54 protein-coding genes and 3 pseudogenes are annotated in these 54,009 nt (G+C 58.6%); 29 read left to right on the top strand and 28 right to left on the bottom strand.

Annotated elements, in window-relative coordinates:
* Window positions 1-439: 439 nt before the first annotated feature.
* Window positions 440-1,720, bottom strand: coding sequence for an ImmA/IrrE family metallo-endopeptidase (locus AC07OP_RS29985; RefSeq protein WP_495103078.1), 1,281 nt, complete (start codon window positions 1,718-1,720; stop codon window positions 440-442).
* 534 nt (window positions 1,721-2,254) lie between these two features.
* On the opposite strand from AC07OP_RS29985, the gene AC07OP_RS29980 reads away from it, so the two are divergent.
* From AC07OP_RS29980 to AC07OP_RS29960, 5 genes are all read left to right on the top strand, one after another.
* Window positions 2,255-4,276, top strand: a complete 2,022-nt coding sequence (locus tag AC07OP_RS29980; RefSeq protein ID WP_495103079.1) for a methyl-accepting chemotaxis protein — start codon at window positions 2,255-2,257, stop codon at window positions 4,274-4,276.
* A 95-nt stretch (window positions 4,277-4,371) separates the two neighbouring features.
* Window positions 4,372-5,412 carry an alpha/beta hydrolase family protein gene (locus AC07OP_RS29975; RefSeq protein ID WP_495103080.1) on the top strand — a complete coding sequence of 347 codons (1,041 nt, stop codon included), beginning with the start codon at window positions 4,372-4,374 and terminating at the stop codon, window positions 5,410-5,412.
* Window positions 5,413-5,492: 80 nt separating this feature from the next.
* Entirely contained in the window at window positions 5,493-6,011 is a 519-nt protein-coding gene (locus AC07OP_RS29970) for a DUF2569 domain-containing protein (protein WP_027604009.1), read from the top strand.
* Window positions 6,012-6,216: 205 nt separating this feature from the next.
* Window positions 6,217-7,443, top strand: coding sequence for an MFS transporter (locus AC07OP_RS29965; RefSeq protein WP_495103081.1), 1,227 nt, complete (start codon window positions 6,217-6,219; stop codon window positions 7,441-7,443).
* 11 nt (window positions 7,444-7,454) lie between these two features.
* A complete protein-coding gene (locus tag AC07OP_RS29960) occupies window positions 7,455-8,843 on the top strand; it encodes an aminotransferase-like domain-containing protein (protein WP_495103082.1) in 1,389 nt (462 codons plus the stop codon).
* Here the strand turns inward: AC07OP_RS29960 and panB are convergent.
* Entirely contained in the window at window positions 8,831-9,646 is an 816-nt protein-coding gene (panB, locus tag AC07OP_RS29955) for a 3-methyl-2-oxobutanoate hydroxymethyltransferase (protein WP_169897895.1), read from the bottom strand. The two genes, AC07OP_RS29960 and panB, sit on opposite strands and share 13 nt — an antisense overlap.
* A gap of 164 nt (window positions 9,647-9,810) precedes the next feature.
* Between panB and AC07OP_RS29950 the strand changes: the two genes are divergently transcribed.
* Entirely contained in the window at window positions 9,811-9,972 is a 162-nt protein-coding gene (locus AC07OP_RS29950) for a DUF2986 domain-containing protein (protein ID WP_065923882.1), read from the top strand.
* Between the two features lies 1 nt (window position 9,973).
* Here the strand turns inward: AC07OP_RS29950 and AC07OP_RS29945 are convergent, their stop codons facing one another.
* A complete protein-coding gene (locus tag AC07OP_RS29945; protein WP_495103083.1) occupies window positions 9,974-11,185 on the bottom strand; it encodes a YeeE/YedE family protein in 1,212 nt (403 codons plus the stop codon).
* A 503-nt stretch (window positions 11,186-11,688) separates the two neighbouring features.
* Between AC07OP_RS29945 and AC07OP_RS29940 the strand changes: the two genes are divergently transcribed.
* From AC07OP_RS29940 to AC07OP_RS29930, 3 genes are read left to right on the top strand one after another with little or no spacing between them, the layout of a single operon-like run.
* Window positions 11,689-11,964: a metal/formaldehyde-sensitive transcriptional repressor gene (locus AC07OP_RS29940; RefSeq protein ID WP_405125562.1), complete on the top strand. Its 276-nt coding sequence runs from the start codon at window positions 11,689-11,691 to the stop codon at window positions 11,962-11,964.
* Window positions 11,961-12,863: a CDF family Co(II)/Ni(II) efflux transporter DmeF gene (gene dmeF / locus AC07OP_RS29935; protein WP_495103084.1), complete on the top strand. Its 903-nt coding sequence runs from the start codon at window positions 11,961-11,963 to the stop codon at window positions 12,861-12,863. Before AC07OP_RS29940 ends, dmeF begins: the two co-directional genes overlap by 4 nt.
* A gap of 23 nt (window positions 12,864-12,886) precedes the next feature.
* A complete protein-coding gene (locus tag AC07OP_RS29930; RefSeq protein WP_027604002.1) occupies window positions 12,887-13,066 on the top strand; it encodes a DUF1289 domain-containing protein in 180 nt (59 codons plus the stop codon).
* Between the two features lie 9 nt (window positions 13,067-13,075).
* Here the strand turns inward: AC07OP_RS29930 and AC07OP_RS29925 are convergent, their stop codons facing one another.
* Both AC07OP_RS29925 and AC07OP_RS29920 read right to left on the bottom strand, forming a co-directional pair.
* On the bottom strand, window positions 13,076-13,873 hold the full coding sequence (locus AC07OP_RS29925) for a DNA/RNA non-specific endonuclease (protein WP_495103085.1): 798 nt from the start codon (window positions 13,871-13,873) through the stop codon (window positions 13,076-13,078).
* Between the two features lie 93 nt (window positions 13,874-13,966).
* A complete protein-coding gene (locus AC07OP_RS29920; RefSeq protein WP_495103086.1) occupies window positions 13,967-15,184 on the bottom strand; it encodes an MFS transporter in 1,218 nt (405 codons plus the stop codon).
* A gap of 121 nt (window positions 15,185-15,305) precedes the next feature.
* Between AC07OP_RS29920 and AC07OP_RS29915 the strand changes: the two genes are divergently transcribed.
* Entirely contained in the window at window positions 15,306-15,959 is a 654-nt protein-coding gene (locus tag AC07OP_RS29915; RefSeq protein ID WP_495103087.1) for a TetR/AcrR family transcriptional regulator, read from the top strand.
* Window positions 15,960-15,971: 12 nt separating this feature from the next.
* Here the strand turns inward: AC07OP_RS29915 and AC07OP_RS29910 are convergent, their stop codons facing one another.
* Window positions 15,972-16,868 (bottom strand): LysR family transcriptional regulator, encoded by an 897-nt coding sequence (locus AC07OP_RS29910; RefSeq protein WP_495103088.1) that lies wholly within the window; start codon window positions 16,866-16,868, stop codon window positions 15,972-15,974.
* 122 nt (window positions 16,869-16,990) lie between these two features.
* On the opposite strand from AC07OP_RS29910, the gene AC07OP_RS29905 reads away from it, so the two are divergent.
* From AC07OP_RS29905 to AC07OP_RS29885, 5 genes are all read left to right on the top strand, one after another.
* Window positions 16,991-17,653 (top strand): RraA family protein, encoded by a 663-nt coding sequence (locus tag AC07OP_RS29905; RefSeq protein ID WP_495103089.1) that lies wholly within the window; start codon window positions 16,991-16,993, stop codon window positions 17,651-17,653.
* Window positions 17,654-17,664: 11 nt separating this feature from the next.
* Complete coding sequence (locus AC07OP_RS29900) at window positions 17,665-18,873, top strand: pyridoxal phosphate-dependent aminotransferase (RefSeq protein WP_495103090.1); 1,209 nt, start codon at window positions 17,665-17,667, stop codon at window positions 18,871-18,873.
* 95 nt (window positions 18,874-18,968) lie between these two features.
* Window positions 18,969-20,246, top strand: a complete 1,278-nt coding sequence (locus tag AC07OP_RS29895) for a cation:dicarboxylate symporter family transporter (RefSeq protein WP_146476687.1) — start codon at window positions 18,969-18,971, stop codon at window positions 20,244-20,246.
* A 111-nt stretch (window positions 20,247-20,357) separates the two neighbouring features.
* Window positions 20,358-20,879: a DUF3800 domain-containing protein gene (locus tag AC07OP_RS29890; protein ID WP_495109926.1), complete on the top strand. Its 522-nt coding sequence runs from the start codon at window positions 20,358-20,360 to the stop codon at window positions 20,877-20,879.
* Window positions 20,880-20,964: 85 nt separating this feature from the next.
* Window positions 20,965-21,249: a hypothetical protein gene (locus tag AC07OP_RS29885; RefSeq protein WP_495103092.1), complete on the top strand. Its 285-nt coding sequence runs from the start codon at window positions 20,965-20,967 to the stop codon at window positions 21,247-21,249.
* Between the two features lie 51 nt (window positions 21,250-21,300).
* Here AC07OP_RS29885 and AC07OP_RS29880 read toward each other — a convergent pair whose 3' ends face one another.
* Window positions 21,301-21,759: an Hsp20 family protein gene (locus AC07OP_RS29880; protein ID WP_027603994.1), complete on the bottom strand. Its 459-nt coding sequence runs from the start codon at window positions 21,757-21,759 to the stop codon at window positions 21,301-21,303.
* A 256-nt stretch (window positions 21,760-22,015) separates the two neighbouring features.
* Here AC07OP_RS29880 and AC07OP_RS29875 point away from each other — a divergent pair, with 256 nt between their 5' ends.
* The 7 genes from AC07OP_RS29875 to AC07OP_RS29845 are packed head-to-tail and all read left to right on the top strand — an operon-like array spanning window position 22,016 to window position 31,341.
* On the top strand, window positions 22,016-22,831 hold the full coding sequence (locus AC07OP_RS29875) for an ABC transporter permease (protein ID WP_495103093.1): 816 nt from the start codon (window positions 22,016-22,018) through the stop codon (window positions 22,829-22,831).
* Window positions 22,821-24,089 carry an ABC transporter ATP-binding protein gene (locus AC07OP_RS29870; RefSeq protein WP_495103094.1) on the top strand — a complete coding sequence of 423 codons (1,269 nt, stop codon included), beginning with the start codon at window positions 22,821-22,823 and terminating at the stop codon, window positions 24,087-24,089. The genes AC07OP_RS29875 and AC07OP_RS29870 overlap by 11 nt, the downstream gene beginning before the upstream one ends.
* Window positions 24,086-25,408 (top strand): polysaccharide pyruvyl transferase family protein, encoded by a 1,323-nt coding sequence (locus AC07OP_RS29865; RefSeq protein ID WP_495103095.1) that lies wholly within the window; start codon window positions 24,086-24,088, stop codon window positions 25,406-25,408. The genes AC07OP_RS29870 and AC07OP_RS29865 overlap by 4 nt, the downstream gene beginning before the upstream one ends.
* Window positions 25,401-26,105: a 2OG-Fe(II) oxygenase family protein gene (locus tag AC07OP_RS29860; RefSeq protein WP_115486849.1), complete on the top strand. Its 705-nt coding sequence runs from the start codon at window positions 25,401-25,403 to the stop codon at window positions 26,103-26,105. Before AC07OP_RS29865 ends, AC07OP_RS29860 begins: the two co-directional genes overlap by 8 nt.
* An 11-nt stretch (window positions 26,106-26,116) precedes the next feature.
* Entirely contained in the window at window positions 26,117-28,273 is a 2,157-nt protein-coding gene (locus tag AC07OP_RS29855) for a glycosyltransferase (protein WP_495103096.1), read from the top strand.
* Window positions 28,274-28,292: 19 nt separating this feature from the next.
* Entirely contained in the window at window positions 28,293-29,267 is a 975-nt protein-coding gene (locus AC07OP_RS29850) for a class I SAM-dependent methyltransferase (protein WP_495103097.1), read from the top strand.
* Window positions 29,268-29,283: 16 nt separating this feature from the next.
* Window positions 29,284-31,341 (top strand): glycosyltransferase, encoded by a 2,058-nt coding sequence (locus AC07OP_RS29845; protein ID WP_495103098.1) that lies wholly within the window; start codon window positions 29,284-29,286, stop codon window positions 31,339-31,341.
* On the opposite strand, the gene AC07OP_RS29840 is transcribed toward AC07OP_RS29845, so the two are convergent.
* From AC07OP_RS29840 to AC07OP_RS29810, 7 genes are all read right to left on the bottom strand, one after another.
* Window positions 31,342-32,211 carry an SDR family oxidoreductase gene (locus AC07OP_RS29840; RefSeq protein WP_495103099.1) on the bottom strand — a complete coding sequence of 290 codons (870 nt, stop codon included), beginning with the start codon at window positions 32,209-32,211 and terminating at the stop codon, window positions 31,342-31,344.
* Entirely contained in the window at window positions 32,204-32,383 is a 180-nt protein-coding gene (locus AC07OP_RS29835) for a hypothetical protein (protein WP_495103100.1), read from the bottom strand. The genes AC07OP_RS29840 and AC07OP_RS29835 overlap by 8 nt, the downstream gene beginning before the upstream one ends.
* Complete coding sequence (locus AC07OP_RS29830; protein ID WP_193603552.1) at window positions 32,361-33,467, bottom strand: glycosyltransferase family protein; 1,107 nt, start codon at window positions 33,465-33,467, stop codon at window positions 32,361-32,363. The genes AC07OP_RS29835 and AC07OP_RS29830 overlap by 23 nt, the downstream gene beginning before the upstream one ends.
* The gene (wecB, locus tag AC07OP_RS29825; RefSeq protein WP_264674954.1) at window positions 33,464-34,567 is read right to left on the bottom strand and encodes a non-hydrolyzing UDP-N-acetylglucosamine 2-epimerase; all 1,104 of its coding nucleotides are present in this window, start codon (window positions 34,565-34,567) and stop codon (window positions 33,464-33,466) included. Before wecB ends, AC07OP_RS29830 begins: the two co-directional genes overlap by 4 nt.
* Window positions 34,568-34,976: 409 nt before the next feature.
* Window positions 34,977-35,456: a YbaK/prolyl-tRNA synthetase associated domain-containing protein gene (locus tag AC07OP_RS29820; RefSeq protein ID WP_027603983.1), complete on the bottom strand. Its 480-nt coding sequence runs from the start codon at window positions 35,454-35,456 to the stop codon at window positions 34,977-34,979.
* Between the two features lie 16 nt (window positions 35,457-35,472).
* Complete coding sequence (locus AC07OP_RS29815) at window positions 35,473-36,231, bottom strand: sulfite exporter TauE/SafE family protein (RefSeq protein WP_027603982.1); 759 nt, start codon at window positions 36,229-36,231, stop codon at window positions 35,473-35,475.
* Window positions 36,232-36,235: 4 nt separating this feature from the next.
* Complete coding sequence (locus AC07OP_RS29810; RefSeq protein ID WP_227451393.1) at window positions 36,236-37,240, bottom strand: TauD/TfdA family dioxygenase; 1,005 nt, start codon at window positions 37,238-37,240, stop codon at window positions 36,236-36,238.
* Window positions 37,241-37,430: 190 nt separating this feature from the next.
* On the opposite strand from AC07OP_RS29810, the gene AC07OP_RS29805 reads away from it, so the two are divergent.
* Window positions 37,431-38,363 (top strand): LysR family transcriptional regulator, encoded by a 933-nt coding sequence (locus tag AC07OP_RS29805; protein ID WP_115486840.1) that lies wholly within the window; start codon window positions 37,431-37,433, stop codon window positions 38,361-38,363.
* 296 nt (window positions 38,364-38,659) lie between these two features.
* Here the strand turns inward: AC07OP_RS29805 and AC07OP_RS29800 are convergent, their stop codons facing one another.
* Complete coding sequence (locus AC07OP_RS29800) at window positions 38,660-39,826, bottom strand: MFS transporter (RefSeq protein ID WP_115486839.1); 1,167 nt, start codon at window positions 39,824-39,826, stop codon at window positions 38,660-38,662.
* Between the two features lie 94 nt (window positions 39,827-39,920).
* On the opposite strand from AC07OP_RS29800, the gene AC07OP_RS29795 reads away from it, so the two are divergent.
* Window positions 39,921-40,814 (top strand): LysR family transcriptional regulator, encoded by an 894-nt coding sequence (locus AC07OP_RS29795; RefSeq protein ID WP_027603978.1) that lies wholly within the window; start codon window positions 39,921-39,923, stop codon window positions 40,812-40,814.
* A 134-nt stretch (window positions 40,815-40,948) separates the two neighbouring features.
* On the opposite strand, the pseudogene AC07OP_RS29790 reads toward AC07OP_RS29795, so the two are convergent.
* Both AC07OP_RS29790 and AC07OP_RS29785 read right to left on the bottom strand, forming a co-directional pair.
* Window positions 40,949-41,093 (bottom strand): annotated as a pseudogene (locus AC07OP_RS29790) (ParA family protein); the annotation flags it as partial.
* Between the two features lie 63 nt (window positions 41,094-41,156).
* Window positions 41,157-41,312 carry a hypothetical protein gene (locus AC07OP_RS29785; protein WP_495103101.1) on the bottom strand — a complete coding sequence of 52 codons (156 nt, stop codon included), beginning with the start codon at window positions 41,310-41,312 and terminating at the stop codon, window positions 41,157-41,159.
* A 20-nt stretch (window positions 41,313-41,332) separates the two neighbouring features.
* Here AC07OP_RS29785 and AC07OP_RS29780 point away from each other — a divergent pair, with 20 nt between their 5' ends.
* Together AC07OP_RS29780 and AC07OP_RS29775 are read left to right on the top strand one after the other, a co-directional pair.
* Complete coding sequence (locus tag AC07OP_RS29780) at window positions 41,333-41,635, top strand: DUF7660 family protein (protein WP_093121147.1); 303 nt, start codon at window positions 41,333-41,335, stop codon at window positions 41,633-41,635.
* A gap of 34 nt (window positions 41,636-41,669) precedes the next feature.
* Window positions 41,670-42,107 carry a hypothetical protein gene (locus AC07OP_RS29775; RefSeq protein ID WP_495103102.1) on the top strand — a complete coding sequence of 146 codons (438 nt, stop codon included), beginning with the start codon at window positions 41,670-41,672 and terminating at the stop codon, window positions 42,105-42,107.
* Between the two features lie 744 nt (window positions 42,108-42,851).
* Here the strand turns inward: AC07OP_RS29775 and AC07OP_RS29770 are convergent.
* On the bottom strand, window positions 42,852-43,547 hold the full coding sequence (locus AC07OP_RS29770) for an ArsR/SmtB family transcription factor (protein WP_065940470.1): 696 nt from the start codon (window positions 43,545-43,547) through the stop codon (window positions 42,852-42,854).
* Window positions 43,548-43,617: 70 nt separating this feature from the next.
* On the opposite strand from AC07OP_RS29770, the gene AC07OP_RS29765 reads away from it, so the two are divergent.
* Window positions 43,618-44,868: an MFS transporter gene (locus tag AC07OP_RS29765; protein WP_495103103.1), complete on the top strand. Its 1,251-nt coding sequence runs from the start codon at window positions 43,618-43,620 to the stop codon at window positions 44,866-44,868.
* A gap of 129 nt (window positions 44,869-44,997) precedes the next feature.
* A pseudogene (locus tag AC07OP_RS29760) lies at window positions 44,998-45,159 on the top strand (transposase); the annotation flags it as partial.
* Between the two features lie 238 nt (window positions 45,160-45,397).
* Here the strand turns inward: AC07OP_RS29760 and AC07OP_RS29755 are convergent.
* Entirely contained in the window at window positions 45,398-46,360 is a 963-nt protein-coding gene (locus tag AC07OP_RS29755) for an SDR family NAD(P)-dependent oxidoreductase (protein WP_495103104.1), read from the bottom strand.
* 124 nt (window positions 46,361-46,484) lie between these two features.
* Here AC07OP_RS29755 and AC07OP_RS29750 point away from each other — a divergent pair, with 124 nt between their 5' ends.
* Entirely contained in the window at window positions 46,485-47,420 is a 936-nt protein-coding gene (locus tag AC07OP_RS29750) for an AraC family transcriptional regulator (RefSeq protein WP_495103105.1), read from the top strand.
* A gap of 476 nt (window positions 47,421-47,896) precedes the next feature.
* Here AC07OP_RS29750 and AC07OP_RS29745 read toward each other — a convergent pair whose 3' ends face one another.
* From AC07OP_RS29745 to AC07OP_RS29705, 9 genes and pseudogenes are all read right to left on the bottom strand, one after another.
* Window positions 47,897-48,250: a hypothetical protein gene (locus tag AC07OP_RS29745; protein WP_256577453.1), complete on the bottom strand. Its 354-nt coding sequence runs from the start codon at window positions 48,248-48,250 to the stop codon at window positions 47,897-47,899.
* A 332-nt stretch (window positions 48,251-48,582) separates the two neighbouring features.
* A complete protein-coding gene (locus AC07OP_RS29740) occupies window positions 48,583-48,720 on the bottom strand; it encodes a hypothetical protein (RefSeq protein WP_235865602.1) in 138 nt (45 codons plus the stop codon).
* A 30-nt stretch (window positions 48,721-48,750) separates the two neighbouring features.
* Window positions 48,751-48,957, bottom strand: a complete 207-nt coding sequence (locus AC07OP_RS29735; RefSeq protein ID WP_495103106.1) for a hypothetical protein — start codon at window positions 48,955-48,957, stop codon at window positions 48,751-48,753.
* A gap of 249 nt (window positions 48,958-49,206) precedes the next feature.
* Window positions 49,207-49,758 (bottom strand): DUF6990 domain-containing protein, encoded by a 552-nt coding sequence (locus AC07OP_RS29730; protein WP_495103107.1) that lies wholly within the window; start codon window positions 49,756-49,758, stop codon window positions 49,207-49,209.
* Window positions 49,759-50,032: 274 nt separating this feature from the next.
* The gene (locus tag AC07OP_RS29725; RefSeq protein ID WP_495103108.1) at window positions 50,033-50,491 is read right to left on the bottom strand and encodes a hypothetical protein; all 459 of its coding nucleotides are present in this window, start codon (window positions 50,489-50,491) and stop codon (window positions 50,033-50,035) included.
* 476 nt (window positions 50,492-50,967) lie between these two features.
* Window positions 50,968-51,324 (bottom strand): Imm2 family immunity protein, encoded by a 357-nt coding sequence (gene imm2, locus AC07OP_RS29720; protein ID WP_495103109.1) that lies wholly within the window; start codon window positions 51,322-51,324, stop codon window positions 50,968-50,970.
* An 830-nt stretch (window positions 51,325-52,154) separates the two neighbouring features.
* Window positions 52,155-52,646, bottom strand: coding sequence for a hypothetical protein (locus tag AC07OP_RS29715; protein ID WP_495103110.1), 492 nt, complete (start codon window positions 52,644-52,646; stop codon window positions 52,155-52,157).
* 29 nt (window positions 52,647-52,675) lie between these two features.
* Complete coding sequence (locus AC07OP_RS29710) at window positions 52,676-53,104, bottom strand: contact-dependent growth inhibition system immunity protein (protein WP_258709673.1); 429 nt, start codon at window positions 53,102-53,104, stop codon at window positions 52,676-52,678.
* A gap of 36 nt (window positions 53,105-53,140) precedes the next feature.
* Window positions 53,141-53,483, bottom strand: a pseudogene (locus AC07OP_RS29705) (IS3 family transposase); the annotation flags it as partial.
* Between the last annotated feature and the right edge of the window lie 526 nt (window positions 53,484-54,009).

Below are 54,009 nucleotides of genomic sequence, written 5' to 3'. Positions count from 1 at the left end.
TGGAACTGTTCGCCCGCATCGCCTAGCTAAGCGCGCCGCCTATTTTTGAACAGGTGGGGTTTATGGAGCGCTTACAAAATAACTGCATCAGACCTTCATTCCTCGAATGCAGGGAGGTCGCGTCAGCCCTAGGGAAGCCGACTCAGTTTGAGGCATTGGAGAGGCTGGAGTCGGCAACATACTTTAGTAGTTAGACGCGACCATAGCTCAGTAGCGACTGATCGTTGCTGCATCGGGCTATGAGATAAATAAATCTGTGGCAGCTTCGAATCAGCTTCAGATACTAGATGCAAGTCACCGGCAAAAAGCTGTCGTTCAATGGTATATCTCAAACTTGAGACGACTCACTCCAATTGTCAGCTTCTCACGCAAACTTCAAAGTTATTCAATTGTTCTGAGACTTCCATTCTGCCGCATCTAGCTTAATCCAAATGTCCATTCAGGCTTCTACTAGAAGATTCAATGCCTTCATACGCAATCGAATCGCTGTCAAAGACACCCTAAAGTACTTACTCAGCGCTGTCGCGACTTTCCAGAAATTATCTACATTGTCACGTTGTCCATCCAAATACAGAACGCCATGCCCTCGGTTTCGAATTTCATGATGCTTAATCAAAAGATTCAGTGCCATATTTAACTCATTTCGCGGCATAAGCAGGCATGAGGCAAACGTGTTTGCCTGCCATTCAAGTCGCTCGATTTCCCCCTTTGGAATCGTGATGAGCTGGCTTTGATCAATGTCCCGAGACTGAATGCTTTCGCGCGTCATATATCGTCCATGGCTAAGGAAATAATGTCCTAGCTCATGGGCTAGTGTGAACCTGGCCAAGGACGACTGTTCGTCGGTGGTGAAGATTTTTATTTCCAGGGGGCTGAAAGTAATGCTACCCAGAGCTGAGCGGCTCTCCCCAATAAAACGCACATTCAAGCCATTGGTATTTTTCTCATGGAGAACAAGCTTGTTCAGATCTACATCGCCTCTGATGTAGCATATCGACTTCAATACCCGTTCAGCCAAGTCTTCGATGCTGTTTTTTGAGACAAAGGCAACACGCGGCTTGGCCGCAGGTAGGGGCGGATGAATCAACCTCAGCTCATTTTCACTGAAAGCTGCTTCTAAACTGAGGCCTCTCCAGATACCGTCCCACCCATCCGTGTAACCAGACGGAGTGACGGCGTATGCGCTGTAGATAGTGGGCCGAAAGTCAGGATGTGTTAGAGCATATTCAATTTCCGCACGCTTACGCGATTTTGCGCTTTGAGCTCCTGTCAGCAACGCACGAGGGAGCTCCCATCGAAACTCAGATTGGTCAAAATACCGCAGAAGGCCAAAGCCTCTGTTGCGAGCAATGTTGAACGTACCGGACTGAAATGCGCTCATGGAGGCGAAGATCCCTTTGACGTTGAAGCCGGTAACCTGACTGACCTTTGAGCTGAACTCTTCAATGTCGCATACGGGAACAGTGCCGCTGTAGTTTTTGCATTCTATTATGATGATCATCGATGGTTTTTCGAGACCCGGCAGGAACACCTCGATCGAAATATCGAAGATGATGGCGTCGTCTCGATCGCGTGAGTAATAGCCTCTTTTTCTGTAGATCTGACAGTTCTCAGGTCGACAGAAGAAGCGCCCCTCATGGATCTCACGAGACAGGAACTGAAAGACCTGCTCTTCAAATTTGTCGCCCTTGGCGTAAGTGCTTAGCTTCTCAATTTCCATAGTTACGCAGAAATGCTGTTGATTGGGCTCTGAGAATAGCCGATAGCGCAGTAGAGTTTCCTATGCGTATTGTTGATTATTCGAGGCGACACTCTAGCTGTCGATGGAGAGCGGCTACTTGATAAGCCAATTGAAGGGTGGAGTAGGTTCCTGTTCAATCTTTTCCGGTTTGATATGTATCGTTGAGTGTCAGCTTTTGGCCGATTCTGTTGAAAAAGTCGGTCCTTCCAGACTGCCCGCGTACTGACTGTTGAAAATGCCTTCTTTGCGCGCAGCTACGCGAAATCCGAGCCCGGAATCCTCTGATCAAAGTCAAGACTTCAATCTCAAGCGGGTACTTTTCTACCGTGGAAACCATGGCCGACTTTTTCAACAGAATCGGCCGAAAGCAGCCCCTCTATGAACACCAACCTAAGAACACCCGCGTCCATCCGTCGCATCCCCCACCCTCCCCCTCCAGCCCCCACCCAACCTGCCGATAACCCTACTAACCACATGCCTACCCCCGCATCCCCACCCGACCGAGCCCACCCTATGAACCCACTCTCCCTCCTGAAAAAATCCCGGCCCGCTCGCCAAGGCACCACCACCCTCACCAGCACCGCCAACAATCTGGACGCCGCCCTCAGCGCTCTACGCATCACCCCCACCCTGATCACCGGCTTTATCTCGCCGCATCTGGACATCGACGCCATCGCCGCCAAGCTCAAGCATCGTTTCCCCCAGTCCACCCTCAGCCTGTGCACCACCTCCGGCGAGCTGTGCAATGCGCCCGGTTCGCTGTATTGCGCCACCGGCGAGCGCTGGGACCGGGTGGTGTTGCAGTTGTTCGACGACAGTCTGATCGCTTCGGCCGAGGTGGTGATGGTGCCGCTGGAGTGTGAGGACATTCGCGGTGGCGGCACTCGCCTGGGGATGCAGGAGCGGATTGCCAAGTTGGTGGCGAATATCAAGCGGGTGCAGGTACGTACGTCGATCGATCATCGCGATACCTTGGCGTATGTGGTGTTCGATGGGTTGTCGGCGTCGGAGTCGTTTTTCATGGAGGCGCTGTATGAGTCGGGGCGGTTTCCGTGTTTGTTTGTAGGGGGATCGGCCGGGGGTAAGTCGGATTTCCAGAAGACGCTGATTCATGACGGCCAGCGCAGTTATCAGAACCATGCGCAGATTGTGTTCCTGAAAACGGCGGCCCATGTGCGGTTTGGGGTGTTCAAGAGCCAGAATTTCAAGGCGGCGGATTTGACCTTCAGTGTGCTGACGGCGTCGGTGGAGGACCGCACGATTGACCAGGTGATCGACAGCAGCGGCAATATCAAGAGCATGGTGCAGGCGCTGTGTGATGCGTTCAGTTGCGCGCCCCAGGCGTTGGAGTCGAAGCTGGCGGATTATTCGTTTGCGATTCGGGTGGGCAGTGAGTTGTTTGTGCGGTCTATCGCGCGTATCGATTATGAGCAGCAGATCGTGCAGTTGTTTTGCGACGTGGCGCCGGGCGAGGAGTTGGTGATGGTGCGGCGTACGCCATTGCGGGAGGCGACGCGCCTGGACTATGAGCAGTTCCTGCGCGGCAAGGGTGGCCAGCCGGTGGCGGGAATTTTGAATGACTGCATTCTGCGCCGGCTGAACAACGGCGCCGAGCTGGGCAGCATGGCCGGCATTTTTGGGGATGTGCCGTTGGCGGGGTTTTCGACCTTCGGGGAGATTCTGGGCCTGAACCTGAACCAGACGCTGACGGCGATTTTCTTCTTTCGGGTGGCCAAGGGGGCGAGTTTCAGTGATGAGTACGTGGACAATTTCATCGCCCATTACGGCGAGTTCAAGGCGTTTTTCCTACGGCGTCAGGTGAAGAAGCTGGCGGGTTTGAACCATGTGGTGGTCAAGCAGATTACCGCGTTCAAGAACAATGACTTCACCGACACCCTGAATACCCGAGGCCTGGACCGCAATATCCTGCCAGTCTTCGAGGGCCTGGCCGACTTGGGCCTGGTGTTGGCCCAGGCCGAGCGTCAGCAGGAGGACATCGCTTCGCAGCTCAAGCATTACTCCGGCGAGTTGCACGCCTCGATGGATGAACTGGTGGGCACGATTGGCCAGCAGAACAGCGTGTCTGCCCAGGCAGGGGCCACGGTGGAGGGGCTGTCGAGCCAGGCGGATGTCGCGGTACAGGGGGCGCGCACGCTGGCGGGGTCGAGTTTGCGTATCCAGTCGATTGTGCAGGTGATCCAGCAGATCGCCGGGCAGACCAACCTGCTGGCACTCAATGCCGCGATTGAAGCGGCGCGCGCGGGCGACCTGGGCCGGGGCTTTGCGGTGGTGGCGGACGAGGTGCGCAAGCTGGCGGAAATCACGCGCAAGAATGCGGCGGAAATTGGTGTGGATATCGACTTGTTGTCGAGTGAGATCCAGCGGGTGGCCCAGCAGATTGAAGACCAGTCCACCGGGGTGGGTGCGCTGCGGGAGATGCTGGATGTGCTGGAGGCGTCGAGCCGAGCAACGGAGGGTACGGCGCAACGGACCAAGACCATTGCGGATACGTTGACGGGGTTGACCCATGGGTAGGCGCTAACGGCAGGTAAAAAATGGCGCGGGGCTCATGGCACTGAACGGGGGATTCAGTGCATGATGCGTCGCTCATATCAAGGACGATAACAACCGTGAAAAACGCCCTCGCCGCCCTGCTATTGCTGTGCCTGACCGCTCCCGCCCTCGCCGCCGAAAACCCCGTCGGGTTCAAGACCGTCACCCTGCCCGATGCACAAGACAAGCGTCCACTTGAGCTGGTCGTCTGGTACCCCGCTACCACCACCGCCAAACCCACCCTGATCGCCGACAACGCGGTGTTCATCGGTGCCCTCGCCGTACCCGACGCGCCGCCGGCTGCCGGTGAGCATCCGCTGGTGGTGCTCTCCCACGGTTATGGCGGCAACTGGGGCAAGCAGGTGTGGCTGGCGAGTGCGCTGGCGCATCAGGGCTACATCGTGGCGGCGGTCAACCACCCCGGCACCACCACCAAAGACCGTAACCCGCAAACCGCCGCGCAGTTATGGCAACGCCCGGCCGACCTGAGCCGCGTGATCGACGCGGTGTTGGCTCAGCCGAAGCTATTTGGCGCGGTCGCGAAAGGCCAGATTGCCGCCGTGGGCCATTCCCTTGGCGGCTGGACCGTGCTGGAACTCGCCGGGGCGCGCTTCGACCCCGAGCTGTTCAGCCGCGACTGCAGCATCCACCCCAAGCTCGGCGGTTGCATCGGCTACCAGGAGATGAACCCCGCCGGCACGCCAGAAGGTAAAGCGCGCTTGGCGGCGGATTTGAGCGACAAGCGCGTCACCGCCATCGTGTCCCTGGACCTGGGCCTGTCCCGCGGCTTCACCGACGCCAGCCTGGCTGCATTGCCGGTACCGGCGCTGGTGATTGCGGGGGGCGTGCCATCGGAGGATATGGACCCGCAGTTGGAGTCCGCCGACATGGTCAAGCGGCTGCCTGAAGCAACGACGAAGTACGTGGAGATCGCCGACGCTACGCACTTCAGCTTTATGTCGATCTGCAAGCCGGGGGGCATGGCGCTGATCGAGGAGAGTTCACCGGGCGACGGCATGATTTGCCGCGATGGTGAGGGGGCTCGGCCACGGGCGGTGATTCAGCAGCAGGTGGTGGGGCTGATCAGTGAGTTTTTACGCCGATCGTTTCGACAGTAAAGCAGGCATCGACCTTAGAGCACGTGTCGAGTCACGGCTGACTATTTATCGTTTTAACGCTATTGAACTGCGGAGCGAACATGCAAGAAAGTAAACACCCGAAGGGACTTGGCGGTTGGTTGATCGTGGTTGGCTTGGGCCTGTTTATAGCCTTGGCGCGCCTGGGTTATGCCCTTATCGCGGTGTATTACCCAATATTCGCAGATGGCTCGTTCAGCATCCTCACCTCATCCGGCACGACGATGACTAACGCCCTGTGGGGCGCGATCCTGATTTCAGAAACCCTCGTCAATGCAGTCTTTATCGCGGCCTTTGGTTATTTGGTTTACCTGTTCTTCTGCGAACATTATTTATTCCCCAAGGTTTATATCGTCACGCTCATCGCCTCGGCTGTTTACGTTCCACTTGATGCATGGTTCAGCTCGCTTGTTCTGGTGGATGAACCCATATTCGACTACAACACGACCAAGGAAACCGTCCGCGGATTGGTGTCCACCTCGATCTGGGTCCCCTACATACTGTTCTCCAAAAGGGTCAAGGCAACGTTTGTCCAACACCGGCCGGTTGCGGCGCAAGCGCCGGGCATCGTCAGCCCTTGACGCGGTGAGCATCGAGCGCCTGCCGGATGACTGGCAGGCTGCCAAGGCGATGCCGCTGAACTACGCAGCCCCCTCACATCGATAGCACTGATGATTACTATCGAACCGCTCGCCTATAGGGTGGCCAGGCCCGATTCCTATAATCGCCTCCCAATTCTTCCCCTTCGCCTGGCCTCAGGCGACATCCCCCTTGGAACCCAGCATCATGCCAAGTGCCCTCCAGGCCCCCAGCGGCCGTCCCGAACATAATCAGCAAAGCGTCAAACAGCAGTGGCTGGCAATCCTCTCGGTCGCGGTGGGCGCTTTCGCCCTGGTGACCAGTGAGTTCCTGCCGGTGGGTGTGCTCAACGACGTCGCCAGCGACCTCGGTATCAGTGCCGGCCATGCCGGGCTGATGGTGACATTGCCCGGCATCATGGCCGCCCTCGCTGCGCCGTTCCTGTCGGTGAGCATTGGCGCGATGGACCGGCGCTACCTGCTGATCGGCCTGACGTTGATCATGATCATCGCCAACTCGGTGGTGGCCTTTGCCAATGACTTCAGCCTGCTGCTGTTCGGCCGTGTCTTGCTGGGCATCAGTATCGGCGGGTTCTGGGCCACGGCCATTGCCCTCAGTGGGCGCCTGGCGCCCAGGGGTGTGGACGTGGCGAAGGCCACCTCGATCATCATGATGGGCGTGACCCTGGCCACCGTGCTCGGCGTGCCGGTCGGCACCTGGCTCAGCGGCCTGATGGGCTGGCGCATGACGTTCCTGGTCACCGCACTGCTGGGCGTGCCGGTGCTGCTGGCGCAGGTGTTCCTGCTGCCGCGGCTCACCCCGGAGAAGGCCATTCGCGTCAGCGACCTGCCGGCGTTGTTTATCAACCCACAGGCGCGGATCGGGTTGATCGCGGTGCTGTTGATCGGCCTGGCGCACTTTGCGGCCTACACCTATGTGGCGCCGTTCTTCAAATACAGTTCCGGCTTCGACGGGCCGACGATTGGTTCGCTGTTGCTGCTCTTCGGCGTGGCCGGGGTGTTCGGCAATATCTTTGCCGGTTTCGCCGCCAACCGCAGCGTGCGTCACACCCTGTTGCTGGTGGCGCTGATGATCGGCACCAGCACCGCGCTGTTCCCCCACTTCGCCACCGGCATGACCGGCGCAGCGATGCTGATCGGGCTGTGGGGCTTCGCCTTCGGCGCCTTCCCGGCCTGTGCCAGTATCTGGATGTTTGTGGTGGCGCCCAAGGATGTCGAACGCGGCATGCCGCTGTTCGTGGCCTTGTTCCAGGTGATCATTGCCTTGGGTTCGTTCTTCGGCGGGCGCATCGTCGACCAACTGGGCAGCTCGGTGTTGTTGAGCCTGGCCACGGCGTTGGTGGGCTGCGGTTTTGTTACAGTGCTGGTGCTGGGGCGCAACATCAGTAATAGCCTGGCGGCCCAGCCTGGCTAAACCGAGGGACCATGGATACCGCCAACGACGCTTCTTTCGCCTATCAGGCGGTGTACCGCTACCTTGTCGAGTTGATCGAGGCGAACCCTTCGGCAGGCGAACGCCAACTGCCGTCCCTGCGCCAGTTGGCCCGGCGCCTGGGCGTGTCGGTGTCGACCACCAAGTACGCCTATGCGCTGCTGGAGGATGAGGGGCGTGTCCAGGCCAGGCCCAAGCGTGGCTATTTCACCCGGGCCGTGGCGGCGCCGCTGTTGAGCGAAGGTTCGCCTGATTTGCTCGACCAGGTATTCGCCAACGCCCGCCAGCCGGGCATGCTGGCCCTGAGCAGCGACGCCCCGGCGATGCTGCTGTCGTTGGAAAACCCCTTGTTGATGATGGAGCGCGAACTGGCCCGCCAGTACCCGCGCGCCCTCACCCCGCTGTACCTGCCGTTCGGCGAGCCCGAGTTGCGTGCAGCGCTGGCCGCGCGCTACACCCAATCCACCCAGCGCTATTGGCAGGCCGAACAGGTGTATATCGGCTCGGACCTGCACAGCGTGCTGGACCTGTCGCTCAGCGCCCTGGCGTTGCGTGGCACGCTGGCGGTGGTGGAGTCGCCGTGTTCGTGGGCGGTGCTGCGTCAGTTGCAGGCGGCGAATATCCGCGTGATTGAAATGCCCCTCGGCGCGGACGGGCGCTTCGACCTGCCCGCCCTCCAGGCACTGCTCGAGCGGGAGCCGATCCGCCTGGCGGTGCTGTCATCCAGCGTGAACGTGCCCCAGGGCGGCGTGATGCCAGCGCAGGATAAACAGCAGATCTGCCGCTGGCTGGCAGAGCGGGACATCTGGCTGTTCGAAAACGACACCTACGGCGAGCTGTATTTCGAGGCGCCCGCCGCCCGCTATCGCGACTTTGCCGACCCACAGAAACTGCTGGTGTTCTCGACCTTCGACAAGGTGATCGGCGCGGAGGCGCCCTACGCTTATGTGCTGTGTCGCGGACAAGGGCCGCAGTTGCAGCGGGTGTTCCTGGAGCGGGGGTTTCGCCTGTCGCCGACCCGTCAGAAAGCGATTGCCAAGCTGCTCACCTCCGGGCGCATCGACCAGCACCTGCTGATGCTGCGCGCGGCCTTGCGGGAACGGATGACGCGCATGAAAGCCCTGCTGGAAACGCACGGCGAGTGGCACGTGGTCGAACCCCATGGCGGCGCGAGTTTCTGGCTGGAGGCCAGGCGCCCGGTCAACATGGGGCAGGTGTTCGGGCGCCTGCTGGCCCAGCGCGTCGTGATCGCCCCGGGGCAGTTGTTCAGCCTGCACGGCAACTGGCCGTATCACCTGCGCCTGAGCTACACCCTCGACTGGAGCAAGGATATCGCCCAGGCCGTGCAGCTGTTGGCCCAGGCGATCCGTCAAAGCCCGTAGCAGTGTTGCGCTTGGGGGAAGCGGCCCTGGCGCACGTCGTCGGCAAACCGCTCGCACGCATCGCGAATCACCGCGCCGACATCGGCGTACTGCTTGACGAAGCGCGGCAGATGCTCGCCGCCCAGGCCCAACAGGTCTTCGGTGACCAGCACCTGGCCGTCGCAGGCCGGTGAGGCGCCGATGCCGATGGTGGGCCTGTCCGAGTCCTGGGTAATCTGCCGCGCCACGCCTTCGGCCACCCCTTCCAGCAGCAGGCTGAAAGCGCCCGCTTCCAGGTTGGCGCGGGCGTCTTCGGTAATCACGGCGCCGGTTTCAGCCGTGAGGCCCTGGGCCTTGAACCCACCCATCACGTTGACGAACTGCGGCATCAGCCCCACGTGCGCCATCACCGGAATACCACGCGCCACCAGGAACGCCACGGTGCCCGCCAGCGCCTGGTTGGCTTCCAGCTTGACCGCATCGCAGCCGGTGCGCGCCAACACCTGGGCGCAATTGCGGAACGCCTGTTCATGGGATTCCTGATAGCTGCCAAATGGCATGTCGGCAATCACACAGGCCAGGCGCGTGCTGTCGACCACGGCACGGGTGTGGCCGATGATTTCTTCGAGCTGCATGCTCAAGGTCGACGGCCGGCCATAGCCGACCATGGCCGTGGAGTCACCGACCAGAATGAAGTCCACCAGCGGATCGATCAGCCTGGCGATGGCGCTGGTGTAGGCCGTGAGGGAGACGATTTTCTGCTGGCCTTTCATGGCGACCAGTTGGGGCACGGTCATGCGTTTGGTGCGGGTGTGCAGGCTCATGGTGTGTTCCTTATCGCGTTCAATACTCGGGGAATGCGGGGCCCGAGTATTGGCGAAAGGCGCGGCGATTCAATGCACAGATCGGCGCTAAAAAGCGACCCAGGCAGCCGTCGCGGTTTTTTAAGCTGGTATCATCCGCGCACGTACACGCCAGGTAACAACCCATGAATCGCCAGAAAAAACTGCAACAGCTGTTCAAGGCCAAAGCCAAAAAGGCCAGCGCCAAATTGGCACCGAAATCCAAGGATAAGTACATCAGCAAGGCCGAGCGGGAAAAGCTGGCGGCTGAGGCCGCCCAGGCGCCAGACATGTCCCCCGAGGGTTAACTCAGCAACCGCTCAGCGCTTCGGGCCGGCGCTCACCCGCGAAAAAGAACGGCCGCAGGCGCACGCCCACGCTGTTGCCGATAAACGCCGCCACCAGCCACACCCAGCCATGCAGGCTGCCCGAGGCGATACCGCTGAAGTACGCGCCGATGTTGCAACCGTAGGCCAGGCGCGAGCCGTAGCCGAGCAGCAGGCCGCCGATCACCGCGGCCAGCAGCGAACGGGCCGGGATCTTCAGGCTGGGGGCAAAGCGCCCGGCCAGGCCGGCGGCCAACAGCGCACCGAGGACGATGCCGATGTCCATGACGCTGGTGATGTCTTCCCACACCGGCGCAGCCAGGGCCTTGGCGTTGCCCGGCATTTGCCAGAACGCCCAGTTGGCCACGTCCACACCCAACCCGTTTGCCACCTTGGCGCCCCACAGCGCGAAGGCCGAGGTAATCCCCCACGGCCGCCCGGCCAGTGCCAGGGTGGCGTAGTTGAGCAACGCCAAACCAATCGCGCCCCACACCAACGGCCATGGCCCACGCAGGAAGCGGCGCAGGCCTTGGTGTTCGCTGGTCACGCCTTCTTCAAGCTGGCCGTGGCGGCGCTTTTCCAGGCGCACGGTGACGGCCGCGATGAGCGCAAACATGGTCAGGCTGGCGAGCAACGCCGGCACCACGCCGAAGCTCTTGACGATGGACACCGCCGGGAATGCCGGCAACGCAAACCACCAGTCCACATGGTGGGTGGCGATCAGCGAACCGCAGATAAAGAACAACAGCGTCACCAGCATGCGCGCATTACCGCCGCCCACGGTGAACAACGTGCCCGAGGCACACCCGCCGCCCAACTGCATGCCGATGCCGAAAATAAACGCGCCAAACACCACCGACACCCCGGCCGGCGCCACTAGCCCGACCACCGGTTGCCCGAACAACGTGCCCGCCCCCAGCGCCGGGAAAAACAGCAGCACCGCCAGCGCGAGCATCACCATCTGCGCCCGCAGGCCTGCGCCACGGCGATCATTGATAAACACGCGCCAGGCGGAGGTGAAGCCGAAGGCAGCGTGGTAAAGGGTCAAGCCCAGTGCGGCGCCGACCACCAGCAACAGCACCTGGCGCGAACCGACGCTGTTTTGCAGGAACAAGGCGCCCAGCACCAGGATGACAAAGGCCACCAGCGGCGCGACAGGCTTGCGCGCAGGGGTGAGGGAAAGAGAGGTGCTCATGGGGATCTCGGTTTGATTTGAAGGGGTGATTGCGAAGGGGCGAGTATAACCTGTGGGCGTTGTCGATCTTCAGCGAGGCTGCGATAGCGGTGTGTCAGGCAACGTAGATGCAAGCGATGCCACCGCCATCGCAGCCTCGCCAGGGCTCGATAACCCCTCTAAAATTCAACATAACCAATTGATTTTTAGGGGTTAAAACTTAACCAAAAAGTCTTGAGTCTTGCATAAACAATTTCAGGCGACCGAATTCCTGTGGTGAGCGGGCTTGTCCCGCGCTGGGGTGCGAAGCGCCCCCTGATGAAGATGAATGCGGTGTATCAGGTACTCCTCCGCGCCTGGTTTTGGGGCTGCTGCGCAGCCCAACGCGGGCGGTGCGACGATTCGACAAGACCGCTCACCACAGGGTCCCAGTTGGCTACACAACAGCCTCTCGCTGCGGTTACCTTGCATAGGGGGGTGGGGTATGACACATTTCGCCGCACTATAGGTAGGGGGGGTATACCGTGAGCCATATCGCAGCCAACAAAGACAGCCTGATAAAACGGGTCAAGCGCATCGCCGGGCAGATTCAGGCGGTGGAAAAAGCCCTGGCGTCGGACGCCGACTGCGCCAAGACCCTGCACCTGGTGGCCGCTACGCGCGGCGCCATCAACGGCTTGATGGAAGAAATCATCGAAGAGCACGCCAGGGCGCACGTGGCCGATCCCTCCCTCAGCGAGGAAGAACGCAGCAAGGGCGTCGAAGAACTGCTCGAAGCCATCCGGCGCTACGCCAAATGACGCCCACGACCTACCACGCCCACGACCATGTGTTCCTCGGCGCCGCCCACGACGAGAACGCCAGACGCACCCTGTGGGTGGTGATACTGACGGTGGTGATGATGGTGGCGGAAATTGCCGCCGGCTACCTCACCGGCTCCATGGCCCTGCTGGCCGACGGTTTTCATATGGCGACCCACGCCGGCGCGTTGGGCATTGCCGCCGCAGCCTATGCCTATGCCAAACGCCACGCGCACAGCCCGCGCTACAGCTTCGGCACCGGCAAGGTGGGCGACCTGGGTGGCTTCGCCTCGGCGCTGATCCTGGCGCTGGTGGCCCTGGGCATTGGCGTCGAGTCGGTGGTCCGCCTGCTGGAACCCACCGAGGTGCAGTTCGGTACCGCGACCCTGATTGCCATCCTGGGCCTGGTGGTGAATATCGTCAGTGCGCTGTTGCTGGGCCACGGTCACAGCCATGAGCACGATCACGAGCACCACCACGGCAGCGACAACAACCTCAAATCCGCCTATGTGCATGTGCTCGCCGATGCGCTGACCTCGGTCCTCGCCATCGCCGCCTTGCTGGCCGGGCGTTACCTGGGCTGGGTGTGGCTGGACCCGGTGATGGGTATCGTCGGTGCCATCGTGATCGCGCGCTGGGCCTGGAGCCTGATGGGGGTGACCGCCGGTGTGCTGTTGGATCAAACCGATGAGCACGTCGCCGCCGAGATCCGCGCGTTGGTCGAACAACCCGGCGACGCCAGGATTACCGACCTGCACGTGTGGCGCGTGGGCCCCGACGCCCACGCGGCGATTGTGAGTGTGCTCGGCCAGGACACCACGGATGCCGACACCCTTCGCGAGCGTCTCAAGGCGGTGCATGAAGTGAGCCACCTCACCATTGAGTTTCGTTCGGCGTAAGCCTTTACCCCCCAGGTGACCCCTTGGCTAAAGACATCGAAAACCCCTGCGTCTCCACCTGCCAGCTCAGCGGCGACCTGTGCGTCAGCTGTGGCCGCAGCAAGGACGAGATCCGCAAGTGGAAACGCATGAAACGCCCCGAGAAAATGGCCGCCGTGCAACGTGCAACCCAACGCTTGAAAGCGTTGAAAAAAGCCAGGTAAGCCGCTTGATCAGGAGCGCCCCACCGACCCGGATACCGGAAGGTTGCCCAGCAATTTGAGCCCGGTGCTTTTCACGAAGGTGTCGTAGTCCATCGGCTTCTGGATGCGCGTTTCGGCGTTGGGCAGCACGTAGGCCCAGGCGCGCTGGCTGGAGGCGTCGTACACCAGCTTGAACAGGCGTGTCGGCACCCAGACCTGGTTGTCGCCGATGGTGCTGTAGCCCGGGTCGAACAGCGGCCCGGTGAACACATACACGTCACCGCCCGCGCGCACCGCGAACTTGCGTACGTCGGCCTCGACCTTACTCCAGATCTTGCGGTTGTTGGTGGGGTCCTGGGGCACCATGTTCGACAGCGCAAAGGATTGGGCCATGGCCTTGGCATCGGGGGCATCGGCGGCCGGGGATTGATGGCCGCGATCCATAGCCGGTTGCTGGCCATGGTAGTCGCTCAACTCGGCCCGCGCGCCCTTGGGAATGCGCGGGTCCGCGTAGAAATGGTTGGTCCGTTCCTCGCCTTTGGCGTCCTTGAGCTGGCGGGCGTTGAGGCGCTCGACCACCACCAGCGGCGTCTTGCTGGTTTGCGAATACAGCACGGCGAAATGGTCGGAGCACAGCGCCAGGGGTTTCATGCTGGCGGGGATGGTTGCGGTTTTGATCGGCGTCGCGCCAGGGAATACATCGGCACAGCTGTCGAACGACAACTGCCGTTCCTGAGTGGAATAAAGGTCTATCGCACCACGGGCATGCGCCCCGGCCGAAAACAGGATAAAGGCCGATAGCCCAACTGCAATGTTGCGTAGGTGCATGGATTGAATCTTCGAAGGAAAGTGAAGCGGCAGGCTCCGCGTACGGAGCCAAGTGAATGATATTTCGAGGATTATGGACTAGCAGATGTCAGATTAGTGCCCGAGCGACGCCGGTTTTCCCGCACCCCGCGCGCCCGGTTTGAAGCCATGGGCGCTGGCCACCCAGGCAACGGCAAACGCCACGGCCACCAACAGCAGCATCGCCCACGCAAATGCGCCCACGCCCCAGGTGTCCAGCAGCACGCCACCGACTACGCCGCTGCCAGCAATCGCGCTGTTCCACGCCACCACGTTCAGCGACAACGCCACATCCGCGCCGTCCCCCGCCGCATCCGCCAGGGCGGTTTGCAGCAAGGTCGCGGCGCCGCCGAAGCTCAGGCCCCAGACCGCCACGCCGAGGTAAATCACCTGCGGCATCGTTCCCAGTAAGCCGAACACCAGGCTGATGAGCGCAAAGCTCGCCAGGCTTGCCAGCACGGTGTTGCGCAATAACGGCTCGACCAATCTGGCCGTGATCCAAATCCCCGCCAACGCAGCGATCCCGAAGACCAGCAACACCAGGTCCACGCGCTCCGCCAACCCCGCAGGCGCCACGAACGGTGCGATGTAGGTGTACAGAATGTTATGCGCCAGCATCCAACTGATCACCACCGCCAGCACAGGGCGCACCCCCGGCGTGGTCAGCACCTTGCCCAGCGACAGGCGTTGATGGGCGGGCTGCGGCGCGTAGTCCGGGACTTTTACCAGCACCCAGGCGATCAGTATCAGGCTCACGGCCGACATCAGGCCGAAGGTGGTGCGCCAGCCCACCAGGCCACCGAGCCAGGTACCCAACGGCACCCCCAACGACAGCGCAATCGGCGTGCCGACCATCGCCAGCGCCAGTGCCTTGCCCTGTTGGTGGGGCGCAACCATGCGCCGGGCGTAACCGGCCAGTAGGCTCCAGGCCAACCCCGCCGCCACCCCGGCAAAGAAGCGCGCCACCAGCGTCACGCCATAGTGGGACGACAACGCAGTGATCGAGTTGAACAGCAGGAAACCGACGATGGTCAGCAGCAGCACATTGCGCCGGCGCCAGCCACGGGTGGCGATGGTCATGGGGATCACCGCCAGCACGGAGCCCAGCGCATACGCGGTGACCATCTGCCCGGCCATCGACGGCGAAATCGCCAGGCCGTCGCTGATCAACGGCAACAGGCCGGCGGGCAGGGTTTCGGTGACGATACAGATGAAGCCGGTCATCGCCAGGGCGAGCAAGGCACCGATGGGCAGGCGCTCGGATGAGGCCGATAAGCTGAGTGAGGGGGTCACGGGAAACTCCTTGGGCTGACTTAGATACTGATCGATATAAATATTGCAGACAGCCAATGCGCGTTGTCAACGACTTATGTATCGACTAGTATTTATCTCGTTTTCCCACTGGAGACCTGACATGGCACAAATGGGCCGCCCCCGCACCTTCGACCGCGAACACGCCGTGGAACAGGCCCTGCACCTGTTCTGGCAGCATGGCTACGACGCCACCTCCCTGGCCCAGCTCAAGGCGGGTTTGGGTGGCGGGATTTCCGCGCCGAGCTTCTACGCGGCGTTCGGCTCCAAGGAGGCGTTGTTCGACGAGTGCGTGCAGCGCTACCTGGCGACCTACGCCCAGGTCACCGAATGCCTGTGGGACGACACCTTGCCCCCGCGCCAGGCCGTCGAAACCGCGCTGCGCCAATCGGCGCGCATGCAGTGTGAAGAGGGGCACCCCAAAGGCTGCATGGTGGCGCTGGGCGTGATGAGTGCGCCCAGCCCGGAGAATGCGCGGGTGGCCGATGCATTGACCCAATCTCGCCTGCGCACCCGGGCCGGGATTGTGGCGTGTGTGGAGCGCGCGATTCGCCTGGGCCAGTTGCCGCAGCAGACCCAGCCAGCGGTGATGGCGAGTGTGTTTGACAGTTTTTTGCAGGGGGTGTCGATCTTGGCGCGGGACAACGTGCCCCATGCCACCCTCGACGCGGCGATCAGCCAGTTGCTGATGAGCTGGGATGTTGCGGCGTCTATCGCACCGCCCAGTCCTCACAGCCCTGCAGCAAAAAAACCATAACCTACGAGCCGACTAGAACAGCAACCGCGAAAAATCGCAGCACGCCTGCGCCATCCGCGCCACGTCCTGGTTCAGGCCGAATTGCCGGTCCAGCCGGTGCAATGCCACATACTGGATACTCGGCAACTGCGGCTGTGTAATCAGCGCACGCAACGCCCCCTGCTCGATCAAGTGCGACAGACACGCCTTGGGCAAATAACTCACGCCGATCCCCGACAGCGCCAACCCCACCTGCACCAGCAGGTTATGGCTGGTGAGGGTGCGCGGCATCTGCACATTGTGCGCGGCCAGCCAACGCTCGTAGATCAGGCCGGTGCCCGACTGCGAACCCTGGGTCAGCACGGTGTAGTCGGCCAGCACTTCCAGGCTGACGGGGTCGGGATGGGGGATCAGGCCAGGCGCGCAGATCCAGGCGTTTTCCACGCTATGCAGGACGGTGCTGTGGAAGCGTGGGTCGCTGTAGACGTCCGGCACAATCACCAGGTCGAGCTGGTCGCTTTCCAGCTTGCGAAACAGTTCGCTGCTCAGTTCCACTGACGGTTCGATCTGCACCTTGGGGTAGGCCTGGCGCAACGCTTCCACCAGCCCCGGCAGCCAGGTCAAGGCGGTGAGTTCGGTGACGCCGAGGCGAAAACGGCGCACCAGCACCTCGCGGGCGCTGACCCGTTCGAGCAGTTGGTCGCGGCTGTTGAGCAGGTCGCGGGCATAGTCGAGCAGCTCACCGCCCTTCTCCGTCAGCCGGGCGTTGCGCTTGCTGCGGTCGAAAATCTCGACGTCGAAGGTGTCTTCCAGCTCCTGGATGCGCTTGGAGATGGCCGACTGAGACATGTTCAGCTTGTTTGCCGCCGCTTCGAAGCTGCCGAGTTCGGCGATCCAGTACAGCGCATCGATTTGCTTGAAGGTGATCATGGCGACCAACTCATGAGAAAAAGCGATGCTATCACATCATAAAATATCGCTAAAACTCTCCCGTCATCACTCCTAAGATCCGGCCATAGCCCATCGCTATCCAACAATTATGGAGATTTGCCATGTCCTTGCCCGGTTCACGCATCCTTCCCAACGCGCCCATGGCGCCGGCCGAACTGGTCGAGGCGTTTGCCCATGTCGTCACCCCGCATATCAGCGACAACCTCGGCCGTCATATCGGCGCCCGTGGCCTGACCCGCTACAACCGCAGCGGCAAGCTGGTGGGCACGGCGATCACGGTCAAGACCCGCCCCGGAGACAACCTGCTGATCTACAAGGCCATGACCCTGCTGCAACCCGGCCATGTGCTGGTGGTGGACGGCCAGGGCGACACCAACAACGCGGTGATCGGCGAGTTGATCAAGCTGTATGCCCAACAGCGCGGTTGCGTGGGGTTTGTGATCGACGGCGCGATTCGCGATGTCGCCAGCTTCGAGGACACCCCGTGCTACGCCCGCGCCGTGGTGCATACCGGCCCGTACAAGACCGGCCCCGGCGAAGTGAACGTGCCGGTGTCCATCGGCGGCATGGTGGTCAACCCCGGCGACCTGCTGGTGGGCGATGAAGACGGCCTGGTCGCGTTCTCCCAGGCCGATGCCGCCGAGGTACTGCGCCGCGCTGCACAACATGCCGAGCACGAAGAAGCGGTCAAGGCAGAGATCGCCAGCGGTGCGGTGCGCCAGAGCTGGATCGACAAGGCCCTCAACAACGCCGGCCTGGCGTGAAGGAGTCCGAGATGAGCACTGCATTTTTGTCGGACCGCGTCCTGGGCATCGCACCCTCCCCCAGCATCGCCGCCAACGCCCTGGTCACCGAGTTGCGCGCCCAGGGCCGCGACATCGTCAACTTCACCGTGGGCGAGCCGGACTTCGACACCCCGGCGCACATTCTCGAGGCCGCCAGCCTGGCGATGCACAGCGGTGACACCCATTACACGGCCACCACCGGCACCCTCGCGCTGCGCCAGGCCATCTGCCTGAAACTGCAGCGCGACAATGATCTGGTGTATGGCCTGGATGAAGTCGTTGCCGGCTGCGGCGGCAAGCACATCATTTATCACGCCCTGGCCGCCACCTTGAATCGCGGCGATGAAGTCATCGTGCACACGCCGTATTGGGTGTCGTACCCGGACATCGCGCGGCTCAACGACGCCACGCCGGTGATCATCCCGGGCGATGAACGCCTGGGTTTCAAGCTGTCGCCCGCCGCCCTCGAAGAGGCGATCACCCCACGCACCAAATGGGTGATCCTCAACAGCCCGAACAACCCCAGCGGCGCGGTCTACAGCGAAGCCGAGCTGCTGGCCCTGGCGCAGGTGTTGCGGGGTCATCCCCACGTGCTGGTCATGGCCGATGAGATCTACGAGCACTTCGTCTACGGCGACGCCCGGCATGTGCCGTTGACACGCCTGGCGCCCGACCTCAAGCCACGCACGCTGATCGTCAACGGCGCGTCCAAGGGTTATGCGATGACCGGTTGGCGCCTGGGTTTTGGTGCCGGGCCGGCGTGGTTGATCGCGGCCATCGCCAAGTTGCTGTCACAGACCACCACCTGCCCCAGCTCGTTGAGCCAGGCGGCAGCGGTGGCCGCGTTTGCGGGTGATCAGGCACCTATCGCCGCCATGCGCGGGGAATACCGGCAGCGTCGTGCACTGATGCTGGAGCGACTGGCTGGTATTCCAGGACTGGGCATCATCCCGCCCGATGGCGCGTTCTATGTGTTCGCCAACGTCAGCGGCCTGATGGGCAAGCTCACCCCCCAGGGTGATCGCCTCGACAGCGACACCCAACTGGTGGACTACCTGCTGCGCGACTACGGCCTGGCCACGGTCAGCGGCGCGGCCTACGGCATGTCGCCGTATGTGCGCCTGTCGTTCGCAAGCGCCCTGGACGTGATCGAAGAAGGGTGCCGTCGCCTCAAAGACGCATGCCACGACCTGCGCTGACGGCCACCCGTAACACCCGGCGACCAGCGGACGGCCGCCTTTTGACTGCCTAGAACAACAACTTAAAAATCATTGATCTCAAATGAGGCATTCCCATGCACACGCCCCGTATCGCGCTGGTCTGGCAAATCATGATCGGCTTGCTCGCCGGTATCGCCATTGGTGCCCTGCTGCACCGCTTTCCCGAATCCCGGCCGTGGCTGGTGGACAATCTCCTGCAACCGGCGGGCGATATCTTTATCAAGCTGATGAAAATGATCGTGGTGCCCATCGTGTTTGCCTGCATGGTGGTGGGCATTGCCGGCCACGGTGACGGCAAATCCCTGGGGCGTATCGGGGTGAAATCCCTTAGCTATTTTTTCTGCATCACCACCCTGGCGATCATCATCGGCCTGGTCATGGGCAACCTGCTCAAGCCCGGCGCCGGCACTGAACTGTCCAGCCTGCACGCGGCGAATATCACCCTGCCCACCAGCAACGGCGCCGGTCATAGCCTGGGGCAAATCATTGTCGGCATCATCCCCGACAACGTGGTCAACGCCATGGCCCAGGGCAGCCTGTTGTCGGTGCTGTTTTTTGCGGTGATGTTCGGCCTGGGCGTGGCGCGCCTGCCCGCCGAGCGCAAGGACCCGGTCATCGCGCTGTTGCGCGGCGTCAGCGACGCGATGTTCAAGGTCACCTCGATGATCATGGCCTACTCGCCCATCGGCGTGTTCGGCATGATCGCCGTGACCGTGGCCAACTTCGGCTTCAGCTCATTGCTGCCGCTGGCCAAGCTGATCATGGTCAGCTATGTGGCCATCGCCTTCTTCGTACTGGTGGTGCTCAACCTGGTGGCGCGCGTGTGCGGGATCAACCTGTTCGCGCTGATGCGCCATATCAAGGATGAACTGGTGCTGGCCTTCTCCACCGCCAGCTCGGCGGCGGTGATGCCGCAACTGATGAAAAAACTCGAAACCTACGGCGTGCCTCCTTCGCTGGTGAGCTTTGTGGTGCCGGTGGGTTACTCGTTCAACCTCGACGGCGCTTCCCTGTTCCTCGGCATCGGCACCCTGTTCGTCGCGCAGTTGTACGGCATCGACCTGAGCCTGGGCGATCAGGCCTTGCTGGTGGTGACCATGGTGCTCACCTCCAAGGGGGCTGCCGGAGTACCGGGATTCATGTTCGTGATCCTCTCGGCCACCCTGGCCAGCGCGGGTTTGCCGCTGGAAGGCATCGCGTTTATCGCCGGGGTGTATCGCTTGATGGAGATGCCGACCACCGCGCTGAATGTGCTGGGCAATGCCTTGGCGCCGTTGGTGATTGCCAAGTGGGAGGGGCGTGAGGGGCGGGCGGGGCATGAGTCGGGCGGCGACACTATTCCTTTGCACTGAAGAGAGGCCCAGTCGTTTCCTGATGATGTGTAGGATCTGCCTGATTCCCCCAATCCGGTTGGAACCAGCAGTATTTTTCCGCTAAATTCCCCCCAACGCATATGGGAAACCATGTGCCCACCTTCCGAGGCCCGTTGCGAGAAATCGCGCGGGCTTTCGTGTTTTTCACGGCTGGGGAAATCACATTTGGTGCAATACATTGCTTATCTGGATGAGTTTGGCCATGTAGGCCAGTACGTCTCACGAAAACACTCAATGTACAAAACCAGCCCTGTATTCGGGCTCGGCGGTATGCTGCTTCCCGCCAATGAAGTGCGTGAGTTCGCAATCTATTTCTACAAACTCAAATGTCAGTTACTTGCTTGGGATCTGGAGCACAAAAACCCTGAACACTTACCCGCCTATCATTGGGAAAAGAAAGGTTCTGCGCTTTTTACAGTGGCCAATGTAAGCAAATATAGGGAGCTGAGAAGGTCTTCGTTCCGTTTACTGAACCATATTCAGAAAATCGGTGGTACGTTTTTTACACGGGAGAACACAAACCTACTGAGCCCACGAAACACAACTCGACCGAAACATTCCAGCGGGTGTTGGTACAGTCCATCCGCAAGATTGATCGCTTCTGCACTTTAACAACGCCTCTTTCATCGTTCTGCTGGATGAACAAAAAGCAGGAAATGAATGGCGTGAAAGAAACGTTGAAGCGTGCACGCTGGCAATGTTTGAAGACGCTTCGGAGAAATGCCGCACATTAATTGAGCCGCCGCTTCAAGGTGAAAGCTATCTTTTTCAAACGTTACAGTGCGCTGACTGGCTGTGTGGACTGATTGGTCGGTTGACGACCTATGCCGTCGCGCCAGAAGAGTTCGACGACTGGGAGCTATTTGACACCTATTTCGCAACGCGCATCGCCAACGTTGCCCTACCTTGCAGCGGTTTGGATCATAAGAAAGCAGCAAAGGTTACAAAAGTAGTCGCTCAGTTATCAGCAAATGACTGTTAATCATTGGGTCCAATAAAGGCGCTCCGAAGAGCGCCTTTATTCATTCCAGCCTTACTGCTCGCTGATGGATTTCACCTCGGCCTTGGCTGCACCGCCAATCGCAATGCGCTTAGGCTTGGCTTCCTCCGGTACCACCCTGAGCAGGTCGATGCTCAGCAACCCGTTGGCGAGTTGTGCGCCCTGCACTTCAATGTGGTCGACCAGGCGGAACGACAAACGGAACGCGCGCTGGGCGATGCCCTGGTGCAGGTAGGTGATGCCCTCATCGTGTTCGCGCTTGCCGCCGGCGACGGTCAACACGCCTTTTTCCACCTGGATTTCCAGGTCATCCTCCACCAGGCCTGCCGCCGCGATGACGATCCGGTAGTGATCTTCACCGTGCTTTTCGACGTTGTGAGGTGGGTAGGTGGTACCGGCCTCGCTGCGAAGCGCCGATTCAAAAAGGTCGTTGAAGCGGTCAAAGCCGACGGAATGACGGAACAGTGGGGCCAACGAAAGAGTAGTAGCCATTGCAAAATCTCCTGAGTTTTCTCCAAGTGATTTGACACGCGACCCGTATTCGGCATCGCGTAAAACCTAAGTAGGTTCAGGGGGAAAAATTTCAAGCAGCCCCAGCAAAAAAATTTATCCGCTGCTGTGATCGCGTGCAGACAGGCTGACGCAATGAGCATCCCCCCAGGTCGAACAATCACTCAACGCCACATAGCGAAACGACAATTGTTGACTAGACTCATGGGCGCACCGCACTGGCTATGGGAATCGCTGCATGAGTGAAACAAACGCACGAGCGGGGATGTTTTCCAGCCCGTGGCGACATAGAGAGTTGTTGTTTTCCATGGTCCAGCGGGAAGTGATTGGGCGTTATCGAGGCTCCATCATGGGGCTGTTGTGGTCGTTCCTTAACCCGCTATTCATGTTGCTGGTCTACACCTTTGTGTTCAGCGTGATGTTCAAGCTGCGCTGGCCCGCAGGCGACGGTTCGCGCACCGAGTTCGCGCTGCTGGTGTTTGCCGGCCTGCTGGTGTTCAACGTGTTCGCCGAATGCGTGGGGCGTGCGCCGGGCCTGATCATCGCCAATGCCAACTACGTCAAGAAAGTCGTGTTCCCCCTCGAGATCCTGCCGTGGGTGGTGCTGGGCGCCGTGTTGTTCCACACCCTGGCCAGCCTGGTGATCTGGCTGGTCTTCCACTTGGTGTTTTTCGGCTGGCCGCCCCTGACCAGTGTGTTGCTGCCCCTGGTGTTATTGCCGCTGGCGCTCTTCACACTGGGAGTCACCTGGCTATTGGCAGCGCTGGGGGTTTACCTGCGTGATGTCGGCCAGGTGGTGGGCGTGCTGACCACGGCATTGATGTTTGTCTCGGCGATTTTTTACCCGACCAGCGCATTTCCGCCAGCCTACCAGGGCATCCTTCACCTCAACCCGCTTACCCTGGTGGTCGAACAGGCCCGGGACGTGCTGTTCTGGGGCGTGGTACCGGACCCTTTCACCTGGGCCTACGGCCTGCTGGTGGCCGGGGGTATCGCCTGGCTGGGGTTCACCTGGTTCCAGAAAACCCGCAAAGGATTTGCCGATGTGCTCTGACATCGCCGTACAAACGGCCCACCTGAGTAAGAGCTATCACATCTATGACACGCCCAGGGATCGCCTGTGGCAGCTGTTTTCTCGCGGCAAAAAGCAGTTCTATCGCGAGTTCTGGGCACTGCGGAATGTGTCGCTGCAACTGTGCAAGGGTGAAACGGTAGGGATCATCGGCCGCAACGGCAGCGGCAAATCGACGCTGCTGCAACTGATCTGCGGCACGCTCAGTGCCACCTCCGGCAGCATTGAGAGCCATGGCCGTGTGGCGGCGTTGCTGGAGCTGGGCTCGGGCTTCAATCACGATTTCACCGGGCGTGAAAACGTCTATATGAACGGTGCCGTATTGGGGCTCAGTCGCGCGGAGATCGATGCCCGTTTTGCCCAGATCACCGACTTTGCCAATATTGGCGACTTCATCGACCAACCCACCAAGACCTACTCGAGCGGCATGCTGGTGCGACTGGCCTTTGCCGTCGCGGTGTGCGTGGACCCCGACATCCTGATCGTCGATGAAGCCCTGGCAGTGGGCGACGCGTCCTTCCAGTTCAAGTGCCTCAATCGGCTGGAAGCACTCACCCAGCAAGGCACGACGCTGCTGTTCGTGTCCCATGACATGGGCATGGTCAAACGCTTTTGCAATCGGGTGATTTACCTGCGCGAAGGCCAGGTGCGCGCCAGTGGCTCTCCCGAAGAAATGGCCGAACTCTACCTGCTGGAGATGCGTGACGAACAGCGTCGCTGGGCCAGCGGCGGCGCGGTGGCGGTCGCCCCCAAGGCGTTCCTTGCCCAACAGGCTGGCATCGCCTTTGGCACCGATGAGGGGCATATCGTTGCGGCCTGCTTTACCAACACGGACAGCCTGTATTCAAGCTTTGTGTATGGCGAGACCATCCAGCTGCGCATCGAAACCCGGGTACGCGACAGCATCGAGCTGCCGACTCTCAGCGTGACGATCCAGGAAGCCCGCCTGCTGGTGATCGGCGGTGCCAACCTGCCGCTGCACCTGGAGGCAACGCACGACGGCTGGCGCAAGGCGACGCTCAACGTCCGATTCCCCGCCAACCTTGCGGCGGGCAAGTACCACATCACGCTGAAACTGATGAACGGCCACCTCGAAGAAACCGCGCAGCTCATCGAGAAGCAGGTCGCGCTGCTGGCGTTCGACACCTTGCCGGGCACCCGGGAATTCCTTGGGTTCGTCGATCTGGGAATAGAGGCCGGTCCTGCCCCTCACACGAGTGAACCGGGGGTGCTGCAATGAGCCGAGAGTGGCAGGTCGGGATCTTCGGCACATTCGATGTCGCCAACTATGGCGACTTGCTGTTTCCCATCCTCGCTGAGGCGGAATTGACCCGGCGCCTGGGCGCGATAACGCTGCACCGGTTTTCCTATCACGGGAAAACGCCGCCCGAATGGCCGTACGAGGTCACCTCGCTGACCCGTTTGCCGGACATCGTCGGTCAGTTGGATGGGGTGTTGATCGGCGGTGGTTTCATTGTGCGTTTCGACAAGCTGGTGGCCAGCGGTTATTACCCCCCGGATGCCGCCATTCACCACCCTACCGGCTACTGGCTGACACCCGCGCTGATTGCGCTGCAACATGGCATCCCATTGATCTGGAATGCACCGGGCATGCATTGCAATGACATCCCGTCGTGGGCCGCACCACTGGTACAACTGACCCTCGAACACAGCCCGCACATCAGGGTACGCGATGCGCTGTCCCAAGCGGCGCTGGCCCAATTGTCGCCGGCGGCCCAGGTCGAGGTGCTTCCCGACACGGCCTTTGGCCTGCCACGCCTGCTCGACCCTCAATCGCCTTCTGCCCCGTTCCTGGAGCTGTGCAGCAGCGCCGGCCTGACCCAACCCTATCTGGTGGTGCATGCAATGTGGGGGTTGGACAGCTTCCTGCAACTGTGGCGAACCCATGCCGGGCAGTTCGAGGACGTGCAACTGCTGCTGCTGCCCATAGGGCCGGTACTGGGCGATCACGAATCCGTACTGGGCGACGGCCTTGCGCGCTCGCGGCGCCTGCCCTTCTGGCCAGAGCCCCTGCTGCTGGCAGAACTGCTCGCCCATGCCGAAGGGGTGATCGGGCACAGCTATCACCTGGCGATCAGTGCACTGGCCTTTGGTGTGCCGATCTTCTGCTCGGCGGACCTGGGCACCGGCAAATACACCGCGCTGCCGAGCCATGGGCGAATATTCCAATTACGCCGAGACCAGCCGATTGATCCGCAGTGGTTTCGCGCACAGTTGGGCAAGCAGCCGGTATCCCAGGTGACCGCCGACGCGATGGTACAGATCGACGCACACTGGGACCGCGTGGCCGAGTTGATCCGCGAAGGTCGCAGGCCCACGCAGCCCGCGCTCAATCGCTACTGGCAAGCCTTGCCGGGTGTTCTCGAAGACCTGCACTCACACCTCGAAAGCCAGGCCGCCGAGCGGCAACACGAACGCGAGCAACATCAACAGGCACTGGAAACGCTGTACCGCTCCAACTCGTTCAAGCTGACGGCGCCGTTGCGCCATCTGCGCCGAACCCTGAACAAATGGCTGGGAGCCCTTCGACATGATTGACCTGAACAAACTGACGGCCCACCGCCTGCAGACCGTGCCTTTTTCCTGGGCGCAAATCGGTGCGCTCTACACCCCCGACGATGCCAAGGCGCTGGCCGAAACCTACCCGCACGACCACTTCAAGACGGTCTCCGGCTACGGCGGGGCCAAGGACTACGAATACGAGGCGCGGCAATTGATCGCCATGGGCAGCCACGAAGTGGTCAATCCACAAGCCTTGAGCCCGCAATGGCTGGCACTGGCCCATAGCCTCTGTTCGCCGCAGTACCGCCAGGCCATCTCCGCGCTGACCGGGGTGGACGTAACCAAGGTTCCCATGGAAGCCAACCTGTTCCACTACGGCCCCGGGGCCAACCTCGGGCCGCACCCAGACCTGGATGACAAACTGGTCACGCACATTTTGTACTTCAATCAGACCTGGGACCCTGCCGACGGCGGCTGCCTGCAGATCCTCGGCTCTGCCAGGCCCACCGATATCGTTGCGCAAGTGACGCCCGAGGTCGGCAACTCGGCGATTCTCGTGCGCGCCGACACTTCCTGGCATGCGGTTTCACGGGTGGTGGAGGGTTGCCGTTCTTCCAGGCGCAGCGTGACAGTGACGTTCTACCGCCCCGGCGCTACCAGCTCGATGTGGCCGGCCAACGACCCGACACCTCTGCACACTTACGGCGAACAGCACAACACCACGTTTTCGTGAAGGACCGCACCATGGACAAGGACAATCTGGCCACGCTGGAGCGCGAAAGTGCTCACGTGGAACGCGATGCGGCCATCAGGGAACGAGACGCGGCGCTGGCTTACATCGCCATGTTGAAAAATACCCGTTCGTGGCGGATCACCAAGCCCTTACGGGCGCTGCTGCATTGGTTGAGGTATCGGTCATCCCACACCGACGCCGACATCCCCGACTTTCTGCACGGGCAATATCTGCCGTTGCGCACGGCGTTGAAAAACCCGCTGTCGCCATCGGCGGATTTATCGCCACCAGAGGCGCGCTTCGACATTCTCTGCTTCGCCAATATCGACTGGGCCGCCCGCTTCCAGCGCCCCCAGCAGTTGATGAGCCAGTTCGCCCGTCACGGCTACCGCGTGTTCTACATCGTGCCCTCCCGCAGCGCCGAGCCTGGCCTGGCTTACAGCACCTTGGAAGTGGCGCCCGGGGTATTCGAGGTGACATTGCAGCGCGACGAGTTCGTGGACTGCTACACCCAGCGCATGTCGGAAAAACACCTGCAAACCTACGCCAAGGCAATTGATGCGCTGGCCAAGGATTGGCGCATAAAAACCGCAGTCAGTGTGGTGCACCTGGCGTTCTGGGCTGCGCTCGCGCATCGCTTGCGCGACGCCCACGGCTGGAAAATCCAGTACGACTGCATGGATGACTGGGTGGGCTTTCCGGGGATCGGCGAGACGTTGCTGGAGGAAGAACACACCCTGGTCCGAGACGCCGACCTGGTGACGGTCACCGCCGCGCTGCTGCAGGAAAAATGGGCCGCGATGAGCCGCAATTGCCTGTTGCTGCGCAATGGCGTGGATGTCGAGTTCTTCGAGCAAAATTGTGTGCCCAACCCCTTGATGGCGGAGATCGAGCGGCCGCTGATCGGCTTCTACGGAGCCCTGGCCGAATGGGTCGATTTGCCCTTGATCGCGAGCATCGCCCGGCTGCGGCCGGACTGGAACGTTGTGTTGATCGGTGACATTTTCGTCAAGGACCTGGCCGGTCTGGACCGCCTGCCCAATGTGCATTTACTCGGCAGGAAGCCCTATGCACAGATGCCGTTGTACCTCTACCACTTCAATGTCTGCCTGATCCCGTTTCGCCTGTATAACGTGACCCATGCGGTCGACCCGGTGAAGTTCTACGAATTCATCAGCGCAGGTAAACCGGTGGTGTCGGTGCCGCTGGAAGAAATGCAGATCTACGCGGATTTCGTGTATTTCGCCAGCGAACCGCAGGCCTTTATCGAGCAGATCGAGCGCGCCCTGAACGAAACCGATACCCAGGCCGCTACCCGGCGCGTGGCACTCGCCAGCGCCAATGACTGGCGCCACCGCTTCGACGCCAACCTCAGTGCGCTGAAGTCCTTGCACCCGAAAGTGTCGATCGTGATCGTTACCTACAACAACGTCGAACTGACCCAGGGCTGTATCCAAAGTCTGTTGCGCAACACCACGTACCCCGATTACGAGCTGATCATTGTCGACAATGCGTCCTCGGACGACACGCGCAACTACCTGCGTTACCTGGGGCGCACCCAAGCAAACGTCACCCTGGTGCTCAATGACCGCAACCTGGGCTTCGCCGCCGCGAATAACCAGGGGCTGCGCCTGGCGACCGGGGAATACCTGGTGCTGCTCAACAACGATACCGTGGTGCCCAAGGGCTGGGTCGATCCGTTGCTGCGCCACCTGCAAGACCCGCAGATCGGCCTGGTCGGCCCGATGACCAACTCGGTAGGCAACGAAGCGAAAGTGCTCGTCGACTACGTCGGCCTCGAACACATGGAAGCCTTCGCCGATCAGCACGTCGCGCGGCATCGTGGGCGCAGCTTCGATATCAGCATGCTCGCCATGTTCTGCGTGGCCATGCGCCGCGAGGTGCTGGAACGCATCGGTTGGCTGGATGAGGCGTTCGGCATCGGCATGTTCGAAGACGATGACTATAGCCGGCGCATCCAGGCGGCCGGCCTGAGGACCGTGTGCGCCGAGGATGCCTTCATCCACCACTACGGGCAGGCGTCCTTCAAGAAGCTGATCGCCAGCGGCGAGTATCAAGCGCTGTGGGACAAGAACCAGGCGTACTTTGAAAGCAAATGGGGCACATGGACGCGCCCTGAACCGCAGCGCAAATCGGGTACCCCTTGACCAACCAAAGGAAGACACCGTGCTCAAGCGAATCATGAACAAACTCAACGGTAAGCGCGAAGGGATCGGCGCCGACAAGCAAGTCACGGCGGATCACTGGTCAGAAAACATGGCCGGCTCCGACGCCTTTTCTGCGGATGTCTATTGGCTGGCGGTACCGACCGTGCAACGCCGTCATCAGCATAAGGCAACGGCGGGCAGCGGCCATCCGGGCTGGGTGCAGTACTGCCTGAAGGAGTTTCTCGGCAACCCGGCGCCAGGCACACGGATGCTGAGCATCGGCTGCGGCACCGGCACCCTGGAGCGCGAACTCTACAGGCTCAAGGCGTTCGAGCACTGTGACGGCGTGGATATAGCGCCTGCCGCCCTCGAGGTGGCCAGAGCCGAAGCGCTGGCGATGGGCGCGTCGACGATCCATTACGCCCTGTGTGATATCGAACGCACTGACCTGCCGGCCAATCACTACGACGCGGTCTGGTTCAATGGCTCACTGCACCATATTCGCGAGCTGGAAGTGGTCTGCCAGCGGGTTCGCCATAGCCTTAAGCCTGGGGGCTGGCTGTTTTTCAATGAATATGTCGGGGCCAATCACTTTGCCTTTGATGCCCAGCAACGCGCGGCCATCAGCCATGCGTTCGGCTTGATTCCCGAGCATTTGCGCCGCTCATTCGTGAAGGGTTCATACGGCCAGGTTCAACAGGTCGTGCCACTGCCCGACCCCGCCGAGGTGGTGAAAGTCGACCCGTCGGAAGCCGTGCGTTCGGCAGATATCCTGCAGGTGGTACAGGAGCACTTTGATGTGCGTGCGCTGAACCTCTGCGGCGGTTCGCTGCTGCAGTTTCTGCTGCACGGTATCGCCGGCAACTTCACCGCGGACAACCCGCAGTCCCTCAGGGTACTGCAGATGTTGTTCGACATCGAAGACGGGCTGATCGAGTCGGGCACGTTGAAAAGCGACTTTGTGGTGGTCGCCGCATCGCCGAGAACGTCCTGATGAGGTCGCCCCGCCCATGCTGATCGAGCGGCGCCCGTCTGGCCGGCAGCGCTGGCGCGCGGTGTATCACCAGTTGCCGTTGCCGGCCAGCGCGAAAAAACTCCTGGCAGTCATCTACCGACGTGCACTGCTGCCCGCTGTGCGCGCACTGCGCGGCGTCCTGCAACCGATGGAAACCTTCGCCAGCCCATCGTCGGCGCCTCAGCCACAACAGGCCGGTCTGGCGGATTACATTATCTGGGGGGCTATCGATTGGGATTTGCGCCACCAGCGCCCGCAACAACTGGCCCAGGCGCTGAGCGCCACCGGGCGGCGGGTCATCTACGTCTCGGCCTCGTTGATACACGCCCCCCAGGCCGGCTTTGAACTCGAGTCGCTGGACCAGACCCAGCGGTTGTTCCAGGTCAAGCTGTTTGCCCGGGGTGCACCGCTGATCTACGCCGCAGCGCCTGACGCCACACAGGTTCGGCAGCTGTGCGGCAGTATTGGCGAGGTACTCCTATGGGCCGGCTCCGCCCGGGTGATTTCACTGGTGCAGCACCCTTTCTGGTGTGACATTGCCGGTGAATTACCCAACAGTCGATTGATCTACGATTGCATGGACCATCATCAAGGCTTCGGCGACAACGCCCCGGGTATCCTGCACCTGGAGCAACGGCTGGTGCGCAACGCCGACGTTCGGCTGTTCACCTCCGACTGGCTGGCCGAGCAATGGCCGGCCCAGGCCAATGAAACCCGCGCGATCCTGCGCAATGCCGCCGACTTTACCCGGTTCTGCACCCCACCTGCCTCGATCTACCGGGATCGCTTGCAACGCGTGGTGATTGGCTACTACGGCGCCATTGCACACTGGTTCGACCAGGCGCTCGTGGCCCGCATCGCCGAGGCGTTTCCACAGCATGTGGTGCTGCTGATCGGCGCCGATACGGTGGGCGCGCAGGCGCAATTGCGTGGCTATGCGAACATAGAATTCATCGGCGAAGTGCCCTATGCCACCCTGCCCTACTACCTGCATGGCTTCGATGTGGGCATTGTGCCGTTTCATATCACGGCACTGACGCTCGCCACCAACCCGGTCAAGGTCTACGAATACCTGAGTGCCGGAAAACCGGTGGTCTCAGTCGACCTGCCAGAGATGCAGCAATTCGGCTCGCAGGTTCAGGTTGGCCGCGACGGCCCGGCGTTCATTGCCGCGATCACGCGGGCATTGCTGCCAGCGACGACCGAACAGATTGCCCAGCGTCAGGCATTCGCTGCCCGACAAACCTGGACACACCGCGCCGATACGCTCATCACCCTGGCCGAACGCCGCGACCACGCGGCACGCATCAGCGTGATCGTCGTGACCTACAACAACCTGGCGCTGACGCGGGCGTGCCTGGACAGCCTCGAGCACGACAGCGAGGGGCCTGAACTGGAAATCATCGTGGTGGACAACGCGTCCAGTGACGGCACCGCTGAATTTCTCTCGCAATGGGCGGCCGGCAGCGGCCAGACGATCGTACTCAACACCGACAATCGCGGTTTCGCCGCCGCGAACAACCAGGGCCTGGCGATCGCCAACGGTGAGTACCTGGTGCTGCTCAATAACGACACGCAGGTCACCAGCGGCTGGGCGAGTACCTTACGCCGGCATCTACAACGCAATCCCGAGCTTGGCCTGATTGGCCCGGTGACCAACAACATCGGTAACCAGGCCAGGATCGACATCGACTACGCCGACCTCGCAGGCATGCCACAAGCGGCTCGGCGCTTTACCTGCCGCCACCTTGGCGAGGTGGTCCGGCTGCCGACCCTGGCGTTCTTCTGCGTGATGATGCCGCGCAGCACCTACACGCGAATCGGCCCGCTCGACGAAGTCTACGGCCGTGGTTTCTTCGAGGATGACGACTACTGCCGACGGGTCGAACACGCGGTCCTGGTGAACGCCTGCGCCCGCGATGTGTTTATCCATCACCAGCTTTCGGCATCGTTCGCGCTCATGAACCGGGCTGAACGCCAAGCACTGTTCGAGCGCAACAAGGCGATCTATGAAGCCAAGTGGGGCCCGTGGGTGCCCCATGAACATGAGTAACTAAAGCTGGTCGTCTTGTGACAATAAAAATCCCCTGGGCGCGAAGCCAAGATCCCGGGCAGCCTCGGTATGCTCGAACACCAGGTCCTGGTTCATGCGCTGCGCCATCGCCGCCGACCAATGGCGGTAGCGCGGCAGCATTCGCAACAGCAACAGGGTCATCCGGAACCCCCAGAGCGGCACCGTGAGTAAACGCGGGCGGCGGTTCTGCGCCGTGAATACGCGGGTGACCATCTCCCGATAGGGCAGCGTTTCTGCACCGCTGAGGTTGTAGGCATGACGGCACACCTGGGGTGCCTGCAACGCACGCACGCAGGCGCTCGCCACATCCTCGGCATGCACGGGTTGACGCAGTCCCATCGCGCCGCCCAACAGCGGAAAAAAGCCGAAGCGGCGAATAAAACGCGCAATCTCGGTGATGTTTTTGTCGCGGCCCTGGTCGTAGATCAAGGTCGGGCGCAGGATGCACCAGTGCACCCCATGGTCCTGCGCCCATTGCTCAACACGTGCTTCGGCGTCGCCCAGCAGGCTGGCGAGACGCCGCTCTGCGGGGTCGACGGAGTGGCTTTTGCTCCACCGACTGGTCGAAGACAAAACCACGACTTTGCGCGCGCCACAGGCCTGCAACAACCCAAAATGCTGCTGCAGCGCCCAAATCGGTGCCACACAGATCCAGTAGGGAATGGACTCGGCATACTCGCTTACACCCGGTTCAGGAAGCTGTTGCCAACTGACCGTGTCACTGTCACGCCCGTACTGTGGCTGCCGTGAAAAAGCGACGACCTTAAACTGTTCGCGCGCAAGCACCGCAAGCAGGCAGTGGCCTACCAGGCTGCTGGCCCCCAGCACACCGACCGTGACCTCAGACATACCCACGGTTCTCATTCTGGTACGCCAGGCTGCCGGCGCACGAGCCGCTGTCCACCAGAATCACGTGTAGAACGCCTTCCCCGAGGGCCGACGCCACGCACTCGCCGATCAGCTTGCCGACGTTGTACTTAACGACGCTTACGTCGCAGCTATGGATGAAGCGTGGCAGCATCAAAACGCGCCTCCCATGAGTGTTGCAATGCAAATGCACGGGCTTTGTCCGCATTGCGCTCACACTGCAAGGCGGCCTCGGCCAGCCCGGCAATATCGCTGTGCGAGTGACTGATAAAAACACCCGGCAGCCCTGAACGGCCATGCATCTCGCCGAAGTCAGTCGAGATCACCGGCAATGCCAAGCCACGGTATTCGTAGTACTTGATCGGATCGACCGACGCGGTGAGCCGGGTCTTTTTGAAAGGAATCAACCCAACGTCGAACTCGGCCATGGCGGCCAACGCGGCGCCATGATTACCGGCGGGCAACACCACCACATTGCTCGGCAAGTGCCCGGGCGCGGCGCCGAAGATCGGCCCCATCAAACGAATCTCATCGTTGGGCCTGGCTTCAGCCAAAGCCGCCACCCAGACCCAGTCAAACCAGGCGGCCAGGGTGCCCACGTAACCAAAAACCTTTCCACTCGATGACATCGGCGCCGGCTTTACGGCAGAGATCGCCGCCAAGTCCAGGCCGTTCAGCACCAGACACACCTCGTTGCGATAACGCCGCCACTGTGCGTCGAGCACGGAACTCGACGTCCAGATGACGTCCACGCGCTGGGCAATCAGCCGCTCACGGTGCGCCAGGGCCGACCGCGAGAGACCGGTATAAAACGCCGGGAAATCGTCCATCGCGTCATACAAGGACGCGCAGTGACGAAGCCGCTGCAACAACAGATGTGCCAGGACCGAGGGCTTGCCGACCACGAGCAAGGCTGGGGAGGCGTGAGTGAATTGATCAATCCGCCTCAATGCGTGACGCCAGCAAAACCGGTTCACCCAGCCCGAGCCAGGTAGAGGTTCTATCGGTAGACCGCCAGGCTTGATCAACGTGAGCCATGGCGGCGTGCCACTGGATGGACTGGTTTGCGCGCAGGGCGCAGCCGCCTTGAGATCGCTCCACCTGGGCAGCCGCGTGGGATAAGGATCGACCCACAGCACCGACGCCCCTGTGCGGCTGTGCACCCAATCGACAAACTTGTGCGGCCGCTGGGCGAAGCTGTGCCAGGGCAACGGCGAGAGAAATACCAGGCGCGTCAAGAAAAGTGCTCGTGCAGGACCTTCACGATACGCCCGGCAGCCTGCCCATCGCCGTAGGGCGAAACACCTCGCACCATGCCACGGTAGGCCGATTCATCGTCAAGCAGGCGCTGTGCCTGCTCGATGATGCGTTCATAGTTGGCGCCCACCAGCTTGACGCTGCCCTGCTCCACCGCCTCAGGGCGCTCGGTTTCATCACGCATGACCAGCACCGGCTTACCCAGCGCCGGCGCCTCTTCCTGGACACCTCCTGAGTCGGTCAGGATGAAATACGCAGCTTTCATGGCGGCAATGAACGCCGCGTAACCCAGCGGCGCGCACAGCCTGAAATTCGGCATGCCTGCCAGGCACGCCTGGGCGACGTCCTGGATCTTCGGGTTCGGGTGCACAGGGTAAAGAAACTGAACCTCAGGATTGTTCTCGGCAAGGGTGCGCAACGCTCGGCAGATGTCGAGAAACGGCGCGCCAAAATGCTCCCTACGATGGACCGTCACCAGCACCAGGCGCTTGCTCGGATCCAGATCAAGGCCGATTTCCACCTCACTGGCGGCTGTCATGAGCAGGGCATCGATCACCGTGTTGCCCGTGACGAAAACATCCGCACTGGCTACATCCTCTTTGAGCAGGTTTTGCCTAGCGCTTTGCGTCGGCGCGAAGTGCCAGCGCACTAATTTACTGGTAAGGACCCGGTTGGCTTCCTCGGGGAATGGATGCTGCAGATCCCACGTGCGCAGGCCGGCTTCAATATGCCCTACCGGTATGCGCCGGTAAAAGCAGGCCAGGGCACTGGCCATCACGGTCGTGGTATCGCCTTGCACCAGAACAGCATCGGGCCGCTCTTCGAGCAGGACAACATCCAACTTGAGCAATAACTGCCCGGTCAGAGTGGCCAAGGCCTGATTGGGTCGCATGACGTCCAGGTCGATGTCGGGCTCGATGCCGAAAAACGCCAGGACCTGATCCAGCATACCGCGATGTTGTGCCGTGGCGACGACGCGCACATCGGCCCAACGTTGTTGTTTCAAGGCCAGAATGACTGGGGCCATTTTGATAGCTTCGGGACGTGTCCCGACCACGCAAAGGATTTTTTTTTCCGACACGTCAAGCCTATTTCCCTATCCGATAAGTGGCTGAAACGCTCAGGCGTTCAAGGCCCACGCTCACGCACATTCCGCTGTGCTGTTTTGGTGTTGTGGTGGTTTAAATGCGGACTGCCGGACATCGAGATGTGCCATGCCGAGACAGGTTCGTTCCGGCTTTCAACACCGATACCGCAGCATAGACACAGACTGCAATACCTGCACGGTGGATGGACTAAAGGACGATCTGGTCCTGAGGAATTCCCGCAAATCTACGCGAGAGAATGAGCGCACCGGTTCATGCCTGCTGCGGTTGCTCTGGAAATGACGTGACCGACCTGTCGTTCGAGCCTGAAGGCCGGCCAGACACAGTGCATAACAGGCCAGCGTGGCTATCGGTTTTTTTGGACGCGTATGTGAAAACGTCTGTTCAGGCCTGGCTGATATCCAGCAATCGAGGCATGGCGATCGCCAGATAGTCCTGCGTATCGAGCACCATCGACGCATCCAGCCGCCCCGCGTTGAAGGCTATTTCGGCGTAGCCTGTGGTCAAGGCCGGATCGACGATCAATTGAATCCGCTCGTCGAAAACAAACGGAGGGATGGCGCCGATCCGGCACCCGGTCAGTTCCATGGCGGTTTCGGCCTTCACCAGCTCGGCTTTTTTCCCGCCCAGGGCCGCTCCGACTTTCTTCATGTCCAGCTTCTGGTCGCCCGGCAGTATCACCAGCGCATAGGGGCCGGCCTGGCCCTTGAGGGCGCAAAGCATGGCCTTCGCGCCTTGGCCGGGCTCGGTGCCACGGATTTCGGCGACGCGCGCCGACTGGCCCTCGGCATCGTGCATCAACACCCGGTAAGAGGCTGAGCGGGCATCGAGTAATGCCACGAGGCGATCGAACATGGGATGCATGGAGTTTTCCTCTGGTTTACAGGAACAGGTCGTAGGACAGCTTGCTGATCAGAATCACCAGTAACACCAGGAATAGAGCCCGGACAAAGGGCACGCCTTTATGAACCGCCAGCCAGGTGCCGGTGAGCGCGCCCAGGATGTTGAATGCCGCCATGGGGATTGCGATCAGGTAGAGCACGTTACCCGTCGGAATGAAGAATATCAGTGCCGCTACGTTGGTCGCGATGTTCACTAGCTTGGCCGATGCCGAGGCATGGAGAAAGTCGAAGGCGAAGCAGCGGATAAACAGGAAGATCAGGAAACTGCCAGTGCCGGGACCGAACAGACCGTCGTAGAAACCGATGGCGCCGCCGATGACGATCGCCAGCAGTTTTTCCTTGGTACCGATGCGCATGGGTTTGTGCAGGGCGCCGAAGTCTTTTTTCCAGAAGGTGTAGATCGCCATCAGCACAATCAACACCAGCACCGCCGGCCGGATCATCGACTGGGGTACGAACGACACGGTGGCGGCTCCGAAGAAGGCCATGACAAAGGCCGCGCAGGCGGCGGGGATCACAAGCCCCCAGTCGATCACCACCTTGCGCACGAAGGACCGGGCCGCGAATGCGGTGCCGCAGGCGGCCGCGACCTTATTGGTCCCCAGCAGCGCCGCCGGTTGAGCGGTGGGTAGCACGTTGAATAGCGCGGGAATCTGGATCAGTCCGCCGCCGCCCACCGCCGCATCGATCAGGCCGGCGGCGAAGGCGAACACGCAAAGGATGACAATATCGACCATGAAATCAGGCTCTGACTATATAGGGTTGATGAGGGTCCAGCGGTACCACGCGTGCCGGGTCATTGACCCCGAAGACACGCAACATCCAGCGATCACGGCCGTCGTAGCGGGGGGTAAAACCATCCCGGGCATGCAGGGTTTGCTGGTTCTTGAAGATCAGCATGTCCCCCGGTTGCAGCATGATGTGGTGCACGACATCGGGATGATTGGCGGCGGCGGCAAACAGCTGGAGAGCAAACTGCGCAGGGGCGCAGGTCGCTTCGACACTCGCTTTGTTGTAGCGGCAATACAGGCCATCGGTTGCGCTTCTGTAGAGCAAGGGGACGTTTTCCAGCACATTCCCCTGTTTGCCGAAGGAGGCCGGTCGGCGAACGGTAAAGTTCGGTCGTGACAGTTCTTCTTCGACGTAGGCCGGCAGAATGGCCAGCACCTCGTCAATGGCGACGATCCGCGTCGGCACGTCGAGCTCGCAGCGCAGGCCGGTCAGGGACAGGTACTCCGGACAGGCCGACAACTGCGAGATGGGTTCGCAGGTCAAAGGCAGGTGAGGGTTGTCGACATGCATGTCCAGATCCGCCCGCGAGCCATAGGAGCTCTTTTCGGTCTCCCGCTTGCGCTTGGGCGATACGTGACGGAACACGGAGTCGGTGCTTTCACCCTCGTACGCCAGCGGACGGGTTTGCAGAGTGTGCAGCACGGACAAAATAGCCCCGGCCAGAATCGACAGGTTCTCGATACCCGGCTCCAGGTCATAGGGCGTGGCGGGCAGTTGCGGGTCCAGCGGCAGCCCCCTGACGATCATCGCCACGTCACGGGCCTGTGGAAAATTGCGCAGCTGCTGGATTTTCTCGGTGCCCAGGACACTTTCCAGCAACCGCCCCAGGACCGGCATGTGGCGGATCCCCGAGGCGCTATCGGTCACGTCCAGCGACGCCAGCCCGGCCTGAAGTGTGCGTTGTTCTTCCAGCGATAGATGAATTTGCGGTATCTCCCGTCGGGTCGAAGTCACTGCTTTTTTTTCCAGCCTTTCATGAATGACTTCATCAATACACGCTGCGGCTTTCCCGATTACTTCATCCAGCTTCGACACGTCCTTGCGCTCCTGTTTGCACCATCCATGTGGGTTGAACGGGAAGGTTAACGGAAGGGCCTTTTTTGTGTTGCAATGCCGCGTTGTGAAAAATGCAATGAGGTGGAAAGTGGCATTGAATATGTTGGGGGAACTTGAAGCCTTCGCGACCGTGGCTCGCAAGCGCAGCTTCGTCGCCGCGGCACGGACGCTGGGGCGCTCCCCCAGTGCACTGACCCGTGCCGTTCAAGCCCTGGAGGAAAGTGTGGGGCTCAAGTTGTTCAATCGCTCGTCCAATGCCGTGAGCTTGACCGAAGCGGGCGAATGCTTATTGCCCCACGCGTACAAAATGCTCGATCTGCAACGTGAGGTGGATGAAGACCTGGCCGGCCTCAGCGGCCTGGCCTCCGGCTGGATCCGTTTTTCCGCCCCCGAGGTGCTCGGACACGGGGTATTGCCCGGGTTGATCGCGCAATACTGCGAGCGATATCCAGACGTTAACATCGATGTGATCTTCACCGATGAGATCATCGACCCGGCCAAGAGCAAGCTGGACTTCTCGATTCGCGGCGCGTTTCCACAATCCAGCGACTTGATCGGCTTTGCGCTGTGGAGTTACTCACGTCACCTGTATGCCAGCCCCGGCTACTTGGAGCGCAACGGCATGCCCGACTCCATCGAGGCACTGGAGGCGCATTCGCTGATCCTGCATACGGCGCCGCGGATTCTCAAGGAGTGGAATTTTCGCAGCGAGGAGCAGGCCATCAGCTCTCGGGTTCATCCAAAATTTCGCTTCAGCTCCGGCCTGGCGGTATTCCAGGCAGCCCTGGCGGGCGTCGGGATCGCCCGCCTGGCCGATTGGATGGCGGAACCCGAAGTGGAAACGGGGCGCCTGCTCCGGGTGTGTCCTGAGTACAAGCTCACTTCCAGCAGCGGTGAGAGCCCACAGATGCACGCGGTATACCCGGCCGGAAACTTGCCGCTGCGGGTGAAGGCATTGATGGAGATGATCCGTGGCTTAGGTGAACGCCTCGAATGTAAACGCGGCTCAGCACCTCTATGAAGTCGGCCCTCGAGTCGCTGTGAGGGGAATTCATTCAAGCATTCTGAATCGCCCCGGCACCGTAGACATCTCCAGCCTGCCAGGCTACGTTCATTAATGAGGCGTCATGGGAGGAAGGTAAAGGGTGTAGGCGCTGACCTTAGACTCCTTGTTCGAACGCTATATTGGGCTCCACTCTAAGTGCTCCCGCGGGCAAGCAAAGCGTGTGTTACTCGGCGATTCAGCCATCCAATTTGGTCATGCAAAATCACAATGGAAGTCACGGAGCAACTGAGTGACTGGCTCTCCCATCAAGCTCACACCAATGCAGTTGCAATCTTTCTGGAACGCCAGGCAAATCCCAGCACCATCAGCAGCCCTAGCCCCGCCACTGCCGCTCCAGCCAGGGAAATCGCCGGATAACCTAGCCCTGCATTGATCACCGCACCGCCCAGTGCCGCACCAATCGCATTGCCGAAGTTAAACGCACCGATGTTCACCGCCGAGGCCAGATTGGGCGCGTCCTTGGCAGCTTCCATGACGCGCATCTGTAGCGGCGGCACCAGGGCGAAACTGGCGATACCCCATATCAGGATGGCAACGGCCGCCGGCAGCGGCCAACGCATCAGTACCGTAAACGCCAGCAACACGAGAATCAGCACGCTCAGCGAAACGATCAGTGTGCGATCTATCGAGCGGTCGGCGGCCTTGCCGCCCCACATGTTGCCCAGTGTCAGGCCCACACCGAACAGAACCAGCATGGCGGTTATGTAGGCGGTGGACGCGTGGGTCTCGCTGCTAAGGATCGGCGCGATGTAGGTGAAGACGGTAAACATTGCGCCCGAACCGACTACCGTGAGGGCTAACGCGCCCAGCACCGGGCCACGGCCCAGTACCCGAATTTCGGCCATTACACCGACGCCTGGCGGCGCCTTCAGGTTGGGCAAGGCGAACCATAACGCGACCATGGCGACCACGCCGAGGCCGGTAATGCCCCAGAATGCAGTGCGCCAACCGAACATTTCGCCAAACCAGGCGGCCAGCGGCACACCGCCAATGGTCGCCAGGGTGAGGCCCATAAACATTGCCGCGACCGCTCCGGCACGTTTCTCAGGGGCGACCACGCTGGCAGCAACGATAGAGCCAACGCCAAAGAACGCACCGTGGTTCAGTGAGGTCACCACCCTGGCGATCATGAGGCTGTAGTAATCGGTCGCCAGGGCTGACATCAGATTACCCAGGGTGAAAATCGCCATGAGTCCGATCAGCAGAGAGCGCCGGGGAATCCTGCCGGTAGTCAGGGTCATCAGCGGCGCGCCGAGCAGTACACCCAGGGCGTAAGCACTGACCAACAGGCCCGCGGCGGGAATAGAAACACCGAGATCCGCAGCGATGCCCGGCAACATGCCCATGGGGGCGAACTCGGTAACACCGATGCCAAAGGCACCTATGGCAAGTGCGACAAGTGGTGGATTGATACGCATGGAAGGCTCCTTATCTATGCCGCCAATGCTACGATCCAGCGTTTTAAGGCGGTAGATAGCATTTCTGGCAATCACCTATGCGTAAGGAGCACAAATGGACTTCAACGGCAGATCCGGTGACATGCTCGTGTTCGCCACCGTGGCGCAGGAAGGCAGCCTATCGGCTGCCGCGCGTGCATTAGGGCTCACACCCTCGGCGGTCAGTCGGATCATCGCGCGTACCGAACAGCGCCTTGGCACCCGGCTGCTGTTGCGCACCACCCGAGCGATCAGCTTCACTGCCGAGGGCGAGGCTTTCCTGCGCGGCGCCCGGCGTATCCTGGCCGACATGGCTGAGGTGGAAGAAGCCATCGCCGACCAGGGCGTACCCAGGGGCCGATTGCGGGTCAGTGCCGCCCTTGGCCACGGGCGGCTGGCCATCGTCCCCCTGGTGGCGGCATTCAGCGCCCGCCATCCGAACATCTTGGTCGACCTCACCCTCGGCGACGAAGTGGTCGATATTCTCGGCGGCCAGGCCGATGTGGCGGTACGTTTTGGCCATCTGCCCGACAGCCCGCTGACCGCGCGCAGAATCGGCGACACCGGCCAGGTAGTGGTGGCATCGCCCGAGTATCTGCAACGCCACGGCATCCCTCGCGAACCGGAAGACCTGCTACGGCATAACTGCCTGCGCTTCAACTTCCGGCGTGCCGAACCCAACTGGCCGTTCATCCGCGACGCAAGAGAGTTCTCCCTGAAGGTCTGCGGCAACATCGAATGCAGCAGTGGTGAAGCGCTGGCACAACTTGCGCGAGTAGGTGCGGGCATTGCGCGTATCGGCGAGTTCAGCGTGAGCGAGGATCTGCAGCGCGGTGACCTGATACCGCTGCTGGAAGCCTGGAACCCCGGCGACCGGGAACCGATTCATGCGGTGTTCGTAGGCGGCTCGGCAATGCCGGCGCGGGTGCGATTGTTCGTAGACTTCTTGCTGGAGCATCACCGGATGTAAGCGGTGGCGTCAGCTGATTGAACGGATCATTGGAATGGATCAATGAGAGATTAGGAATGCAGGTGTGCGAAATGACCTGGTCGGCCCGGGTCTCGTTGTTCGCCAGGTTCCACCGCGCGCCTCATGCGATAGCGCATAGAACGACGACAGCGACGGCTGATTATCCAGATCGATGAGCAGGGTACGGATCCCTGCATCGGCGCAGAACGCGCCCAGATTGACGCCAACCGCAGTTTTACCCGGCCCGCCTTTGGTTGAAACGACCGCAGTGACTTTCATGATATTGACCTCGAAATCGTAGGATTTGAGATGCATTCCTGCGGGTCACGCTGTGCGCTTTGATCACCCCGGAGAAATCCAATCGTCCGAAAATCCGTTGACAAGGCGAGCGGCGGCATCCGGCCAGAAGCGGTCACTGCGCATCACATCCCCGGCCTGAAAGCCTGGATAGCCGAGTTGACCGTTCACGATGCAGTGCAGCAGCATGTGATCAATCATTAAGTGCTTCCAGGAAACCTATGCATAGCCCTGTAGATCTTCATGAGTTGTTGGCGCACGTCAGAGATGAACCGTCGTTCATACGATTTATCGAAGCCCTCGGTGTAGATTTCGCCAGCGGGCGTTTAATTGAAAAGACATCGCCTTCATCGGTCTATGGGCCAAGTGCTCTTGGCTGGGAAAATGTGTCCGTTGACGCGTTTTTTGATGCGGCGGCTTCGTGGGCAGACGCCAGTTCCCGACTTGCCCAAGAGGATAGGTCGATACCCAATGTTTGGCATCGCTGTGCGGCCATTTTGCTGGCTGGGAAGTATTATGAGTGACACGGGTACGACATCCGTAACGTGGAAGGGAACCGTGGACGGGATGTTGCCAAAGAACCAACGCAATAAGCTTTTGGTTGAAGCCGAAGCCTACGGTTTAACGTTGAATGATCTTGCTGCCACCTTCGAGGAATTCGGCGTGGCCCCCAGCAATCTGCTGAACGAGCTATCCATAGCGGTTGCTGAAGGCTACTTGGCAGGGGCTTTGACTTACGAGTTCTGCGATGGCGTCATGAACGGGCTCATCGCTGCCATCGTTGATGTGGGCATGACCAATGACATGCCGCAGCCTGCTTTCTCGCTTTATCAGGCCTTTGATCAGGGGGAGTGGGTGCGCCATGATGATCCGCCGGAGATTGATACCATTGAGAAATATGTTGATACCATTGAGAAATATGTGAAGCCGCTGGTTGTGCAGATAGTGCGTGAGTTTCAGGGTGGTAGCGGATATCGGCCAGAAGCAGATCTTTAAGCTGGAAAAATAAATCCTTCGAATTTCTTCCCGCTTTGAGAGTTTGTCTACGCACTTTTACGCTCTCTGGGCTGGTAAGCAGAGTTGGGAAATCAACTCGTCCCCTCTTCAAAAGTAGGTGCAAATGATGGCTCCCTTCGTTCTTCAGGACTTTGACGTTGGATGGGTCGCTACCGACGCCCTCGGACAGGTTGCGCTCTTCACTACAGGTGGCCCCGGACCAGTTCCTGATTCCGCGATACCCTCCGTCGAAAACTCCGAAGAATTTGTCCTTTCCTTGCCGAAAGTGTCCGATGTAGATCGGGCCACTGTTGGGGCTGGTGCAAACGCTTTCGTTGAATTTGCTAAACGTGGGTTCTTTGCTTACGACTGGTCGGACGTTCATCGCGATTCACGCCAGGCGTTGAGGGGGTATGAGCTGCAATACCGTCCCCAGAATCCACTGAAACTATTCGATTTGCCTGCCCCATTACGGGCATTGACTGAGGTTACCCGGCTATCTCACGTAATCTTCGGAGCATCCATCATAGTGATAGGTGATCAGGTTTCTTAGCGTTTATTCGGCGATTAGGGACCGCTTTTTTGGGGCGGAAACGTTCAGTTGAGTACGGTAGCTATCGGCCAAAAGCGGACATAACGAAAACTATCCCGTGCCAGTAACGTTGGGACTGAGGTAACCGTCCGGCAAAGTCACCTACCAAATCGATTTGAGTTAAACCTACGGGTGACAAAAACTAAACCCAGTCACACCCCCAACTGGATATCAAACTCGCTCGCCAGACGCTTGCGGCCTTTGGCAGTGACTATCAATGCACGCGAATCCAGGGTATGTACAAGCCACTTGTCCCGCACCATATGGCCCAGCAACGCCGCGCCTAGGGTGCCGCCTACATGGGCGCAGCGCTGGCTCCAGTCGAGACAGGGAAAGGCAAACCGGCGCCGCGCCTGGGTGTCGGAAGTGAGATTCATGCCCATTTGGGTCAGGTGCTCAATGCCCTTGGGGGTCAGTCCATAGTCGCCCTGTTCTTGGCACATCCACTCGCCCACCAGCAAGGCATCGTGCAACATGACACCCACCTCCCCGGCCAAATGGTCGTAGCAGGTGCGGGCATGGCGCAGATGGCAGGGCGTGGAGGGTTTGAACGCCGGCACCTCGAATGAGGTAATGGACAACAGCCCTTCCAATGCCTTGGCGACATCGGCACTTGCGAGTTGGAAGTACCGATGCTTCCCTTGGGAAACCAACGTCACCAGCCCTTGCTCCAGCAGTTTCTGAAAATGGCTGGACGCCGTGGAAGGACTCTTCTGCGCGACTACAGCCAACTCGGTGGCCGTACGGGCCCGGCCATCTAGCAAGCAGCACAACATGCGCGCCCTGGCAGGATCGGCAATCGCCGAGGCGACATTGGCCAGGCGCAATTCCGATTGCTCAACATCCATTGTTCGATGCTCCTCGAAGTGAAACCGTCATCGCAAGCATAACCTACGAGCCAACATGGAGGAGATGGCGATGAAGAACACCCGTTTTTTTGGAAAAACTGTACTGACGTGTACGTTCATCCTGGCAGTGGTCGGCTGGGGCATAGGTTTTTACGGGCCACCCATTTACATGCAGGCCGTCATGGAACGCACCGGTTGGCCGATCGCCCAGGTATCGGCAGCCGTCACCCTTCACTTTCTCAGCGGCACACTGGTCATTGCCAACCTGCCACGGATTTATGCCCGCTTCGGAGTGCCTGCCATTACGGTGCTGGGCAGCATCGTGCTGGGAGTCGGGGTGAATATCTGGGCTCAGGCCAATCAGGTGTGGGTGCTGTACGCCGGCGCCATCTGCTCGGGCATCGGCTGGGTCACGCTGGGTGCCACCGCCGTGAATACGTTGATCGCTCCTTGGTATGTCAAAGAGCGGCCCAGGGCTCTGGGCAAGGCATACAATGGTGCCAGTATGGGCGGGGTAATCTTCTCACCCTTATGGGTGTTTTTGATTGAGCGTTTTGGCTTTGGTGCGGCGGCGCTGGTGATCACTATCACCGCAATGGCGCTGATGGGCAGCTTCGCCTTTCTGGTCTTCAACAAAACCCCGCAAAGCGTGGGCCAGCATCCCGACAACGAAGCACTGCCGGAACCCATCGCAACCAGCGCCATCGTCGCGCCCTGGACTGCCGCGCAGACCCTCAAGTCAGCGAAGTTCCGTACCCTGGCCGCCGGGATGTCGCTGGGGCTGTTCGCGCAGATCGGTTTGATCGCACACCTGTATTCGATCCTGGTGGGACGCATGGGCGCCCATAACGCCTCATTCGCCATGGGCCTTGCCACCGCCAGCGCAATGGGCGGTCGTTACCTCGCCGTACGGCTGATGACCCAGGGCATCGACCGTCGTCAACTGGCTTGCCTGGGCTACGCCATCCAGATGCTCGGGACGCTTATGCTGCTTGGCCTGGACAGTCACCCGGCAGTCGCGTGGGTGGCGGTGCTGCTGATCGGTTCAGGCATCGGAAATGCCACCTCCTTGCCACCGCTGATCGCACAGACCGAGTTCAGCCGCGAACAAACCGCCAAGGTAATCGCGTTAATGGTGGCGATCAGTCAAGCCACCTATGCTTTTGCTCCGGCGTCCTTCGGCCTCATACGCTCAAACTTTTCAGATCCGGGCGATGCAATCATCGCCCTTGTGACCGCCGCAGCGGCTGCACAAATACTGGCGATCCTGTCATTTTATCTCGGTTCTACCGCGCGCCCATTCGGTAAAATCGCCTATTGATGCCATCCTTCGGCCAGGTACTTACGCTGCCTGGTCGCCCCTATCCTGCCCTGGACTTGGGCTCTGTATGAAATCCTTTGAAATATCGATTCCGGTAAAATCAGCCGCCATAAACGCCAGGAGGCCACGATGGCAAAGCGGTATGAACTCCCTCATGCAGCCGCCGATATCTTCACTGAAACCCGCTGCAGAGGAAGCCCGCGAGCGGATGATCGCCTGATGCTCAACGGTATCCTTTGGGTGCTTTGCTCGGGCGCAGACTGGCGTGACATGCCGGAGCGTTTCGGCCCTTGAATGAAGGAAAATCGCCGCATCATTACGCGCTTCGAAAGTAACCATCCAGCGAAGTCGCCTTCCCTATCCCGGCCAGTGCGGATGAACAACTGTCCGTCCAGGGTCTTTGCCCAGTTTTTCCGTCGTGCGCGACAGCGGCGGCGACTCGATGGGCAGTTTCTCCGTTGCGCGGCCAAAGAAGTTCTTCAGCCTCAGACAGAGAGCAACATAGGTATGGACGTTCTGTACCGATCACTCATTTCCTTTCAAAAGCGTCAATCCCTGTAAGTTGAGCGGATAGTGCCCAAAGGCGTTCGGCTTGTTCAGGGTCGGCGGCATAAGGCCGAACGCCGACAAAGGATGGTGGTTCGCTTGCATCCAGCGAAGCGATCTCACAGTCCTCACAATATAAGCCTCCCATGCCATTCAACTGTGGAGCTGTTGCGGCCCAAACTTGGGTTGCCGCACCTTGCTGCGTCGTCTTGAAAGTCGGATCGGCAAGGTGGCCGTTGACGTCTAGCCAGCCGGCGGCAATCATTTCATCCTGCGCCAGATGACGCTGGAGCGGAGTGAGAATCTTGCCGGGGTGAAGGGAGAAAGCCCGGACACCCTCGTGTTGACCAAGCCGATCAAGGTGGACAGCAAACAATGCATTGGCCGTCTTCGACTGCCCATATGCCAACCACTTGTCGTAGCCCTGCGTAAATTGCACATCGTTCCAGCGGATACCCGATTGGTGATGCCCCGCCGATGACACTACTACCACCCTTGCTCGACCCTTGAGCGCAGGCCATAGCAAATTCACGAGGGCGTAGTGCCCCAGATGATTGGTGGCGAACTGTGCCTCCCAACCCGCCCCTACACGGGTTTCCGGGCAAGCCATGATTCCCGCGCTGCCGATCAGGATGTCGATGTGTCGGTCGCTTGCCAAGAAACGCAGTGCGAAGTCATGCACGCTGGCCAGGTCGGAAAGATCAAGTCGCTCGACTTCCACATTGGGGATTCCGTCAGTCTTTGCGCGAGCAGCTTCAACATCACGTGCTGCAACAACGACACGCGCGCCCGCATTGGCCAGTGCTCTTGTCGTCTCCAGGCCCAGGCCGGAATGCCCCCCGGTGACAATGGCGGTGGTGTTGGATAGATCGCACCCTTCAAGTACCTCTGCTGCGGTGGTTACCGCTCCGTAACCCGAGTGGATAGGAGCCTGTTTGCTGGTCATGGCGTGTCCTTGTGAATCTGACATGGAATAGGGGCAAAACCCATGGCCACCATTGTCTAGACTAGACTTGGGACTGTGAATGCAACAAAGTCCAATTATCTGTCGAGATCGTCCTGCACACCTTATGGATCCCCTTTCCGAAACCCTCTCTCTTCTAAATACTCATAGCTCCTTTTTTGCAGGTCTGAAGGCTGGTGGAGATTGGGCCATCGATTTTCCACCACCCGACGGCATCAAGTTCAATGCAATCGTTGAAGGGACTTGTTGGCTAATGGTGGAAGGCGTGGAGCAACCTATCCGATTGACGGCCGGAGACTGCTTTCTTTTGCCACGCAAGCGGGCGTTTTCACTCCGCAGCGACTTGTCATTTCCGGCCATGCACTCGGATGCGATTTATCGCCATGCCGTCAATGGCATCGCCAGTTGTGGGACAGCCGATGAGTTTTTCCTGATCGGGGGACGTTTTGACTTCGGTGAGGAGGCTCGCCTTCTATTTGACGGATTGCCTCCCGTCGCCATCATCAAAAGTGGTTCGGATCAAGCTTGTGTGCTGAATTGGGCCTTGCAGCGTATTGCTCATGAACTTACCAATCCGGCTCTTGGTAACTCGATTGTGGTTCAGCATCTCGGCCACATCATGCTAGTGCAGGTTCTACGAATGTATTTGATCCAAGAAGGAAATACCGCACCGAGCTGGTTGCTTGCTATATCTGATCCACGTATCGGGGCAACCATTCAAGCCATTCATGCCGATCCGGCGCGTTCTTGGTCAGTAGAGAACCTTGCCAAAATCGCGGGTGTTTCTCGCTCGACCTTCGCTTTGCGATTCAAGCAAAAATCTGGTGTCGCCCCTTTAGAGTACGTCTTGCGCTGGCGCATGCAATTAGCGACGAGATTGTTGAAAACAAACCGCACTACCATTTCGTCCATAGCACAAAAGCTGGGCTATGACTCCGACAGTGCTTTTAGCCACGCTTTCAAGCGCATTATGACGTGTTCACCTCGTGAATACAGAGAGAGAGTGGCACCCTATCCCAGCAGGAGGGCTGATCTTCAGTAGGCTGACGAGGTACATATTTTGATAAGTCAGTCAGGCAAAAAAAGCCTGCATCGCTGCAGGCTTTTCCCTATCTGGCTCCACGACCTGGACTCGAACCAGGGACCCAATGATTAACAGTCATTTGCTAGCTGTTAGTCGCAACGGTGCCAGGGAAGAACGTGGTGGAGAGATCGGGTTACTGCATAGCGTGAGCCGCATGAACGCAGCACGCCACGAAAGTTAGTCGGGTTGGATTGGGTTGTCAAAGCGTGGCAAAGCAATGACTTGTAGGAAAAGGAGGCGGCGGCAGTCAGCTACCGGGTCACCTACAATGCGTGTCTGAGCGGTTCGACCTCCAGATGGCGTTACTTCGAAGTTGTGGCAATTCGTAGCTACAGTACTAAAGGACAGACTATATTTAAAATTACCAAACCACCAAAGAATGGAATCGTGAGCTGACCTTGTTTGCTGACGCCCTATCCAGCAGCCTTCACTACCTACAATGACAGAAGAAAGTCCTTCCAACCGCGTAAAGCTCGTTCGAAGTCATCCAAACTTATAGTTATTGAGAAGTCCTCATCATAAAGTGAATAAATTTTAACTCCACTTTTCGAAATATGGGTTGCCCAGGCATCACGGGCCCATTCAGTGGAGACCTCATCCTCTCGCCTCACTGCTATCAATCTATTCAGGCCCTCGTCTAGCCAAGGAATAGTTTCGACAAAAGGTCCCCCTCCATCGTCGATCAATAGGCAAGCAAGAATATCTACATCATCAGGCCCCAACGCATCCGTGCTACACCAAGGTATTGCTACCCCAGTTGATTCTTCCAAAAAAAACTGAATACTCATCTTACTCCTTACATCAATGGATATAAGGTCGGCTTTAAGACTCACCAACCTCATCTTGACTCCACTAAAACCGGCTACAACTCAAAAACCCATGACTATTTTCTTTAACTTTGACCACAGTAGGCAGCGAACCAGCACACACTTAACTACGAGATAGCCAAATAGTAAAAACGTTGCCTGCCCCCACCACTCACTAAAAACACCACACCTCCACTCTAGTTGACTAGCGGACAGGATTATTTATTGCGCTAGCGCTAGCGCTAGCACTAACCCAAAACCCAAAACCATATATTCCACGCACAAAATCTTCGTGCAACCGCCATTGACCAATGTCACTGAAGAGGCTTGCATTTTATAACTGATAGACCTTGAGCAAGCACCTCAAACCCCGTACCACCATAGTCTTTCAGACTATATTTAACACCCTTAAGTTGATCAGCCGAGACATCATCCATTTCAATTTCGCTCAAGTAAAAGCTCCCACACACTTCAGGAATTTTTTAGCAGTGAACCCCCGCAAACCCTAAAACAACTTCAAACGCCGACTGTTCAGACTCATAAAGCATCTCAAGGTCAACTTTATAAGCATCAATTATTTGCCCGCCATTTTCACGCTGCACGCTGAGTCCCAACACAAGATTTAGATTATAAAAATCAAAATCAGAAATAATGAAAAGCGTTTTCAACGCCTTCAAAACTTTTTTCAAGTGCTCGCATATTTTCTTCCTTAATAATAAGGATGCACGCCAGGTCTCGTGCCCTTAACGTTCTGATTCCTGTCCACATCTCGCACATGATGGTGAGGATTTGGATGAGCAAATAGGAGAAAATAGGGGCCAGACCAACACTTTCATTTTTAAATGAGTAACTCTGCTGGGCTTTATAAAAACGTGGTCTGCCCCCGATTTCTCACCCCGATTGCTCCACGGCTCGGTAGCTCGTTTTTAACCGGATGGTTATTTACTTTTCTGAGCGACCATAAGTGCTCGATCAATCATATCGGAAGTAACGTAAGGCACAAATCCCATCCTATCACCCATCTCAAAACTCTTCTTATACTCATCTAAACGCCCAGTATCACCAGCCATTGCTAGTGCAGCCAAATGTCGGATTGGCATTGCACCTTTAACATCTGTTGGCAGCGCTCTATAAACCCTCAACCCCTCGTCAATATTTTGAGAGCGAGCCCAGGAGATAGCCTTATCAGACAACCTAATAATATCATCACTAGAAAAATTCGAAAATTTCTCCGGAGCTTCATTACTAACTATAATTGGAGCATTGCTACTGCCGTCACCAATTATGAAAGAAACAGCCTCAGAAAATTCTTTGGTCGAAATGGAAGGCATAAGCGAAACTCGAAAATGGTCCGAGCGCTTACCTACAGATGGGATAACCTGAAGTTGAGCCTCTCCGACAGCGGCGAGGCAAAAATAATCACCAACTTCATCCTTGTTACAAACCCAACCCTGCTTCTTCAAGATGGAAACAATATCTTTTTCTTTCATTATTTGGCACCAGGAAAATTCATAATCTCAATGGTAATTCCGTTAGGATACCCTTGTTCCTTTAACAGCACACCCGACTTCAGGCCAAAGCTTTCAGCCACTTTGCCCCTAGAAATTGAATTCCCATTTTTTATTTGAGGGGAAATCTCGGACTGACGAATACTTATGTCCGCACTCCCTATCTTAACCTCAATAATCCTAATGCAAATAGGGTGCAAAAACACCGGCGCAAGGCCGGTGTAGAAAGTGTCAGATCAAGTGAAACCTCTACAACTCACCAAACTTCATGGGTCTCGGCTCTGTAATTCTTTTCAATACGCTCAACAAGCAATGGCGCGCTGATAATTCCTCTTGTGGAATGCTTCAGCTCTTCCGAGCTAATCTTTCTCTCCAGCCGAAGTGCTTCGCTTCCATTCCACAGCCAAATAGAGCCTCCCGGCCCGCCATTCCTGGAGCGGAACGTAGGAAACATTTGTAACCTTTCGGGAACGGGAACATTTGCCACAACGGATAGAAACCCTTGATTTACCGCACTTTGAACAACAAAGAATGCGGAAAATTGTGGCTCACCATCAACAACAACTGAAAAATCTTTTGGGTGTTCATTATGAAATCCGGGAAAAACACGAATTAAAAAACCAAATTCCGGATGCTTATGAGTAATTTGCGCATATGCGACACCCTGCGAGGTTAACACCTGCAAAATGTCGCCCAGCTTTATCTTCTTAGCCATTTAAAACCCTTCATATCCAGCTTTTTTCAGCAGCTCAGCGCCGCGAATCAAACCCTGCTCATACTTAGTCGGTTTTTTGACAGACGATATAGGGCTGATCATATTAATTAACGTGCCGCCATCTTTACCAAGGCCATGGTAATCGATCAGTGTTTGCTCGACTGCCCGTGCGTCAGCACGTAGTAGACAATTACTGTCGGCTACACGAGGCCAGACAAAGCTTCTACGTAACACTCAAATTTTTCGATCGCCTTCAAAATTGCTGGCGTGAATGGAGCCACTTAAAAATCTCCCCCTTCTGTGCTGACCTATGGCGATTTAAAAAGAATCAGCATGGAGGCAATAGATTCATAGGGATTCCTTAGGGGCCGGCTCTGATTCTGGAAAGTTAATATTGTCCTTTAGTGCAATCGCTGAGATCGCCTAAGCACCGCTCCTGTAAGCGCAATATGCAGCAATTACTGTTCGTACAGAGCCTAACAAATCCCTAATAATCGAAGATCCTCAACAAGGTCTGCTGCCTCTTCCGGAGTCAGTTCTTTCAGCATAGAGGCAAGGTCAATCTGCTCGATCAGCTTTAAGGCAGCATCCATATGATATTTCCTGACACTCTCGGAAGATCGACCCGCAGAAAGAACAAGAGCTAAAACTTCAAGCATCAACTTCTCAACTGGCAGGTCGAAGGAATTTTCAAATTCACTATAGGCAAAGCCTACTTCGCTTTCACCTTCGACCCAAGCGCTTCGATGCCTAAGCTTTATTCTGCAGTAGCTGTAGTAACTGCCCAAAAACCAAGCCCTAATTTCAGCGTAAGTCACTCTTTCTTCTATCACGGAGTCTTCCTTGGTGGACGCAACATAGCGCCCTGATTATCGAAAATATTCAAAGTGACATTAGGATACTTCGCCCTGAATAATTACGCGATCCGCGTCATCGAGACCATTAACAACAACCCAATACCCTACTCTACTTCCGGAATCCCACATCATGGCGCTCCAAGACCCCGTTTTGTTAAGCGCAGCATAGCTGGATGTTTCCACTGCATTTCCGACCCACCCAGGGCTGACTCCATTGAGTTTGTTAGCCTAAAAATTCGTTGAAGTCAGTAACATCCCAAAATCAATCTGAGACGCCAAAACACCTCGACCCTATAAAAGCCTTTCCCCACAAAAATTTAGTGTCGACGGCTTCACAACATCAGGACTAAAAATTCGTCTAAAACGCTCCAGTCACCACCTGCCCCTGCAAGTGAATCTTTTGCACCGATGAAGCATCCCTCCCCTATCTACTTACACCACGTAACCCGCGGACCTCATCAACAGCAGCACTGCCACATCAAATTGCCGATCAGACATACCTCTAATCGATTTTGAGCTCTTCCAATGCCATATGACAGGAAGGATCCTGCTATCCAAACGATCATATTCCTCTAAGAAAATATTTGCTAAAGCGTATTTATCTAAATCAGGATCAACCTCCACCACCATGTTCAGCACAGTACTTGGCGACTTGCCTTCCAGTAATTGCGCTAACAAGTGTCTATTTTTTGATAGGTGACATAAGTAATGTCTCCAATGGTTTCAATTTTGCCGACCTTTCCGTATCCGTACTTTTGGGGTATTTGGCCTGTCCAAGTCTTCAAAGCAGCATTTTCTTTTGACATTCAATTGGCAATATGCTCGAGATATTGAGCAGTGTTAACGCTGTCAGTACCCGCCACCCAATCCCCACGAATTTGATTGACCTGGATGCCTTCATTGCCGAAACGTTGCATTGCGCTAGCAAACATATCAGTGCCTGATGCATCGTACAAAGGGTAATTTTGTGCTGCGCGAATATCAAACCCAGAAGCCAGGGTGGCCCTGGCATCTTTGATGAGCTGTATACCTTGCGGTAAATTCTCTGCGCGCTGCAGCGCTTGTTTTAAAACATTACTGATTAAACCTTGCTGATTCGTCGCGAGATTGTAGTTCTTCACCTCAACACCGCACACGTTACCGATACACCAATCAGGATGAACACTGCCGGATGTGCCGTAAGGTACTTCTTGCCCGTTCTTGTAACTGACTTGTGGTCGAGCCCCCTGACCAAGTTCAGTTCCAATGTCTATCTCGGACTGTTTGGGCGTTGGCCGGACAACAGCGGCATCATCCACCAATCCGCCTACACCTTTTGTACCTTGTGTCATTTACCATTAAGCGCTGCCAGCAGTTTCCTCTCTAGCGCCTGAGCATATTCGACATATTCGACAGCGCGAGGCTCCGCAGCAATAAGCTCTTTATCTCGCCGCAGAATATTCAACATTTTTTGCGTCAGCAGTAAATTCTTCGCCCAGACTGCCTCCGATAATTTTGAGGTTCCTTTTAGCAACTCGGCGTCATCCAGAAATCCTACCAGCACTTCCTTATCCAACTCGCGAACCACGACAGGCAATAATTCCGACGTATACATATCTTGCCTGACCGATCTGCAAAGGTCGCCGATCTCAAGCTCGTTTATCGGAGTGTCCAGAATCGACCTGTGCCATGACTCCAGCGCAGACTCATCAGAATCAGGCTCAACTTCCCACTTAAAACCATTACTCTCATCTATTTGACGAAATGTCTTTTTCATATTGGACTACCCCGCTCCCGTAGACATTTTCCAGCCTCAAAGTGAGGCACTTTCAAAGGCCTCAGGACTGGCGCCGCCCAGGTGACTGTGACGACGCGTTCGGTTGTAAAACGCCTCAATTTAATCGAATACGTCGGCACGGGCCATGTCCCGGGTTTTGTAGATCCTCTTGCGGATGCGTTCTTTTTTCAGGCTACTGAAAAAAGACTCAGCCACGGCAGTCCCAGCAGTTTCCTCGGAGGCTCATACTCGGCTCGAGGTGGTTGGCCAGACAAAAACGTTTCCAGTCATCGCTACCATATTGGCTCCCCTGGTCCAAATGCACGATGACTCTGGTTTTGGGTTTACGGCGCCATACCGCCAGGGCGGCCGCCGTCAGCTACCGGATCACCTACAATGCGTGTCTGAGCGGTTCGACCTCCAGATGGCGTTACTTCGAAGTTGTGGCAATTCGTAGCTACAGTACTAAAGGACAGACTATATTTAAAATTACTAAACCACCAAAGAATGGAATCGTGAGCTGACCTCGTTTGCTGACGCCCTATCCAGCAGCCTTCCCTACCTACAATGACAGAAGAAAGTCCTTCCAACCGCGTAAAGCTCGTTCGAAGTCATCCAAACTTATAGTTATTGAGAAGTCCTCTTCATAAAGTGAATAAATTTTAACTCCACTTTTCGAAATATGGGTTGCCCAGGCATCGCGGGCCCATTCAGTGGAGACCTCATCCTCTCGCCTCACTGCTCTCAATCTATTCAGGCCCTCGTCTAGCCAAGGAATAGTTTCGACAAAAGGTCCCCCCCATCGTCGATCAATAGGCAAGCAAGAATATCGTAAGCGCTCCATAAACCCCACCTGTTCAAAAATAGGCGGCGCGCTTAGCTAGGCGATGCGGGCGAACAGTTCC

The sequence above is a fragment of the Pseudomonas sp. GW821-FHT09D08 genome (genome assembly GCF_059416305.1).
Note: the sequence above shows the minus strand (reverse complement) of the source record. Positions and strands in the feature narration are given on the sequence as shown.

What these genes read in the sequence shown, in the direction of transcription:
- AC07OP_RS29965 (WP_495103081.1), top strand. Translation starts at nt 6,217, where the DNA reads ATGCCAAGTGCCCTCCAGGCCCCCAGCGGCCGTCCCGAACATAATCAG.
- AC07OP_RS29800 (WP_115486839.1), bottom strand. Translation starts at nt 39,826, where the DNA reads ATGCGTATCAATCCACCACTTGTCGCACTTGCCATAGGTGCCTTTGGC.
- AC07OP_RS29960 (WP_495103082.1), top strand. Translation starts at nt 7,455, where the DNA reads ATGGATACCGCCAACGACGCTTCTTTCGCCTATCAGGCGGTGTACCGC.
- AC07OP_RS29985 (WP_495103078.1), bottom strand. Translation starts at nt 1,720, where the DNA reads ATGGAAATTGAGAAGCTAAGCACTTACGCCAAGGGCGACAAATTTGAA.
- AC07OP_RS29905 (WP_495103089.1), top strand. Translation starts at nt 16,991, where the DNA reads ATGTCCTTGCCCGGTTCACGCATCCTTCCCAACGCGCCCATGGCGCCG.
- AC07OP_RS29730 (WP_495103107.1), bottom strand. Translation starts at nt 49,758, where the DNA reads ATGAAAGAAAAAGATATTGTTTCCATCTTGAAGAAGCAGGGTTGGGTT.
- AC07OP_RS29755 (WP_495103104.1), bottom strand. Translation starts at nt 46,360, where the DNA reads ATGACCAGCAAACAGGCTCCTATCCACTCGGGTTACGGAGCGGTAACC.
- AC07OP_RS29950 (WP_065923882.1), top strand. Translation starts at nt 9,811, where the DNA reads ATGAATCGCCAGAAAAAACTGCAACAGCTGTTCAAGGCCAAAGCCAAA.
- AC07OP_RS29780 (WP_093121147.1), top strand. Translation starts at nt 41,333, where the DNA reads ATGCATAGCCCTGTAGATCTTCATGAGTTGTTGGCGCACGTCAGAGAT.
- AC07OP_RS29845 (WP_495103098.1), top strand. Translation starts at nt 29,284, where the DNA reads ATGCTGATCGAGCGGCGCCCGTCTGGCCGGCAGCGCTGGCGCGCGGTG.
- AC07OP_RS29890 (WP_495109926.1), top strand. Translation starts at nt 20,358, where the DNA reads ATGTGCCCACCTTCCGAGGCCCGTTGCGAGAAATCGCGCGGGCTTTCG.
- AC07OP_RS29865 (WP_495103095.1), top strand. Translation starts at nt 24,086, where the DNA reads ATGAGCCGAGAGTGGCAGGTCGGGATCTTCGGCACATTCGATGTCGCC.
- AC07OP_RS29880 (WP_027603994.1), bottom strand. Translation starts at nt 21,759, where the DNA reads ATGGCTACTACTCTTTCGTTGGCCCCACTGTTCCGTCATTCCGTCGGC.
- AC07OP_RS29970 (WP_027604009.1), top strand. Translation starts at nt 5,493, where the DNA reads ATGCAAGAAAGTAAACACCCGAAGGGACTTGGCGGTTGGTTGATCGTG.
- AC07OP_RS29980 (WP_495103079.1), top strand. Translation starts at nt 2,255, where the DNA reads ATGAACCCACTCTCCCTCCTGAAAAAATCCCGGCCCGCTCGCCAAGGC.
- AC07OP_RS29860 (WP_115486849.1), top strand. Translation starts at nt 25,401, where the DNA reads ATGATTGACCTGAACAAACTGACGGCCCACCGCCTGCAGACCGTGCCT.
- AC07OP_RS29765 (WP_495103103.1), top strand. Translation starts at nt 43,618, where the DNA reads ATGAAGAACACCCGTTTTTTTGGAAAAACTGTACTGACGTGTACGTTC.
- AC07OP_RS29785 (WP_495103101.1), bottom strand. Translation starts at nt 41,312, where the DNA reads ATGATTGATCACATGCTGCTGCACTGCATCGTGAACGGTCAACTCGGC.
- AC07OP_RS29900 (WP_495103090.1), top strand. Translation starts at nt 17,665, where the DNA reads ATGAGCACTGCATTTTTGTCGGACCGCGTCCTGGGCATCGCACCCTCC.
- AC07OP_RS29820 (WP_027603983.1), bottom strand. Translation starts at nt 35,456, where the DNA reads ATGCATCCCATGTTCGATCGCCTCGTGGCATTACTCGATGCCCGCTCA.
- AC07OP_RS29870 (WP_495103094.1), top strand. Translation starts at nt 22,821, where the DNA reads ATGTGCTCTGACATCGCCGTACAAACGGCCCACCTGAGTAAGAGCTAT.
- AC07OP_RS29795 (WP_027603978.1), top strand. Translation starts at nt 39,921, where the DNA reads ATGGACTTCAACGGCAGATCCGGTGACATGCTCGTGTTCGCCACCGTG.
- AC07OP_RS29835 (WP_495103100.1), bottom strand. Translation starts at nt 32,383, where the DNA reads ATGCTGCCACGCTTCATCCATAGCTGCGACGTAAGCGTCGTTAAGTAC.
- AC07OP_RS29910 (WP_495103088.1), bottom strand. Translation starts at nt 16,868, where the DNA reads ATGATCACCTTCAAGCAAATCGATGCGCTGTACTGGATCGCCGAACTC.
- AC07OP_RS29915 (WP_495103087.1), top strand. Translation starts at nt 15,306, where the DNA reads ATGGCACAAATGGGCCGCCCCCGCACCTTCGACCGCGAACACGCCGTG.
- AC07OP_RS29840 (WP_495103099.1), bottom strand. Translation starts at nt 32,211, where the DNA reads ATGTCTGAGGTCACGGTCGGTGTGCTGGGGGCCAGCAGCCTGGTAGGC.
- panB (WP_169897895.1), bottom strand. Translation starts at nt 9,646, where the DNA reads ATGAGCCTGCACACCCGCACCAAACGCATGACCGTGCCCCAACTGGTC.
- AC07OP_RS29725 (WP_495103108.1), bottom strand. Translation starts at nt 50,491, where the DNA reads ATGGCTAAGAAGATAAAGCTGGGCGACATTTTGCAGGTGTTAACCTCG.
- AC07OP_RS29885 (WP_495103092.1), top strand. Translation starts at nt 20,965, where the DNA reads ATGTTTGAAGACGCTTCGGAGAAATGCCGCACATTAATTGAGCCGCCG.
- AC07OP_RS29770 (WP_065940470.1), bottom strand. Translation starts at nt 43,547, where the DNA reads ATGGATGTTGAGCAATCGGAATTGCGCCTGGCCAATGTCGCCTCGGCG.
- AC07OP_RS29895 (WP_146476687.1), top strand. Translation starts at nt 18,969, where the DNA reads ATGCACACGCCCCGTATCGCGCTGGTCTGGCAAATCATGATCGGCTTG.
- AC07OP_RS29710 (WP_258709673.1), bottom strand. Translation starts at nt 53,104, where the DNA reads ATGAAAAAGACATTTCGTCAAATAGATGAGAGTAATGGTTTTAAGTGG.
- AC07OP_RS29745 (WP_256577453.1), bottom strand. Translation starts at nt 48,250, where the DNA reads ATGAGTATTCAGTTTTTTTTGGAAGAATCAACTGGGGTAGCAATACCT.
- AC07OP_RS29855 (WP_495103096.1), top strand. Translation starts at nt 26,117, where the DNA reads ATGGACAAGGACAATCTGGCCACGCTGGAGCGCGAAAGTGCTCACGTG.
- AC07OP_RS29945 (WP_495103083.1), bottom strand. Translation starts at nt 11,185, where the DNA reads ATGAGCACCTCTCTTTCCCTCACCCCTGCGCGCAAGCCTGTCGCGCCG.
- AC07OP_RS29875 (WP_495103093.1), top strand. Translation starts at nt 22,016, where the DNA reads ATGAGTGAAACAAACGCACGAGCGGGGATGTTTTCCAGCCCGTGGCGA.
- AC07OP_RS29815 (WP_027603982.1), bottom strand. Translation starts at nt 36,231, where the DNA reads ATGGTCGATATTGTCATCCTTTGCGTGTTCGCCTTCGCCGCCGGCCTG.
- AC07OP_RS29750 (WP_495103105.1), top strand. Translation starts at nt 46,485, where the DNA reads ATGGATCCCCTTTCCGAAACCCTCTCTCTTCTAAATACTCATAGCTCC.
- dmeF (WP_495103084.1), top strand. Translation starts at nt 11,961, where the DNA reads ATGACGCCCACGACCTACCACGCCCACGACCATGTGTTCCTCGGCGCC.
- AC07OP_RS29925 (WP_495103085.1), bottom strand. Translation starts at nt 13,873, where the DNA reads ATGCACCTACGCAACATTGCAGTTGGGCTATCGGCCTTTATCCTGTTT.